Below are 54,744 nucleotides of genomic sequence, written 5' to 3'. Positions count from 1 at the left end.
TCGCGCCGCTCCACGCCATGGAACAGCAGGCGAATGACATCGGAACGGGTGATGATCCCGGCCAGCCTTGGCCCCGACATGACCGGCACGATCTCCACGCCCTGAACCGCCAGTCGGTTCAGAAGCTGTCCGACAGGCGTATCCACCGTGGTGCCGCGATCGGCCGGTCTCGCGATCTGTCCCGCGGTAAGCTGCCTTGGGCGGCCGACAAGGCGCAGGTCGAATTGGCTTCGAGCCATCGCATCGATGATATCGGCCTGCAGGATGATGCCGCTGAAACGCCTCTCCGTGTCGATGACGGGAAGGCTCTTGATACGATGCTTGCGAAACAGCTTCGCAGCCTGGTGGATGCTGGTTTCGGGCCTGACCGAGACCAGGTCACGGGTCATGATCTCGGCGCAGGAAACGCCGTCAAAGCGGTGATTGGCCGCCTCTTGCTCGGCAGCCGCCAGCAGACGCCCCAGATCGACCACGCCGATATTCGCCGACTGATTGAATTTCCGCAGCAGCGCGCCAAGCTCGTCCTCCGGCAGACCAAGGCGGATCGCCGCTTCGCGCGACGAATCCGGCCGAGACTGCCTGAACGGATAGACCCGCCCCGTCAGGCGATTGAAGGTGATCGCGGCCCCGATCAATGTCATCGTCATCAGCCCGACCGGGACGAATGCGAAGGCGACGCCCGCCTCCAGGACCGGTCCGGGGTCCAGCGCCGCCAGAAGGGCAACCGCACCGCCCGGAGGATGAAGAGCGCGGGCCAGCATCATGACCAGTATGGCAAGGCCCACGGCAAGCGCCGGAGACCACGGACCGACATGCAGGCTCAGCACCGCAACTGCCGTCATGGCCGAGAGTATATTGCCCATGATGGCGGACCACGGTTGGGCCAGTGGTGAATTCGGAACCGCGAATGCCAGGACAGCAGTGGCGCCCAAAGGCGCGATCAGGGCCAATGGAAGGGTCCCGGCATGAGGCAGCCAGATTGCCAGCAGGGAACAGACCCCGATACCCGTTGCCGCGCCAAATGACGCGCGCAGGGCTTCCTGACCTGACGGTTTCGGAAGCACCGGGAGAAAGGCCGAGATCTGCAGGTTGCCACGACGCATCGTTGAATTGCTCATGATTAAGGCGAATTTGCACGCTATTGCCTTAATTGCGGGCAAAATGGAAACCCGTATCGGGTTCCAAACGCGACCCCGCAAGGACGAATTTTCCATCAGACGGGCATGAGGACCATCGAATTTCCAGACAGCATGTCAATCTCGGGACAGAGGTGGAAATGTTTGGATTTGTGTCGGCACAACTTTTTTCTTTTTGACGAGAGCAGGCGGAAGCCACCTTCCAGAACATGGCGACTGCCGAATACGCCCCCGATCACCGATCGACCACTAATCTCCCGCCCCTTCCGGCATGTGCTGTGTCAAGCCACGCTCTTGTTGCGCGATCTCGCGGATGCAACGCTCGCCCCTGTTGCACGGACTCGCCAGCCCTAACCGGCGAGGTCCAACCGGCCCCAATTCGCATCCTGCATCTCGCGGATCCGGCTCGCGGTGCGCTCGAATTCGAAACTGCCTTCGCCCTCGTTATATAGCTGTTCGGGCTGCGTGGCGGCGCTGGCGATCAGCCGCACCTTCGCCTCGTAAAGCGCGTCCACCAAGGTCACGAAACGCTTGGCCTCGTTGTAGTTCGACATGCCAAGTCGTGGAATTTCATCGATAATCAACGCATCGACACGCCGCGCCAGCTCCAGGTAATCGGCTGGTCCAAGCGGCTGGCCGCACAGATCCCAAAACCCCGCCCGTGCCAGCTTTCCCGCGCAGGCGGGCAGTTCGAAACTGCGGCCCTTCATCTCGATCTTGCAGGGCATGGGCGCGGCCCCGCCGCTCAACTCGTCCCAAAGCGCATCCAGCCCCGCATGCGCCTTGGCATCCGCGGGTGTGAACCAGACCTGCCGGTCGGTGCTGCGATTCTGGCGATAATCGGTATCGCTGTCCAGGCAGACAATCTCCATCCGCTCCCGGATGAGGTCGATGAAAGGCAGGAACAATTGCCGGTTAAGCCCGTTCTTGTACAGGTCCTCCGGCACCCGGTTCGAGGTGGTGACGATGCTCACGCCCTGGTCGAACAATATCTGGAACAACCGCCCGACGATCATCGCGTCGGCGATATCGGTGATCTGCATCTCGTCGAAACACAGCAGCCGCACCGACTCGGCCACGCCCGCCGCGACGGGACGCACCGTATCCTGGTCGCCGCGCTTGCGTGCCTCTTCCAGCCCGGCCTGGATTTCCTGCATGAATTCATGGAAATGCACCCGCCGCACGCCTCGGTCCGGGGCAGCCTCGACAATCAGGTCCATCAGCATCGACTTGCCGCGCCCGACGCCCCCCCAAAGATAGAGCCCCTTCTGCGCCGGTTCGGGCGCCGACGCGCCGCCGCCGAACAACGCTCGCCAGCCGGTCTTGCGTTTCGGCTGCATTGCGGCGGGATCGGGCAATCCCGCAACCAGCCGGTCAAGTTCAGACAGAACAGCCTCCTGCGCGGGATCGGCCGTGATCCGTCCCTCTGCCACATGCCGACGATAAAGCTCTGACACATCCACCATGATTGCCAACTGCCACGCTCCCCGCTCGCCCGCAAGAGGCCGGGCGCGGCCCGGTCGCGACGGCAGACGGAAGTCTGGCCTTCCGGTCCCCGCGCTGGACCTTGCCCGGCGCAGCGCCTAAACCGGCCGGCGGGGAACAATCAGAGACAGGCGGATATGGCGCGCGGCAACAGGATCATCGAAGACCGGCCCACCAGCAAGAGGGTCGGCGCGCTGCGGGCGCTTTGGCCCTTCGTCCGCCCCTACAGGTCGCAGGCATTGCTGGCCCTGATTGCCCTGATCGTCACTTCGGGGATCAGCCTGGTCCTGCCGTTGGCCGTGCGCCGGGTCGTCGACGGTTTCGACGACGGCGCCGGGCTGCTGGACGAGTATTTCTCTGCCGCGCTTGCCATCGTGGCGCTGCTGGCACTGGGCACCGCCGCCCGCTATTACTTCGTGACAAGACTGGGCGAACGGGTCGTCGCCGATATCCGCAAGGCGGTCTTCGCCCGCGTGATCACGCTCAGCCCCGGCTTTTTCGAGCGGATCATGACCGGCGAGATCCTGTCGCGCATCACCACCGATACGACATTGATCCAGTCCGTCATCGGCTCTTCGCTTTCCATCGCGCTGCGCAACATGCTGATCCTCGCGGGCGGACTGGCGATGCTGGCTTTGACATCGACCAAGCTGACCGGGCTCGTCCTGTTGATCGTGCCTGTCATCATCCTGCCGATCATCATCCTTGGCCGCCGCCTGCGCCGCCTGTCGCGGGTCAACCAGGACTGGATCGCCTCCAGCTCGGGCACCGCCTCGGAAAGCCTGCTGGCCGCGCAGACGGTGCAATCCTACACCCATGAGGCCCGCAGCGCCGCCCGCTTCGCCGATGTGACCGAGCAATCCTTTGACGTCGCCCTGACCCGGATCGGAACACGCGCGCTGATGACGGCGATCGTGATCTTCCTGATCTTCGCCGGCGTCATCGGCGTGCTCTGGATCGGCGCGCGGGACGTGCGCGAAGAAGTGATGACGGTCGGGCAGCTTGTGCAATTCGTCATCTACGCGATCCTCGTGGCCAGTTCGACCGGTGCCCTCTCGGAAATCTGGGGAGAGCTGCAACGCGCCGCCGGTGCGACCGAGCGCCTGGCAGAATTGCTGACCGCTCGGGACGAATTGTCCGACCCCGAGAACCCCGTCGCCCTGCCCCGCCCGGTGCAAGGCCGGATCGGACTGGACGGGGTGGTCTTCCACTATCCGACACGCCCCGACACCTCGGCTCTGGAGGATGTGGACCTGACCATCCAGCCGGGCGAGACAGTCGCGCTGGTCGGCCCCTCGGGCGCGGGCAAGACCACCGTGATCCAGTTGATCCAGCGTTTCTGGGACCCGATGAAGGGCCGGGTGACGCTTGACGGGATCGACCTGAAGGACATGCGCCGCGATGATTTCCGGCGAGCGATGGCGCTGGTGCCGCAGGACCCGGCGATCTTCGCCACCTCGGCGCGCGAGAATATCCGCCTCGGCGCACCCGATGCCGATGACACGCAGATCGAAGCGGCCGCGCGTGCCGCGCATGCCCATGATTTCATATCGGCGCTGCCGCAAGGCTATGACACGCAACTGGGCGAGCGCGGGGTGATGCTGTCGGGCGGTCAGCGTCAGCGTATCGCCATCGCCCGCGCCATCCTGCGCGACGCGCCGGTCCTTTTGCTGGACGAGGCGACAAGCGCGCTGGACGCGGAATCCGAGGCGCTGGTGCAGGCCGCCGTGAACCGCCTGTCCGAAGGCCGCACCACCCTTGTCATCGCGCACCGCCTTGCGACAGTGAAGAAGGCCGACCGGATCGTGGTCTTCGACGAGGGCCGTATCGTTGCGCAGGGCCGTCACGAGGATCTGGTCGCGGCGGATGGCCTATATGCGAGGCTGGCGCGCATGCAGTTCACCGACGGTCCACTTGACCCCTGACAGCATACAGGGCCGAACCCTCGGCATTTATTGAGGCGCGCCGTAAACCGCCGCCCAGAACCGGGTCTTGCCATCCGCGCCGATCGCCTGCCCGATACCGTAATCGCGAACGCTCGGAAGCAGGATATTCTCCAGATGCCCGGGCGAGTGATTCCATTCATGCAGGACCCGGTGCAGGTCGAACGGTCCAGCGGCGATATTCTCGGCCGTCAGCCTGGGCTTGTAGCCCAGCTTCTTCACCCGCGCGGCAGGGCCGCTGGTTTTCGAGCCGACATGTGTCATCCTGCCACGATTTGCCATGTCGCAGGCATGGCGCGCGGCGGCTTGGCCAAGGTCTCGTTCGGTTCCACCGGCGCGAATCCGATACGGTCACGGACGCTGTTCGTGGCCCGGGCGCCGATCCTGTTCTGATCCTCCGTCGTCTTGAAACAGGTCGCCTTGCCCGCCGCGATCACCTGGATATCATGGGGATCGAGAACCGGAGGCGCGGACCTTTCGGTTTCATTCGTCGCGCAGGCCGCAAGCCCCAGGCACAACATCCCTACAGACAACGTTTTCGCAGACATATCCGGATTCTCCTGTTCCACCGCGGGTTCAGGATTGGATAGGACGGCAAATGATAAGATTCGCTTGATGACGCCCTTGATTCACCGGGACCGGTCCGGGCTGGCCCGCGCGGAACCTCTGCAGCGTCAGTCGCGTTCAACCAAGGTGATCACGCTATTGAGAGGATAATGACGATGGCGATCTGGGATTTCGTTAAGGATACCGGCAAGTCGATATTCGGCAAGGCAGAGGCCAGCCCCGCCCCCGCCGACTCGAAACCATCCAAACCTGCGCAGGAAAATGCGACGCAAGCCAAGGTCGAAGCGCTGAAGAAAGAGCTCAAGACGCTCGGGCTGGATGCAGGCGATGTGCATCTGACGCTGAAAGGCGACCTGGTGAAGATCGAATCACGCGGCGCGGATCGCGAAACCATGGAGAAGCTGGTTCTCGCCGTCGGCAATATCGAGGGAATATCCAAGGTCGAAGCCGATATGCCCGAAGATGCCGAGCCGCAATTCCACACCGTCGCGAAAGGCGAGACATTGTCGGCCATCGCCAAGAAATACCTGGGCGACGCCAACAAGTATCAGGCGATCTTCGAGGCCAACAAGCCGATGCTTTCCGATCCCGACAAGATCTATCCCGGCCAGAAGCTGCGCATTCCCCAGGTGGCGTGACGCCGTAACATGACGTCGCGTCCGAATCGTGTTCTGACGCGGCGTCCTGCCCGCCTCTTGCCTGGTAGGCCCTTGCTCACGAGGGCAGGTTCATTCCATTCTGCCACATCATGAGCAGGGCCCGTGACCGGGCTCTGAAGGAGGGGGAAGTATGGGCCGTTTTGTCAATTATGACGACCGTAATCGCATCGAAGCCGAAATGGCCTATGAAGCGCGGGATCTTCCCGCAACGCTATACGGCTTTCTCGAACGCACGGCCCATCGTTTCCCCAACCGGCCCGCAATCAGTTTCCAGCTCATGTCAGGCGCGAAGGATCCGGCTACGACACTGAACTGGCGGGAACTTCTGGCGCGTGTCACCCGAACCGCCAACCTGTTTCGCAGCCTCGGCGTCGGTCCGGGCGATACCGTCGCCTATCTGCTGCCCAACAGCATCGAGACTCCGGTTGTCCTGCTGGCCGGGGCGACGGCGGGGATCGTCAACCCGATCAACCCGCTTCTGGACCCGGAACAGATCGCCGGGATCCTGCGCGAAACCAATGCCAAGGTGCTGGTCACGCTGAAGGCCTTTCCCAAGACCGACATCGCCCAGAAGGCCGCCGAAGCCGTCGCCTCGGCCCCTAATGTCTCGCATGTCGTCGAGATCGACCTGAACCGGCATCTGCACGGGTTGAAACGTTTCATCGTGCCGCTGATCCGGCCCAAGGTCACGGCGCAGCACAACGCCAAGCTGCTGGATTTCGAGGCCGCGACCAACGCGCAAGAGCCCGGCCGCCTGCAATTCGACGATCCGCAGCAGGACCGCATCGCCGCCTATTTCCACACTGGCGGCACGACGGGCATGCCCAAGCTCGCGCAACACAAATATTCCGGCATGATCTATAACGGCTGGCTGGGCGGCACGCTCCTGTTCGACGAGACCGACGTGCTGATGTGTCCGCTGCCGATGTTCCATGTCTTCGCCGCCTATCCGGTGCTGATGTCCTGCATCGCGTCAGGTGCGCATATCGTCATGCCGACACCTGCCGGTTATCGGGGCGAAGGCGTCTTCGACAATTTCTGGAAACTGATCGAGCGCTGGAAATGCACCTTCCTGATCACCGTGCCCACCGCCATATCGGCGCTGATGCAGCGGCCGGTGGATGCCGATGTGTCGTCGCTCAGAACCGCAATCTCCGGTTCGGCCCCCTTGCCGCTGGAACTGTATAACCGCTTCAGACAGGCCACCGGGGTCGAGATCGCCGAAGGCTACGGGTTGACCGAGGCGACCTGCCTGGTCAGTTGCAATCCCGTCGACGGGCTGAAAAAGGTCGGCTCGGTCGGGATCCCCCTGCCCTATACCCATGTCCGTATCCTCAATCACGACGATGCGGGCAATGTACATGAATGCGCTACCGACGAGGTGGGAGAGATCTGCGTGGCCAATCCCGGCGTCATTCCCGGCTCGACCTATACCGAGGCCGAAAAGAACCACCGCCTGTTCACCGAGGACGTGTATCTGCGCACCGGCGACCTGGGCCGGATCGATGCGGATGGCTATCTGTGGATCACCGGCCGGGCCAAGGACCTGATCATCCGGGGCGGCCATAATATCGACCCGGCAGAAATCGAGGACGGGCTGCTGAGCCATCCGCAAGTCGCGTTCGCAGGCGCGATTGGTCAGCCCGACAGCTTTGCGGGCGAATTGCCCTGCGTCTATGTCGAACTGGTCTCGGACGGCACGGTGACGGTCGAGGAACTGATGGAACATGCGCGCAACCATATCCACGAACGCGCTGCGATTCCTAAGCATGTCGAGATCCTGCCCGAATTGCCCAAGACGGCGGTCGGCAAGATCTTCAAGCCCGACCTGCGCAAGCTGGCCATCGCGCGTGTCTATAACGAGGTGCTGGAGGGAACGGGTGCCAGCGTAACCGAAGTTGTCGATGACAGGAAGCGCGGTCTGGTGGCCCGTCTGGTGCGCGATGGCGAGGTGGACGAGGCGGAGGTCAAGCGCAGGCTTGGCGAACATACCCGGCCATGGGAATGGATCGCCTGAGGCCAGTGTCACGGGGTTTCAGATGGACGATCCTGACACCGACCCCACCTGCCCGCTTTGCGGCCGTCCGATCCCGCCAGAGGCACCGCAAAGCCGTCATCACCTGATCCCGCGTCTGCGCGGTGGCAAGGGCGGTCCGACCGTGCTGCTGCACCAGGTCTGCCACTCGACCATCCACAGGACGCTGTCGGAAACCGAACTGGCACGCCACTACAACACGGTCGAGGCCCTGCGCAGCCATCCGGAACTCGTCCGGTTCTTCGCTTGGGTGGCCAAGCGCCCGCCCGGCTGGAAAGGCAAGGTACGTTAACCGAGGGTCGTGCGCCCTCGGGCGACCAGTCCCTGGATTTCCTTGAGGCTCATTTCACCGAAAACGCCCTCGTCCCCCGCGATGAAGGTCGGCGTGCCCATCAGGCCCATATGCTCGGCAAGATTGCCGCTCATCTGGATATGCTCTTCCACGCGGGGCGAATTCATATCGGCGCGCAGCTTTTCCTCGTCCAGCCCGATTTTCCGCGCCACGCGCATCACGGTCGCCTCGACCGCGCGATCTTTCATCCCCAGCAGGGCGGCATGAAACTGCCAGTATTTGCCCTGGTCCAGCGAGGCAAGCGAGGCCCGTGCCGCAAAGACCGATCCTTCGCCGAAAACCGGCCATTCGCGGTAAACCACGCGCAATTGCGGATCGGAGGAGATCAGCTTCTGCATCGTGCCGACCATCTTGCGGCAGAAGGGGCAATTGTAATCAAAGAACTCGGTCAGGGTGATGTCGCCATCCGGATTGCCCAGAACCGGCGAGGTCGGATCGCGCTCCAACGCCTTGCGCAGCTCCTCCGGCATCGGGTTGGGACGATCGGCATCCCGCGCAAAGGCGGGCATGGCCGCCCCCATTCCAAGAGCGGCTCCGCTAATCAGGATATGGCGGCGGGTCGGCATGGGCGGTCCTTTCGAGGCTTGGACAGGGCGGCTTGCCCATCCCTAAGGCCCGTGACCGGCGAGAGCCAGTCACGTTCCGGTGGGCGCGACCCACGATTACCGCGTGAATTTCTTGTATTTCACCCGCTTCGGCTCGACCGAATCCGGGCCTAGGCGGCGGATCTTGTCTTCCTCGTAAGCTTCGAAATTGCCCTCGAACCACTCGACATGAGCATCGCCCTCGAATGCCAGGATATGCGTGCAGAGACGGTCGAGGAAGAAACGGTCATGGCTGATGATGACCGCACAGCCCGCGAAATCCTCCAGCGCGGCTTCCAAAGCCTGCAGGGTCTCGACATCCAGATCGTTGGTCGGTTCGTCCAGCAACAGCACGTTGCCGCCGGATTTCAGCAGCTTGGCCATATGCACGCGGTTGCGTTCGCCACCCGAAAGCTGGCCGACCTTTTTCTGCTGATCGCCACCCTTGAAGTTGAAGGCCGAAGCATAGGCGCGGCTGTTCATCTGCGCGTCGCCAAGCACGATCTGCTCGGCCCCGCCGCTGATCTCCTCCCACACGGTCTTGCCCGCATCCAGCGCGTCGCGGGACTGGTCGACATAGGAAAGCTGCACCGTGTCGCCAAAGGTGATTTCTCCGGCATCGGGTTGCTCCTGGCCGGTCAGCATCCGGAACAGGGTCGATTTACCGGCACCGTTCGGACCGATCACGCCGACGATCCCACCGGGCGGCAGGCTGAACTCCAGATCCTCGATCAGCAGCTTGTCGCCCATGGCTTTCTTCAGCCCGCTGACCTCGATCACCTTGTTGCCGAGACGTTCGCCATTCGGGACGATGATCTGCGCGCGGGAAAGCTTCTCGCGCTCGGACTGGTTCGCCATCTCGTTATAGGCGTTGATCCGGGCCTTCTGCTTGGCCTGACGGGCCTTGGCACCTGCACGGATCCATTCCAGTTCGCGCTCCAGCGTCTTTTGCTTGGCCTTGTCCTCGCGGGCTTCCTGTTCAAGCCGCTTGGCCTTCTGCTCCAGCCATGCCGAATAGTTGCCCTCGTAGGGGATGCCCCGGCCGCGATCGAGTTCGAGGATCCAGCCGGTGATATCGTCGAGGAAATAGCGGTCATGGGTGACGATCAGGATCGTGCCGGGATATTCGATCAGGTGCTTTTGCAGCCATGCGATCGTCTCGGCATCCAGATGGTTGGTCGGTTCGTCCAGCAGCAGCATGTCGGGCGCCTCAAGCAGCAGCTTGCACAGAGCCACACGGCGGCGTTCACCACCCGAAAGCGTTTCGACATCGGCATCGTCGGGCGGGCAGCGCAGGGCCTCCATCGCCACGTCGATCTGGCTGTCCAGATCCCACAGGTTCTGGGCATCGATCTCGTCCTGAAGCGCCGCCATCTCGTCGGCGGTCTCGTCCGAGTAATTCATCGCCAACTCGTTGTAACGATCCAGCTTGGCTTTCTTGGCCGCCACCCCCAGCATGACATTATCGCGCACGTTCAGCGCCGGATCGAGCTGCGGCTCCTGCGGCAGATAACCCACGGTCGCGCCCTTGGCCGCCCATGCCTCGCCGGTGAAATCCTTGTCGAGACCGGCCATGACGCGCAGCAGCGTCGATTTACCGGCGCCGTTCACGCCGACGACGCCGATCTTGACGCCGGGAAGGAAGTTCAGACGGATGTTCTCGAAGACCTTCTTGCCACCGGCATAGGTCTTGGACACGCCGTCCATGTGATACACGAACTGATAGGACGCCATCGGAATCTCCTGCAAGCTTTGCGGCTATGTAGGCCAAAGCGGCGAGTCATGAAAGGGCAGCCGCGCAAATGTCTAGCGGGTTTCCTCGACAAAGCCGGGCCCGAACTCGGCCGCCAGGAAATCAAGCTGCGGCGCCATCCGTTCGGTCAGGGCATCGACTGCCTCGGCCGGGGGTTTCAGCCCTGCCGGGTTGGCGAAAACCTTCTGTCCCAGATTACCGTAGGGATAGGGCCCAATGCCCAGATATTCCTCGACCTCGTCCATCAGCTCACCAGGTGCACGGGCGATCCGGCCGAAGGGGATCACCATCATGTCCGGGAAATGCCGCCGCCAGCGGGGCAGGTAGGCCGCGTAATCCCCGCGATCGTATAGAATCGGGTTCTCGATCTCTTTCAGCCAGTCGGCCAGGGTTTCTGGCGTCCGCTTCTCGCGGCGCAGGTTCATTCGCAGTTGCGAGATGGCCCGATCAACCGGATGACGGATCAGGTAAAGAACCTTCGCCTTGCGCAGGAAGCGGGCCACGAACTCTACCCCCTCATCCGGCAGGGTCGAATATTCGGGCGTGAAATCCATCGGCACAGCGCCTTGCGGGGCAGGCGCGAAAACGCGCTTGTACCAATGGTTATGAAACATCTTCCCCGTGGTCAGCCCATCGAGATAGGCATCAAGCTCGGGCGGCATCGGCACCTCGCGCTTGACATGCCGGTCGCGGATTTCCTTGGGCTTGTTGCGGTAATGCCAACCGATCCAGCGCTGATGCTCGGGAATATACCGGTGATTGAAGAACTGGACCTCCTTGAAGGGCGGAATCCAGACTTGCGGATGCTGACCCAGCATCTGGGCAAGCCATGACGTGCCCGCCTTTTGTGCGCCGATGCACAATGCGCCGGGCTTGCGCGGCTGGCCGTCGGGATCAAAGGCTGGGCTGATGGTAATCATAGGTGGCAGCATGAAAAACCGGCTGTCATGGGGAAGGAATTACTTGGAACGCAACTTGACGACATTGCTTTGCGAATGGTTGGCATAGGTCGGCCAGTCCGGTTCATATTCATCCGCCTGATTGCCCCAGACCGTCCAGCCCTTGCGCGCGCCCCGTGCGAACATTTCCAGACGGGGGCCCCAACTGCAAGCCTCGATCACGTCATATTGCTCGTCGGGCTTGCGGCTGTGCTCGCGCTTGCGGGTGACAAAGACGTTTTCCTGCGAACGCCCCGGATCGAGCGTGCGGACATCCTTGCCGCGAACGCCGAACAGCAGCACCTCGGTCACGTTACGGAAATAGAACCCGACGCCGCGCCGGTCGGGGCCGCCATCCTTGCGAACCTTGTACCAGATCAGGTTGCTCTTGTACTTGAAACCCCATTGATCCATGACCCGCAGCCCCTCGGGCAGCAGAGCATTGGGCACCCACAGATACAGATGCGAGCGCGCCGCCGCGACCGCCTCGACCGGCAGATCGCAGATCTCGTCCAGCGTCATGGTCGGGTAACGCGACAGGCGCTTGTGTTCGGGCGCCATCTTGCCGGTGCGGTTCTGGAACTGCCAGGGCGGATCGGCGAGGATGGTGCCGAACCGGGTCTCTCCGGCGACAGCCAGCAGGTCGTCAGATGCACTGTTCATGGCTGCCCTCCGTCAACATATAGTTTCTTGGTTATACCGAACACCAATAGAGGACATCCAGCCCCGCCGCCACCTTCAATTCGCGGCAGCAGCTTGGACATATGCGTGGTCGATGCCCCGAAGGACGATTTTCGCCCAAGATCGTTGAAGATATCCTGAAGCTCGTCCGATCTGGTTATGATGACACCAACGCTCAGCGCGCGCAAATCGAACAGCAGGCGAAAGTTGTTGAGATCGCGGTCGAAGAATGGATCCTTGTTGTTCCATTCGATTTCCAGCCCGATCTTGTTGCGGTAGCAGTCGATCTTGTGGGTCGGGCTGTCGAGCCGGTTGCCGTCGACCAGCACTGCGGTCTGGAACTGCTTTTCCTCCCATCCGCGCCGCATCAGGAAACCGTCGATCCGGTCGGCAACCTGCGATTTCCTGCCGCCACCGACCTCGATCCATTCGCGACGCAGGCGGAACGCGGTCAGCACATCCAGGATGTCGCGCCATTCATCCTGAAAATCATGGGCGAGGATCGCGCTGGCATGCCGCCATTCATGCACCTCGTAATGCGTCCGCACGAATTCGGGCAGACGATCCTGCAAGCTCACAGCCTGCCCCAGAGATCGTATTCGCCCGCCTCGTCCACGGTGACGGTCACGATATCACCCGGTTTCAGCGCCTCGAAACCCTCGTCGATGAACAGGTTGCCATCGATCTCGGGCGCGTCAGCCTTGGTTCGGCAGGTCGCACCGTCCTCGTCCACCGCGTCGACGATCACCTCCAGCTTGCGCCCGATCTTGGCCGCCAGCTTGGCCTCGGAGATCGCCTGCGCCTTCTGCATGAAACGGTCGAACCGATCCTGCTTGATCTCGTCCGGAACATGGTCGGGCAGGTCATTGGCCCGCGCGCCATTGACGTTTTCGTATTGGAAGCAGCCCACGCGATCCAGTCTGGCCTCGTCCAGCCAATCCAGCAGGGTCTGGAACTCTGCCTCGGTCTCGCCGGGATAGCCGACGATGAAGGTCGAGCGCAGGGTGATCTCCGGGCAAACCGAGCGCCACGCCGCGATCTCGTCCAGCGTTTTCGCCGCCGCTGCCGGCCGCGCCATGCGCTTGAGCGTATCGGGATGGGCGTGCTGGAAGGGAATATCCAGATAGGGCAGCACCAGCCCGTCGGCCATCAGCGGGATCAGATCGCGCACATGCGGATAGGGATAGACGTAATGCAGCCGCACCCATGCGCCCAATCCGCCAAGATCGCGGGCCAGGTCGGTGATATGGGCGCGATGGCCCCGTTCCTCGGCGAATTTGCGGTCAACGCCATAGGCACTGGTATCCTGCGAAATGACCAGCAATTCCTTCACCCCGGCCTCGACCAGCTTTTCGGCCTCGCGGATCACGGCATGGGCGGGGCGGCTGACCAGCCTGCCGCGCATGTCGGGAATGATGCAGAACTTGCATTTGTGGTTACAGCCCTCGGAAATCTTGAGATAGCTGTAATGGCGCGGAGTCAGGCTCACACCGCTGGCGGGCAGCAGATCGACAAAGGGATCGGGCGAGGGCGGCACCACCCCGTGCACCGCGTCCAATACCGATTCATATTGATGTGGTCCGGTGACCGCCAACACCTTGGGATGCGCGCCGGTGATATATTCCGGCTCTGCCCCCAGGCAGCCGGTGACGATCACCCGGCCGTTTTCCTGCAACGCCTCGCCGATCGCTTCCAGCGATTCCGCCTTGGCACTGTCAAGGAAGCCGCAGGTATTCACGATCACCGCATCCGCACCGCCGTAATCGGGGCTGATCGCATAGCCCTCGGCCCGCAGCCTTGTCAGGATGCGCTCGCTGTCGACCAGGGCCTTTGGACAGCCGAGACTGACCATGCCGATGGTTGGCTGACCCGCTCGCCGCTCATCGGGAATGGTGGCGCGGGCGAGATCGGGGCGAAGATCGGGCGGGTTCTGCTGCATCCGCCGCACATAAGCGATTCGCGGGCACCTGAAAAGAGAGCATTACGAATGCCATTCGCCGGAACGTGACTTCCCCTTGCGCTAATTTTCGCGGCATATGCGAAGCATGTTTACAAGAATGCGCAGATATGCCCCGCTGATCGGTACCGTATTGATGCTGTCTCTGGCACCTCATGCGGGAACCGCAGAGATAAGAGAGCGTGCAAAACTTATCGATGTCGTCAACGACAAGGGCGGCAATGTGCTGGAGATGGTCAAGCTGCGCGAGCGGCTTGCCCGGTCGGGCAAGAGAGTCCGAATCCGGGGCTATTGCCGCTCGGCCTGCACGATGCTGATCACCATGCCCAATGCCTGTCTCGGCCCCTATGCCCGAATCGGATTTCACGCGCCCCGCATCCCGAACACCTCGATCATCCCACCCTATGTCGATCAGATCATGGGCAGCTATTACCGGAACGGCATCCGCCAACGCTGGTTCGGAGGCTGGAACAGGTCGTTGAACATGACCGTGATCTCGGCCCGCGATTATGTCCGGCTGGATCCACAGACCCGTATTTGCAAAGGTCTTGTCAGATCGAAATAGCGATAGAATCGGACGGTGCCGCGCCGGAAGGAACTGGCGCGGCACCGCCACGATTCATGTCTTGTTCACTGGCGCAGAGCTCGAAAGCGCGATCATCGACACGCCGTTCGAAATCAGCTCGATCGCCAGCAGCACGCCCAGGATCGTCGCGGCAGAAGCCGGGAAATTCGCAAAGATCATCAGGGCAAGGACAATCGACAGCGCCCCGCTTAGCAGGATCAGCCAGAAACCATTCCCGCGTTCAAGCGAGAACGCCATGGCCAGCTTCACCGCACCCGCCACGAGGAACAGGATGGCGACGATCAGGGTCAGCGACAGGATACCTGCCAGGGGCCGGGCCAACAGCATGACACCAAGGATGGCAAAGGCCAGCCCCGCCAGTATCGCCCAGATCCTGCCGCGCCAGCTCTTTTGCTGAAACACCGCGAAGATCTCGAGCACACCGATGAACAGGAAGCTCCAGCCGGCAAGCCGTTCGGCGGTCAGGGTGGCGGCAAGGGGATTGGCCAGCGCCAGGACGCCCGCAACAATCGAAAGCCCGCCAAGGACAATCCAGAATATACGCATCATAAAATCTCCATCGTTACCTACGGATGCAAGATTATCCCGCCGATCGCCGAGGCACGCCATCGATCAAGTAGTTAACGGCAAAATACCGATAAACTGTTGCAATTCTGCTGTCTCCGGGAACGTTCGACACCCCTGGATCACTCGCGCAACCGCCAGCCCGTCATGAATATCCAGCGGATGATGGCAAAGCAGATGCCGATGAAGATCGCCACCGCGACCAGCGACACGCCCACCGGCACATCGGCCAGCCCGAAGAAGGACCAGCGGAAGCCCGAGATCAGGTAAAGCACCGGGTTCAGCTTGGCGACCGCCTCCCAGAAAGGCGGCAGCATGCTGGCCGAGTAGAAGGCTCCGCCAAGGAACACCAGCGGCGTGATGACCATCATCGGCACGATCTGCAACTGCTCGAAGGACTTGGCCCAGAGCCCGAGGATGAAACCCAGCAGGCTGAAGCCGAGTGCCGTCAGGAACAGGAAGGCCAGCATCCAGAACGGGTGCAGGATATGGACACCGACGAAGCCGAAGCTGGTCAACAGGATGATCAGCGCGATCAGGATCGCCTTGGCGGCTGCGGCGCCGACAAAGCCCATGGTGACCTCGACCCAGCCCACCGGCGAGACGAGATATTCATAGATCGTGCCGCTGAATTTCGGGAAATAGATCCCGAAACTGGCATTGCTGACCGATTGCTGCAGCACCGTCAGCATCATCAGCCCCGGTACGATGAAGGCGCCGTAGGGCACGCCCTCGACCGACTGGATACGCCCGCCGATGGCAGCACCGAAGACGACGAAATACAGCACCGTCGACACGACCGGCGAGGCCAGGGATTGCCAGATGGTGCGGAAGAACCGCATCATCTCGTGATGGAATATCGCCCAGACACCGGGCCAGTTGATGTCCGCCATCATGCCGCGTCCTCCGCTTTGTCTTCCTGGACCAGGGAAATGAACACTTCCTCGAGACTGGATTGCCGGGTCGAAACATCGCGCACGGTGATCCCCTGCGCGGCCAGATCACCCAGCAGGCGGGCGATGCCGGTCCTTTCGGCGCGCGTGTCGTAGTCATAACTGATCTCAAGCCCATCCGGGGCAAGGACCAGCCCACGGCCGGCCAGTTCCGACGGGATCGCATGCAGGGGCTCGTCCAGCTCGATCCTCAGGGTCTTGCCGCCGAATTCGCCCATCAGCTCGTCCTTGGGCTTGATCAGCAAAAGCTGGCCCTTGTTGATGACCCCGATCCGGTCGGCCATCTCTTCGGCCTCTTCCAGGTAATGCGTGGTCAGAATGATGGTCACGCCTTCGCGGCGCAGCCCCTCGACCACCTGCCACATCTCGCGCCGCAGGGCGACATCGACCCCGGCGGTGGGCTCATCGAGGAACAGCACCTTGGGGCGATGGGCCAGCGCCTTGGCGATCAGCACCCGGCGCTTCATGCCGCCCGACAATTCCTTGGTGGCGGCATCGCGCTTCTCCCACAGGGCAAGGCTGCGCAGCACCTCTTCGATATAGGCGTCGTCCGGCCCTTCGCCGTAAAGGCCGCGGGTGAAGCGGACGCAGTTGAGCACCGACTCAAAGGGCTCCAGCGCGATCTCCTGCGGCACCAGCCCGATCAGCTTGCGCGCCGCCCGCCAATCCTTGCCGATGTCATAGCCACCGACGCGGACAGAGCCGCCGGTCGGCACCACCAGCCCGCAGATGATCGAGATGAGCGTCGTCTTGCCCGCCCCGTTCGGTCCCAGCAGCGCGATGATCTCGCCCTCTTCGATGGACATCGACACATCGGTAAGCGCCTTTGTGCCGCCGCCATATTCTTTCGACAGATTGTCGATCTCGATGATTCCGGTCATGCCCGGCTCCCTCGTTTGCAGATCCGCGTGGCGCTAATGCGCACTGAGCGGCTTGATGTTTCTCGGCGTCTGCCGGCGCAGCGTGACGGTCAGGATGACCGCCAGGGCGACGAAAGCGAAACTCCCGATACGGAAGGCGCCGGAATAGCCCAGATGGGTAACCAGCGGCTGACTTGCCAGAGGTGAAAGGAATTGTCCCAGAAAAATTGCCGAAGTGATCAGGCCCGTGACCAGCCCCCGGCGCCGTGCCGGAGCGACATTCAGCGCCGTGGTGATGAAGGTCGGCATGCACAATCCCAGCCCCGCCCCGATCATCGCGGTCGAGACCATGGCGAAGGGAAGCGAATGCCCGATGGACAACCCGGCAAAGCCCGCACCAAGCGCCAGATAGCCCGATACCGGCGTGCCGATCCGCCCCAGCCTTGGCCGGATCAATCCCGACACCACCGACATGATCGCGGCGGCGAACATCATTGCGCCCATGACCAGCCCGGCATTGCGCGGATCGACCAGGCCCAGCCCTTGCAGGTGATAGGGCACCTGCGTCGGCACGGCATAGAAGATCACGAAGGTCAGCCCCGCCGCCGTCGCCATGATCGCGACGGTCACTTGCCAGCCCGGCTCGCCCGGATCACTCGCCTGCGCCTCCGCCGACATGGTGGAAAAGCGCTGCGGCTCGGGCAGGATCGCCGACAGGATCGGCAGCAATAGGGCGGCCAGCCCATAGATCGCAAAGGGCAGACGGGCATCGGCAGAGGCCAGCACCCCGGCCATGGTGACGAAGACCAGCCCGCCGATATTGGTCGCGGCCATCTGGTAACCCATCAGGCGCCCCCGCGCCGGGCCTTCGAAATAATCCCCGACCAGCGCCGCCTGCGATGTCATGATCGCCGCCACTCCCAGCCCCAGGGCAAGACGGCTGGCCAATATCGCCTCGAGCGAGTCCAGGTACAGCCCCGCCGTCCCCGCGACCGCATAAAGGACCAGCCCGACCAGCAATGGCCGCCTGCGCCCCAGCCTGTCGGTCATCGCCCCCGCGAAAGGTGCGGTGATCGCGACCAGCAGCGAAGGCGCGGTAATCAGTAGCCGGGTGAGATAGGGGGCCAGCGGATCGTCTGCGAACATCGCCTCCAATCCCGGCAAGGACGGCGTGATCGTGGCATTCGACATGATCGTAAGCATCGCGGCGAACATCAGCCCCCATGCGCGCGGATCTTTCAGCAAGCGGTCCATCTAGCTGTCCTCCGGGTCATAGGCGCGCGCCGCGCGCGCATCCGCCAATGCATCGGCCCACCAGCGCAGGCGATGGGCGAAGACCGCCATCGCCGCCTCGGCCGCCTCGGCGGCTTCGGGATCGGTGATCCGCCCCGCCTCGTCGAAACGCCGCCATGGCGAGGCGAAGCTCACCGTGTCGCGCAGGGTGACGCTGTGCAGCTCGGCCAGAACGATGCGCAGCGACTCGGTGGCGCGCAGCCCGCCGGAAATGCCCCCATAGCTGACAAGCCCCACCGGACGCGCGCGCCATTCGGCATTGACCGCGTCGATCAGCGTTTTCAGCGGCCCCGGAGCGGCATGATTGTATTCGGGCGTCACGATCACGAACCCGTCCGCATCCCCCATCCGCTGCTTCAGCCGCTGAACGGCCTGCTTGTCGCCGGTCTGCACCGGCAAAAGCTCGGGATCGGCGGGGTCCACAATCTCGGGCGCAAATCCATGCGCCTTCAACTGCCCGACGGTCCAGGCCGCGATCCGGTCATTGATTCGTCCCTCGCGGATCGATCCAAGGATCACCACGATCCGATTGCCCTGCGTCATAAGTCTTTTCCTTGCAATTTCGGTCATGGCTCGCCACCCTAAGACCTTAACCATAGTTTAGGACAAGAGAAAAATGTCCAAAAAAATCAATACATGCACGCCATCGACTCCGGTCATGTCAGTCGGCGCACTCTCCCGTCGCAGCGGTATTTCCGTCTCGGCCATCCATTTCTACGAGCGCGAAGGGCTGATTCGTTCGACTCGCAATGCCGCCAATCACCGGCGCTATTCGCGGGCCAGCCTGCGCATTCTGGCCATCATCAAGGCGGGTCAGCAAGCAGGTATTCCGCTGGCAGAGATTCGCACCGCCCTCGAACCCGCCCTGTCGGGCCAGCCGCTCGGACGCGAGGATTGGGCGCGCATCTCGGAAAGCTGGCGCGACGATCTGGATCACCGCATCCACATGCTGCAACGGGTCCGCGACCGGCTCAGCGGCTGTATCCGCTGCGGTTGCCTCTCGCACGAGTTATGCGAGATGTTCAACCCCGACGACCGCGCCGCCGCTCAGGGTCCCGGCGCCCCCGGCCTCGGTGTCTGACGCCGCCGCGCCTCGGCGCGGATATTCAGGTAATTGCCGGAAAGGATCAATGCCGCCCCGGCGATGACCAGTGCTCCGATCGGCTCATCGTAAAGAAGCAGCCCGACCACAGCGATCACCGGCAATCGCAGGAAGTCGAAAGGCATCACCAGCGTCGCGGGCGCGACCCGCAAGGCGCTGGCGATACAGAAATGCGCCGCCAGCCCGGCCGCCCCGATCACCGCGATCCAGGGGACCGCCGCTGCGGATGGCAGCGCGATGTCCCCGTCGATTCCTGCGCAGACAAAGCCGAAAACGGTCTGCGACAGGGTCATCCAGAACAGGATGCAGGCGGTATGGGCGATTGCCGTCAGCTTCTTGGTGAAGACATAGGTCAGCGCGAATCCCACTGCGCAGGCCGCCGCCGAGACCAGCCCCGGCGTGATCGGCGCCGATCCGGGCCGGGTCACCAGCAGGATGCCGGCAAAGCCCAGGATCGCGGCCACCGCCCTTGGCCCCGTCAGCTTCTCGCCCAGGAACAGCCGCGACAGGACCAGCGCCCAAAGCGGCGCGGTGAATTCCAGCGCGAAGACCTGCGCCAGCGGGATCGTGAAGATCGCGTAGAACCACAGGTTCTGCGCTGTGAAATGGCAGATATTGCGTGCCAGGTGCAGCTCGGGCCGGCGCAGGTTGATCACCCCCCACAACCCGCGCAGGCTGATCACCGTAACCATGATCGCCACGCCGAAGATCGAGCGCCAGCCCATGATCTCGAACGTGTCGAGCTCCAGCGACACGGCCCGCCCGGCAATCGCCATCGAGGTGAATGAGGCCACCGCCCCCATCATCCATGCCGCGGCCACCAGCGGTTTCGTCTCGATCGCGGGGGCGGGGTTGGTGCCGGTCGCGGCGCTCATCCTCTGTCTCCCGGCATCTGCATTGTCCTCCATCCGCAGATATGGCTAGTCGATGGCTGCACATTGTGCAACGCGGCAAAGATTGCGTCCGGGCGGGTGCCGCGCTATGGCGTCGGGACCCAATCTGGAACCTTGACCATGCCGACATTCACCGCCCTGACCCATCTTGCCGGGCGCGCGCCGCCGAAGCCCTCGCCGAGGCTTGCGAAGACCTGACCCTCGAACCCGTGGGTTCCGGCATCTTCGAGATCGAGGACGGCTCGGATCGTTGGGAAGTCGGGGTCTATTTCCTCGAACAGCCCGACGAGGTGGCGCTGGCACTCCTGGCGGCGGCTCATGGGGCCGATCCCTTCGTCATCTCGGAACTGCCCGAGGTCGATTGGGTGGCCCATGTCCGCCGCGAATTGTCCCCGGTCGAGGCCGGGCGGTTCTATGTCCACGGCAGCCACGATGCCGACCAGGTGCCCGAGGGGGTCGAGGCGCTGTGCATCGAGGCGGCAATGGCTTTCGGAACCGGTCATCACGGCACCACCAAGGGCTGTCTCGAAGCCCTGGACCGGCTCGCCAATGACGGCTACCAGCCGCAGCGCATCGCCGATATTGGCTGCGGCACCGCAGTTCTTGCGATGGGGGCGGCACGGATCTGGCCGGTGACGGTGCTGGCCAGCGATATCGACCGCATCGCGGTGGACACGGCCAGCGCCAATGTCATCGCCAACGGGCTGGACGGCAGGGTGATCTGCATCGAGGCGACCGGCTTCGATCACCCGGCGCTGGAAGAGGCCGCACCCTTCGACCTGGTGCTCGCCAATATCCTGAAACAGCCGCTGATCGACCTGTCCCCCGAGATGGCCCGCCATGTCGGAACGGGTGGCAAGATCATCCTCTCGGGCATCCTGACCGATCAGGGGCAAGAGGTGATCGAGGCTACCAGGCCGCCGGTTTCACGCTGGATCGCCGCGACGATCTGGGCGAATGGGTCACGCTGACCATGACCCGGGCAGGCTGATCGACGCGTTTTGCCGCCCGGCTCCGTCGGCATCACCGACTGCCGGTCATCCCCCTATCTTCTTCATGAAAATATCCCCGGGGGGTGCCGGGGGGCAGGCAGCCCCCCGGCCATCGCGGGACGCAATCCGGCTCAGCCCCCGGCCCCGGCCCCGGCCAATCCATGCGGCTGCGGCCCCCCGGTCGCCCAGTCCAGCAATTCCACGGTATGGACGACCGGCACGCCGGTTCCCGAACCGATCTGCATCATGCAACCGATATTCCCGGCGCTGATGACCTGCGGCTCCAGCGCCTCCAGCGTCTCGACCTTGCGGGCCTTCAACTGGCCCGAGATCTCGGGTTGCATCAGGTTATAGGTCCCGGCGGAGCCGCAGCAGATATGGCTGTCGCGGGGCTCCAGCACCATGAAGCCCGCCTGCGCCAGCAGTTCCTTGGGCGCGGCCCTGACCTGCTGGCCATGCTGCAACGAGCAGGCGGAGTGATAACCGACCCGCAGCGGCTCGGCATGACCGGCATCCCGCAGGCCCAGCTCGGCCATCACCTCGGTGACATCCTTCGCCAGTGCCGCCACCCGCGCGGCATCCCCGGCCAGCGGGTCGTTTCGGAACATATGCCCGTAATCCTTGACAGTGGTGCCGCAGCCCGAGGTGTTGAGGACCACCGCATCAAGCCCGCCGCCATCGATCTCGGCCACCACGGCGCGGATATTGGCGGCGGCCATGGCGTGGCTTTCGCCGGTTCGGCCCATATGATGGGTCAATGCGCCGCAGCAGCCGATTCCCTTCGGGATCACCACCTCGCAGCCATGGCGGCGCAGCAGGCGGATCGTGGCATCGTTGATATCGGTGTTCAGCGCCCGCTGCGCACAGCCGATCAGCAGCGCCACGCGCCTGCGCCTCGGCCCCTGCGCGGGAAAGACCTGCGGCGCGTCATTGGGGCTGACCGGCGGAATGGCCCGCGGCGCCATGTCCAGCATCGCCCTCAGCCGCGCATCGGGCATCAGGCGCCGGAGCGGGCGGGCCAATCCCGCCCCCCTCAGCGCCAGCCGGAACCGCCCCGGATAGGGCAGGATCTTCGCCAGCAGCCATCGCAGCACGCGCTCGGCGAAGGGGCGGCGATAGGTCCGTTCGATATATTCGCGGGCATGATCGACGAGATGCATGTAATGCACGCCCGAGGGACAGGTCGTCATGCAGGACAGGCAGGACAGGCAGCGGTCGATATGCGCAACCGTCTTGCCGTCCGGCACACGGTTGTTTTCCAGCATGTCCTTGATCAGATAGATGCGCCCGCGCGGGCTGTCCAATTCGTCGCCCAGAAGCTTGTAGGTCGGACAGGTGGCGGTGCAGAAACCGCAATGCACGCAGGACCGCAGGATCTCGTTGGAGCGCGCGGTAGCCGGGTCGGCAAGCTGTTCGGGCGTGAAATTCGTCTGCATGTCAGCCCTCCATCAGGCCGGGATTGAGGATCCCCGCAGGGTCGAATTTCCGGCGCAGCCCCTCGGACAGCCGTTCGACCGGCGCGGATTGCCTCGGGAAAACCGGGCCTTCCACTTCACCCCGCCGGACCAGCACCGCATGAGGGGCAATATCGCGAACGGCACCGGCCTCGCCCGGACCGCAATACCAGATCAAACCGCCTCCCCAGTCCAGCGACACCTGTCCGCCAAGCCCCCGCAGCGCCGCCGCAATGGCGGGAGCATCGCTTGGCTTGACCAGCACGCGCCACAACGGCGCCTCCGTCCCGGCGAAATGGGTGACATCGCGCAGGTCCCGCCAGAGCCTGACAGTCGCATCGGCATCCAGGATCTCGATCTCGCGACCGGAGAACAGGTCCTGCAGGCGCTTTTGCCGATAGGCAAGCTGCGGCGGCAGCCCTTCTATGCGCAGCCAGGCAATGCCGTCATGGAACGCCGCGCCGGATATCTCGAAGGGTGTGGCCAGCGCCGACGAGAAAATCCGCAGCGCCGCCGCCTCGTCAACACCCGGAAAGGCCAGCGTCGCGCGGGCCTGTGCCTGTGGCAGTGTCTTCATCGCCACCTCGGTCAGCACCCCGAGCGTTCCGAAAGAGCCGCAAAGCAGCTTGGACAGGTCCAGCCCGGTGACATTCTTCATCACCCTTCCGCCATTCTTCAGGATACGTCCCTGCCCATCCACGAAACGCACCCCCAGCAGGTGATCGCGGCAAGCCCCGGCCATGATCCGCCGCGGCCCCGAGGCATTCGCCGCGACCATCCCGCCGATCGTCGGCGTGCCATCGCCCCCCAGCACCCTGCGCAGATCGGGCGGCTCGAATGCCAACGCCTGCCCTTCCGAGGCCAGCATCGCCTCGACCTCGTGCAGGGGGGTGCCGGTGCGGGCGATCAGGGTCATCTCTCCCGGCTCGTAGGCCACGACGCCCGAGACGGCGCGGGTGGTCAGCAATTCGCCCGCGACATGGCCGGTCTGGACGCGAGTTCCACCGCCCGCCACCCGCAGCGACTGCCCAGTGGTGAAATGCCCCGCCACGATCTCGGCCAGTTCGGCCTCGCTTCCGGGGGCATGAGCGGTCCGGCTGATCGCATCGGTGCTCATTCGGCGACTTTCAGGCGATGCGCGGCGCTGGCTTCCAGCGGAAAGACCTTCGCGGGGTTCAGCAGCCATGCCGGGTCGAAAACATCCTTCACCTCCATCTGCACCGCCAGATCCACAGCATCGTATTGCGCGCCCATGAGATCGCGCTTCTCGACCCCCACGCCATGCTCTCCGGTCAGGCAACCGCCGACCTCGACGCAAAGCCGCAGGATATCGGCCCCGAACGCCTCGGCACGTTCCAACTGCCCCGGCTCATTGGCATTGAACAGGATCAGCGGATGCATGTTGCCATCGCCCGCATGGAAGACATTGGCGACCTCCAGCCCATGCTGCTTCGACAATTCCCCGATCCGGCGCAGGGTATAGGGTAGCTGCCCGACGGGCACCGTGCCGTCGAGGCAGATATAATCCCCCAACCGCCCCATGGCGCCAAAGGCCGATTTCCGCCCCTTCCAGATCGCCAGCGCATCGTCGGCATTGCGGCTTTCGCGAAACTCGACCGGGTCCAGCGCAGCGGCAATGTCGCGGATTCGGGCGATCTGGTCGGCGATCTCGTCCGGGGAACCCTCGACCTCGACGATCAGCACGGCGGCGCAATCCGGATATCCGGCATGGGCGAAATCCTCGACCGCGCGCAGGCAGGGTTCGTCCATATACTCGATGGCAACCGGCAGCACGCCCGAGCGGATGATCCGCGCCACGCATTCGCCCGCCACCTCGGCACCGTCAAAGCCGATCAGCACCGGGCGGGCGCCCTCGGGCCGGGGCACGATCCGCAGAACCGCCTCGGTCACGATCCCGAGCTGCCCCTCGGAGCCGCAGAGCAGGCCCAGCAGATCCAGTCCGGACGGCCCCAGTTCCGGCCCGCCCAGTTCGACGATCTCGCCGGTGGTCAGCACCACCGTCGCGCCCATCAGGTTATTCGTCGTCACCCCGTATTTCAGGCAATGCGCCCCGCCCGAATTCATCGCGATATTGCCCGCGATGGTGCAGGCCAGCTGCGAGGACGGATCGGGCGCATAGAAAAAGCCATGCGGCTCCAGCATCTCGCTGACCGACAGATTGGTGACGCCGGTCTGCACGCGGATGAAGCGGTTATCGGTGTCGATCTCCAGCACATCGCGCAGCCGCGCCGTGCCGATCACCACGCAATCGGCGGTGGGCAAGGCGCCGCCGGCCAGCGACGTTCCCGCCCCCCTCGGCACAACCGGCACGCCCATATCCGCACAGACCCGCATGACCGCCGCGACCTCCTCGGTCGATCGCGGCAGCACCACCGCCAGGGGTGCGCAGCGATAGGCCGTCAACGCGTCGCATTCATAGGCCCGCGTCTCCTCGGGATCGAAGATCACCGTGTCTAGCGGCAGGGCCTCTTGCAACGACGCCACGATTTGCGGCGCGCGCTCCAGGATGCGGATATCTGGCTGGGGCATGGCGATGCCGGACATGGGGACGCCTCTTCCTTGCGATATAGTTCTTGGTAAAATAATTTGACCAAACCTGTCAAATCGGATTGTCTAAAATCAAAACAGGAGACGCGATGTCCGGCAGCGCGATCAAATCCGAAAAGGCCGCCGAAAGCGTGGCCCGCCATATCGAGGCCCTGATCCTCGAAGGCACGCTGCGCCCCGGCGAGCCGCTGCTGCCCGAGCGGGAGCTGGCCAAGCGCCTGGATGTCTCCCGCCCGACCCTGCGCGACGGGCTGAAGGCACTTCAGGAAAAGGGGTTGCTGCAGAGCGGCGACGGCAGGGGGCTGCGTGTCGCCCATCTGGGCGCGGCGGCCATCTCGGACCCGCTGCTGACATTGCTGTCCGAACGGGCGGAACTGGCGGATGATTACCTGGAATTCCGCGATATCGTCGAATGCCAGGCCGCGGCGCTGGCTGCGAAACGCGCCAATGACATCGACCTGCGCCGCCTCCGCACCTGCCTGGAACGGATCGACCTTGCCCATGCCGCCGCCGATCCCGAGCAGGAGGCAGAGGCCGATACCGAACTGCATCTGCTGATCTACGAGGCCAGCCATAATCTGGTGCTGTTGCAGATCATGCGGGCACTGTCGGGCAATCTGCGCCGCGACGTGATCCATAATCGCGGGCGGCTGTTCACCTTGCCGGGCACGCGCGAGCAGTTGCGCAACCAGCATCGTGCCATCGCGCGGGCGATCATTGCCCGGGATCCCCGCGCCGCGCAGGAGGCCGCGCATCGCCACCTGGCCTATATCCGCCTCAGACTGCGCGAGATCCGCGAATCCGAAGCCAAGCTGGACGTGTCACGGCGTCGGGATGACGGGGGCGGATTGGCGGCCAGATCACCCTGATCCGGGTCATGCAAGGCGGAACCCGTCGGGAATCGCGTCCACGCCATCCAACAGCAGATCCGCCATCACCACCGCGATTTTCGGGGCCGTGCCGAAGCCGATCTTGAAGCCGCCATTGGCGACGAAATGCCCCTCACGCCCGGGCCAGGCCCCTAGCAGGGGCGCACGGCTCTTCGCACGGGGCCGGATCCCCGACCACCGGTCGATCACCGGCGCATCGGCAAGAAGCGGGCAGATCCCGCGCGCCCTGGCGATGATATCGTCAAGCTGCGCATCGGTGCGATCATCAGTGAAATCATTTTCCGAAGTCGATCCGACCGCTACCGTCCCATCCTCATGCGGCACGATATGCAGCCCCCCGGCAAAAATCTGCGCCGCCGCCCCCGCATCAAGGCGCAACAAGGCGGACTGCCCCTTGACCCCCTTGCCCACCGCGTATCCCAGATCCTGCGAGAGCGCCTCCAACCCCGCAACTCCGGTCGCCCAAAGGGCCGGGCCGGGAATATCCTGCGGATGCAATACCCGCCCCTCGACAACCTCACCACCCCCGGCCCGGATGGCGGCGGCAAGCGCTGCAAGCGCGGCGCGCGGGTTGATCCTCGCGGTCAACCCGTCCTCCAGCCAGAGGCCCGAAGGGCTGTGCGGGAACAGCGGCGCGGTCGGCCGGTCCGTCAGTCGCATCGTCATATGCGCAGGCCATTGCCGAATCGAAGCCGCGATACGCTCTTGCAACCTCTCGGCTTCCGCCGCGTCGGCAACCGGCTGCGCCCGCCCCGCGCGGCCATAGCCCGTCGGCAATCCCGACGCCGCCCCGATCCCGGCCCAGAAATCCTCGGCCATCAGCAGGCTGTCCAGTTGAAACGCCTTCTTCGCGTTCCAGTTCTCGGGCGCATGCGGCGCCAAGGCCCCGACATGCCCGCCCGAAGACCCCGCCCCGATGCGTTCCGCCTCGATCACCCGGATCCGGGTGCCGCGCCGGATCATCTCCCATGCGCAGCACAGGCCGAGGATCCCGCCGCCGACAACCGTCACGTCGGCATTCTCTGTTCTGCTGGGACCGGGCAAGGGATTGCGACCTTTCGCTGGAAATGACGGGCCCGGCATACATCGCTACGCAACCAAGGCACAAGCCAGCGCCATTCCCCCCTACCCCGGTAGTTGCCACCGCGACAGCTTAACCTCTATAGCTGTTCAAATCCCGCAAGCATCGCCAGCGAATATGCCCTCCAATCCAAAGCTGCCTTCTTCTTTGTCCAAATACCTCGGGGTCCGGGGTGGAACCCCGGCCATGGCGGGACGCAATGAGCCCGTGCTGGAATGGCGCGAGGGCGGAGTACCGGTGGCGACATGTTTCGACGATCCCTATTTCAGCCTTGCCGGGGGCCTGGCCGAGACCCGGCATGTCTTCCTGACCGGCAACGGCCTGCCAGCGCGGCTTCGCCCCGGCTTCCATGTCGCGGAACTTGGCTTTGGCACCGGGCTGAACTGCCTCGCGCTGGCGGCGATCACGCAGGCTCCCGTGGCGATGACCAGCTTCGAGGCCTTCCCGATGAGCCTGCCGCAGCTTGAACAGGCCCATGCCGCCTTCCCTGAACTGGCCGGTCTTGCGGCGCAGCTTCGCGCCGGATGGGGGCAACAGGTCATCGCGGTCGGGCAGGTCGAATTGCGGGTGATTGAAGGCGATGTGCGCGAGACCCTGCCGCAATGGCGGGGATGCGCGGAGGCATGGTTTCTCGACGGCTTCTCCCCCGCGAAAAACCCCGAGATGTGGTCGGAAGAACTGATGGCCGAGGTCGGGCGCCACACCGCCCCCGGCGGCAGCTTTGCGACCTATACAGCCGCCGGGCATGTACGCCGGGCGTTGGAAGCAGTGGGTTTCAAGGTCGAGCGGCGCCCCGGCTTTGGCCGCAAGCGGCATATGAGCATCGGGCGCATGCCGGATTGACGGGTTGGCCTTACCGCCGCACGCGGGGAATCCGGCTTGGCGGGTAGACCGCATCCGCGTGGGGCGGCTTGCCATGGGTGCGGTTCCAGAACGAGGGGCCGCCACGCCGCAGGAAAACCGGCAATGTCAGGATAAGGCCGGCGAGGAACCCGCCGGCATGGGCCCAATAGGCAACGCCGCCCTCCGATCCGACCGAGCTGAAGCCGCCGAAAAGCTGGATCGCGAACCACAGGGCCAGCATGATCCATGCCGGCACGGTGAAGACCTTGAAAAAGATGATGAAGATGAACAGGATATCGATCCGCGCCTTGGGAAAGAGCAGCAGGTATCCCCCCATCACGCCCGCAATCGCGCCCGAGGCGCCGACCATTGGAACCGGCGAGAACGGCTCGGAGGCGATCTGACCGGCTGCGGCGGCAAGCCCGCAGGCCAGGTAGAAGGCCAGGAAACCCGGCTTTCCCATCTGGTCTTCCAGGTTGTCCCCGAAGATCCACAAAAACAGCATGTTGCCCGCGAGATGCATGAAGCCCGCATGCAGGAACATATGGGTCAGCAACCCCGAAAACATCTCTCCGTTCGAGATCGCCAGCGGGTAGAGCGCCAGCCGCACCCACAGCATCTCTCCGCCCTCCAGCGCGGGCAGGGTCAGCAGATACATCGCCACATTCGCCGCGATCAGCAGATAGGTGACGATCGGCCGGCTTTGGGAGGGGTTATGGTCGCGGATCGGGAACATCGGCTTATCCCCCTGCCCTTGCGGGTGGATCGGACAGAACCAGCCGCCCGTCACGCCGCGCCAGATCGGCGACCCATCCGGCCTCGGCACTGAAATCATGCGGCACCTGTCCGGCACTGCGATGTCCCGACAGGCTCTGGCTGGCGAAGAAGTCAAAGCCGTAAAGCGTCAGCCGCGCCAGATCCGAACGCATCAGCAGATCGATCATCATCGCGCCCGTGGTGGGCGGCGCGGCCAGCCGGTCCTTCAGCGCCCGGTAATCGGCAAGCGGATGCAGGTAGAACCCGGCGCTGGTCGCGCTTTGCCAATCCAGCCGCTTGCGCTTATGCGACATCCACAGGATCCGATCCGGGGAGATCCGTGCCCGATCCTGCCCGGACAGCCGAACGGCAAGCGCCAGCCAGTCGGTCCGGCTGCCATGGCTTCGCGCCGAGGGCATGGGTGCGCGATTGATCCGGATCACCAGATCGGCGGCGTCGATCTCGGCGCCATGGCTGGTCTCGGCCAGGGAGCGGGCATTGCCGATCAGCGCCACGTTCCTGCCCGTGAGAGCGGCCAGCAGATTGCCTTGCGGAACCGACAGCCGCGCAAGCGCCGCCTCGTCGCGCAGCAGCCGGGCGATATGAAAGCGCAGCGGGGTCATGGCCGCGCCAGCAATTCGCGATAGATATCGACCAGCGCACGGGCCTCGGACTCGATCCCGTGGTTCAGGACGGCGTGGTCGCGCGCAGCGTCACCCGCCCGGGCCAATGCATCCGGATTGTCCAGCCAATCCGCCACCGCTGTCCGCATCGCAGCCTCGTCCTGCGGCGCGATCAATGTCCCGGTCTCGGGCGCGATCAGTTCCTCGAAAGCGCCGACGCGAGTGGCCACGACCGGCACACCGCAGGCCATCGCCTCAAGCGGGGTCAGGCCGAACCCCTCCCATCGCTGCGGTGCAACATAAAGGTCCAGCACGCCATACCAATCGGCCATCCGGTCCACCGGCACCTCTGGCAGGAAGCGGATCCGCCCGCTCAGCCCGGCCTTTTCGACCTGCCACTTCAGATCGGCAAGATAGCCTTGATGCTTCTCGGTCGCCCGGCCCATGACCAGCGCGGTGACATCGGGACGTGAGGGCAAGAGCGCGATCATCGCCTGCACGAAATCACCGGTTCCCTTCTGCGCCCGGATGCGGCCATAGCAACCGACCAGCAGATCACCAACAGGAAGCCCGAGGCTTTCGCGCAGCGCCGCCCGGTCCTCCGGCGGGGCGAAACCCTCGGTATCGATGCCGTGATGGATGACCCGCGCGGGATGATCCAGATAGCCCGCCCCCTTGGCCGAGGTCGCCACCAGCGAGTCCATCCGGCCGATCAGCCATTTGGTATAGCCGCTATGCCGCCTTTGCGAGGCCGAGGTGAACAGCAGCCGGTATTTGCGCCGCAACAGCCGTGTCAGCACCAGCCCCAGCAGCATCTCGGTATTGCGCCGGGCATGCCAGACCCGCCAGCGGTCGCGCGGCATGGTCGCGGCGCGGATCAGGGGGATATGCGGCAATCCCGCAGGCAATCCGGGGCCGGTGGCACAGATCGCGATCATCCGGGCCTGCACCGGAATCAGCCGCACCACTGTCGCGGTCACACCCGACAGGCGGCGCTTGAGATTGGGGGCGATGACCAGCGGGTTTTCCGTCATTTCAGGGCACCTCCAATTTTCCGACCAGCGGAACGTCATCCTGCAAACTTACCGAATGACGCTCGATCATGCGATGCACGACCGGGTCGCCCTCGCCAATATGCAGGGCGCGCAGTTCGGCGGTGACTTCGGCATCGGACTTGGTGCGGCGCAGGTTGTGGCGGACATATTCGTCCCATGTCGCGATGTGATAGCTTTCCGACCAAAGATCGGGATGTTCCAAATCGCGCAGCAGCGCCCAGTTCCGGGCGCCGTCACGGCGGCGGATATTGCGCCGCTTCTGCATCAGGCGCAGGAATTCGGGAACATCCTTCTGCGCGATCCGGTAATCGACCATGATCATGATCGGGCCGGACCGCCCGCGCAGATCCAGCCGCAGCGCCGGTTCCTGAAAGCGGTTGGCGGGATCGAGATCGGCCTTGCCGAATTCCGGCGCGCGGAACCACAGCCCGACCAGCGCGCCCGCCGCAAGAAACGCCCCCGCCATGGTCAGGGCGGTGCCCAGCCCCTGCGCACCAGCCACGCTGCCCCAGATCCACGAGCCCGCCGCCATGCCGCCGAATGTCGCCGTCTGATACAGTGCCAGCGCGCGCGCCACGACCCATCGCGGGGTGGAAAGCTGGACGGTCACATTGAACAACGACAGTGCCAGAACCCATGACGCGCCCGCAGGCAGCATCGCCAATGCATGAAGCCAGACCGATTGCGTCTGCCCCAGGATCGCCGCCGCAAGGGCAAAGCCCAGGAAGGCGACGCGGATCACGATCTCGTTGTCGAAGCTTTCCCGGATGCGCGGGTTGAACATCGCGCCCATGATCGCCCCGATCCCGAAACAGCCGAGCAACCCGCCAAACAGCAGCGAGCCGCCCTCGGGATGGCTCTTGGCGATCAGCGGCAGCAGCGCCAGAACCGACACGCCCGCAAAGCCGAACAGCGCCGCCCGCAGGATGACCCGCAACAGGTTGGGCGACAATGCGACATAGCGCAGCCCCGCACCCACCGCCGCGACAAAGGGTTCCCGTCGTATCGTCCGGGGCGCGACATCCGGCTTCCATCGCGCCAATGCACCGATCAGCGCAGGTAGCTCATGGCGTTCACGGTAAAGGCCGCCGCCGCGCCAAAACCGGCAACGATGAAGCCGCCGGCGGCCGGACCGACGCTGCGCATCAGGTTGAAGCCCACCGAATTCAGCGTCACCGCCGCGGGCAAGTCCTCTCGCGGAACGAGATCGCCCATGCTGGCCTGCCAGGGCGGGTTATACAATGCCTGCCCCGCCCCGATCAGGAAAGTAAAGCCCAGAAGCAGCCAGGGTGTCAGCCACCCCTGCCACGCCACGAATGCCAGCAAGGCGGAGATCAGCAGCATCAGGCTCTGCGCGGCCAAGAGCAGCAGCTTGCGGTCGAACAGATCCGCCAGCGCCCCGGATATCAGGGCCAGCAGCATGATCGGCAAGGTATTCGACGCCTGGACCAGCGCGATCAGCGTCGCGCTCTCGGTCAGTTGGGTCATCAGCCATGCGGCGCCGACCGCCTGCACCAGCCCACCGAAATTCGACGCCAGGGTCGCCCCCCACAGGATACGGAAATCATGGTGCCGAAAGGGCGCGAAGGCCGAGGACCGGGGAGTATCTTTATGTCTCACGTCAAATGTCTTTGCTGGTTTCGGGTCAGCTTAGTCACGCGCCTTCCGAAGGGCAATCGGCCCTGTCGGGATGGGATGGGCGCAGCCCGGCCCGCCGGACGGAATTGCCGTGGAGGAATCGCCAGATGATGCACATTCACGTGAGCTTTCCGCGAAACAGGATAAAGCCGCCGTGATCATATGCGCCCATTGGTTGTATTTATGTTTCAATTTCTCCTTTTGGGTGAATTTACTAGGATCGATTAGCCACAGATCCTCATCAATTCCCATCGTGAACGGCCGCCGGGGTTGACTGCCCAACCCCGTGACAGGCTGATGGAATGAGCTCGAATCGCGTATGGTTCTGCTGCCATACCGGATTCGCGACAAAGACGTTGCCTCGGATGCGCCGCTTTTCAGCGTATCTGCTGCCGAACAAGGAAATTGACGATGCGCTTCGCTTACCTGCTTGCAGTGGTGGCTTTCGGCCTCTCCGCCTGCGGCCCCACACAACCCACCGCCATCAATCTCGCCACCGGAGACGTGCCCTCGATCTATCAGGCCCGCACCGATACCGGCCCGAATGGCGAATCGATCGAGATTCCCGCGGTGCGCGCCGCCTATCTGAACGAACGCAACAAGCGCCAGCGCGTGCCCTATAACGGCCCCGAGGCTCCCGGCACGATCGTTGTCGACCCCTATGCCCGCGTGCTCTATCACGTGATGGAAAGCGGCGAGGCAATGCGCTTCGGCATCGCCGTGGGCCGTGCCGGCAAGGGCTTCACCGGCAATGCGGTCGTCTCGCTCAAGAAGAGATGGCCAAGCTGGACGCTACCCAGAACATGATCCGCACCGAACCCGAGCTTTACGCGCAATTCGCGGGCGGCCTGCCCGGCGGCGTCGACAACCCCCTGGGGTCGCGTGCGCTGTATCTCTATCGCGGTGGCCGCGACACCTATTACCGTATCCATGGCACCATGGATCCCTCGTCGATCGGCAAGGCCACCTCGGCAGGCTGCATCCGCCTGTTCAACCAGGACATCATGGATCTGTTCGACGAAACCGGGAATGGCACCCGCGTAACGGTGCGCAGCCAGGCCGACAGCCTTCGCTACGAGGGCCCATTGATCGAAACCCCGGAAGGCTATGTCATCCCGGCAAGGGAACAGGCACAGGCAACCGCTGCGGCTGCGACCTCGGCCACTCAGGAACCGCTGGTTGAGAGCGCTGTTCCGGCGCGATGATCCGCATCCGCAGTTTCATGCGTTTTTCCGGCCCCGATCCATGATCGGGGCCATTTCAATTGCAAATCCGCGAACTCTCACGCAATCTGCGCAGCAAGACCGATAGCCTTCATAAAGGGCCGCCATGCCGAATTACCGGAAACTCGAACAAGAGACCCTGCCCGCCGGGGAGCGGTCACTGGCCGCCGCCAGCAGGCAACCCGCCATCGCCGCGCTGAGCGTGGCCGATCTGATGCGCCTGATCGACGATCTTGGCAAGGCGGCCGCAACCGCTGGCGAGCCGGGCAAGAATGGCGAGGTCTCGCGCGCTGATCTGCTTGGCGCGGCCCTGCGCCGCTGCACGAACGAGCGCCGCCGCCGCGGCCTGACACCGGACGGCAAAGCCAGGAACACCACCGGCGCCAAGCCCGTCACGCCCAAACCCGCCACAACCGGGCGGACGGCCACGGCCAAGACGAAAACCGCAGCGCGCGGCGGCACCCGTAAACCCGCCGGCCGCAAAACATCGGAAACCCGCAAACCCGACCAGCGAACCGGGTCGCGCCGCGTCGCCAAGGCTTCCGCAAAACCTGTCGCAAGAATACCGGCGCCCCCCGTATCGCCGCCAGCACCCGCCACCGAAAGCGGCGCCGCAAAGGCCGACGCGACGTCACCGGCCCCGGTCACCCCTGTCGAGGCAGCCGAGAAAGCCGCCAGGAAGGCTGCCAGGAAAGTCGCCAAGCAGGCCGAAAAAGAGGCCCGCAAAGCGGCGAAGCAGCTTGAGAAAGACGCCCGGCGCGCCGCCATGAAAGCCGCGAAAGCAGCCGAGAAGGCCGCGAAGAAAGCGGCAAAGAAGGCTGCCCGCAAGGCCGCAAGCGCTGCGAAGAAACCCAAAAAGCCGAGCAAGAAGGGATAGGCGGGGACCCAAGGCATTCCCGCGGAAACCGGAAACGGTTTCGACAGGAGATGCCGCGGAAATCCGGCTGGATGATTTGCCTCACGATGCGTCATTTCATATCGTTTATCTTGATCTTGCTCGCTATCTCTGGCCAGGCCTTGGCACGGCCCGCCGTGGATACTGTCAAGGGCAACCCGCCAGCCCGGACCAGCGAAGAGAAGCGCTGCTCGGATGACGGGCGCGACTGTGTCCGGCTGGACCATTACACCAGAGATGTCTGCCAGTTGATCGAACGCAATGCCGCCGAGAACGGGCTCGACCCGAATTTCCTCGCGCGCCTGCTCTGGAAGGAAAGCCGGTTCGAGCCCGGCGCGGTCAGCCCGGCGGGGGCCCTGGGGATAGCCCAGTTCATGCCGGGCACCGCCGATCTCTACGATCTGGACGATCCGTTCAACCCGGCGCAGGCGATCCGCAAGGCCGCGTGGTATCTGGACTACCTGCGGGACAGTTTCGGCAATATCGGGCTGGCCGCCATCGCCTATAACGGCGGCGAGAATCGTGCCGCGCGCTTCATCGCCAAGCAGACCACGCTACCCTATGAAACACTGGATTATGTCGAGGCGATCACCGGTTTCGACGCCCTGCGCTGGCGCGACAACCCGCCCGGCGATGGTGACCTGAAACTGGACCTGACCCCCGAGATGGAGTTCCGCCCCGCCTGCGAGAAGATGGCGGGCGATCGCAGCCTGCGCGAATTCATCATCCAGCCCCGTGTCTTTCCATGGGGCGTGATCGTCGCCAGCCATCCAAGCCGGTCCGGTGCCATTCAACAGGTCACCCGCCTGAACCGCAGCCTGAACCCGATCCTCGGAGGCAAGCGCGTCGGCTATGTCCGCAAGAAGCTAAGCGGCATGCCGCGCCCCATCTATACCGCCCAGATCGGCTATGAAAGCAGGCGCGAAGCCGCAAGTTTCTGCCTGAAATTCAAGAAGATCGGCGGACGCTGCATCGTGCTGCGGAACTGACCGTCAGACCGTTCGGGGATTCACCGCTCGCAGGCGATACCGTCGCCATCCCGATCCAGCCCGTATACATCCGGCCCGACGACATGGATCGGTCCCCGGACATATTCGGGGCCGTTTCCGCTGCCGCCGGCGCAATCCACGTCACTGGCGACCGGAACGCATGCCCCCTCGTAGCTCGGATGACAATCCTGCGCGATGGCAGGGCCTGCAAGAAAAACCATGAAAACAAGATACCGCATTAACCAACTCCTTTCCTGGTAGATGCGGCGATCTTCCGGCCATTGGCAAGGGCCGATTTCCCTTGCGATCCAGTTTCAATCGCAAGGATAGCGTTGAACCACCTATGCAACGCTCGCTGCCTGTGCAGGGGTTGCGCGGCCAGATTCCCGGTATTGGCGGCCTGAACTGCCGCGTTGCTACGCGGGCAAGACCAGCAAGGCTATCGGCCGGATTCTACAAAAAGCTTTGCGGATCGATATCCACGGCCAGCCGCAGATTGCTTGGCGGCTTGTGCGGTGCCAGCCAATCGGCAATCGCCGCCTGCAGCGGGGCCTGGCGCGGTGCGTGGATCAACATCCGCATCCGCTGACGGCCCCTGACCCGCGCGATCGGAGCCGGTGCAGGCCCCCATAACTCGGCCCCGGCCTCGCGCAGAATCCCCGCGTTTTCCGCCAGTTGCCGCGCGAATGCCGAGACCGTGGCCAGGTCGGGATGCGACAGGATGATCCCCGCCAACCGCCCGAAGGGCGGCATCCCGACCGCCTGGCGCGCCGCCGCCTCGGCATCCCAGAAACTCTCGTCCTCGCCCGACAGGATCGCCCGGATGACCGCGTGATCGGGCTGATGTGTCTGCAGCATCGCCACGCCCGGAGCCTGCCCGGATTGCCGCCCCGCGCGCCCCGCCACCTGCCGCATCAACTGGAAGGACCGTTCTGCCGCGCGCAGATCGGCGCCCTGCAGCCCAAGATCGGCATCGATGACACCCACCAGCGTAAGCCGTGGGAAATTATGCCCTTTCGCGACGATCTGTGTGCCGATGATGATATCCGTATCGCCCTCGGCAATCGCCGCGATGGTCTCTTTCAGCGCCCGCGCCGAATGGAACAGGTCCGAGGAAAGAACTGTCGCCTTGGCCTCGGGAAACCTTTCCGCGACCTCTTCGGCGATGCGTTCGACGCCGGGTCCGATAGGCGCCAGCTTGCCCTCCACCCCGCAGGACGGGCAGGCGGTGGGGATGGCCCGCGTCTCGCCGCATTGGTGACAGACAAGGCGGTTCTGGAAACGATGTTCGACCATCCGCGCATCGCATTGATGACAGCCGATCTGCTCGCCACATGCCCGGCAGACCGTCACCGGCGCGAACCCCCTTCGGTTCAGAAACAGCAGCGATTGCTGACCCTGTGCCAGCCGCGTCTCGACCGCCCCGGCCAAAGTCGGAGAGATCCAGCGCCCCGAAGGCATGTCCTCGGCCCGCAGGTCGATGGCGGTCATGTCGGGCAGTTCCGCCTCGCCATAGCGCGAGCGCAGATCGAGCCGCCGGTATTTCCCGGCTCCCGCATTCACCCAGCTTTCAAGGCTTGGCGTCGCCGAGGCCAGCACCACCTGCGCCTTGCAGATCGAGGCCCGCAGCACCGCCATGTCGCGGGCATTGTAGTAGACCACGTCCTCCTGCTTGTAGCTGCCGTCATGTTCCTCATCGACGACGATCAGCCCTAGGTCGCGAAAGGGCAGGAACAGCGCCGAGCGCGCACCGACCACCAGCCCGACCTCTCCGCGCCCGGCCATATGCCACAGGCGGCGGCGCTCGGTGCGGGTGATGCCGCTGTGCCATTCGCCGGGACGCGCGCCGAAACGTGCCTCGACGCGTTCCAGGAACTCGGCCGAAAGCGCGATTTCCGGCAGCAGGACAAGCGCCTGCCTCCCCTGCACCAAACATTCGGCGACGGCCTCCAGATAAACCTCTGTCTTGCCCGAGCCGGTGACGCCGCGCAGCAGCGTGGTGCCATAGCCTCCTTCGTGGATCGCGCCGCGCAGACTGTCGGCGGCGGCCTGCTGATCCTCGGCAAGCGGTTTTCCGGGCAGCGATGGATCGAGACGCGGATAGGGCAGATCGCGCGGCGCCTCTATCTCGGCCAGCGTGCCTTGCGTGACAAGGCCCTTGACCACCGATGTCCCGACCCCGGCCAGTTGCGCCAGCTCGGACGGCGCGAAACTGGCCCCGCCGTGATCGTTCATGACCTGCAGGACGCGCGAACGCGCCTCGGTCATCCGGTCGGGGGGCTCGCCGGCGGGCACGATGACGCGGCGGGCGGCGGGCGGTTGGTCCAGATCCGGCGCGCGCGTGGCCATGCGCAGCATCAGGGGCGGCGGTGTCAGGGTGTAATCGGCGGCGCGGATCAGGAAATCGATAAAGCCGGGCTGGAACGGCTCTGCCTCCAGCGCCTTGCCGACCGGGCGCAGCTTGGCCAGATCGAAATCGCCGGTTCCCTCGCCCCAGACCAGCCCCAGCACCCGGCGCGGCCCAAGCGGCACGCGCACGAGTTGCCCTTGCCTGACGCCATCCTCGGGCGCCAGGTAGTCCAGCACGCCCACGGGTTCGGTCGTCAGCACGGCAATCCGGCTGCGCGGCGGAAAATAGGCGGGCGGGCTGTCATGGCTCATTGCGCAGATAAAGCCGACCTGACGGGCAGGTTGCAAGCCCGCGCATCACGGGTTGTCCCTCTTTCCGACGGACCCCATCTGGAGTATGACGCTCACGAACCGCCACAAAGGGAGCCGGACCATGAAATTCTTTGTCGATACCGCAGATGTTGCCGCTATCAGGGAGCTCAATGATCTGGGCATGGTGGATGGTGTGACGACCAACCCCTCGCTGATCCTGAAAGCCGGGCGCGACATCACCGAGGTCACCCGCGAGATCTGCGAGATGGTGGATGGCCCGGTCAGCGCCGAGGTCGTGGCCGAGAAGGCCGAGGACATGATCCGCGAAGGCAAGACGCTGGCCAAGATCGCCGACAATATCGCCGTGAAGGTGCCGCTGACATGGGACGGGCTGAAAGCCTGCCGCGCGCTGTCGGACGAGGGCCATATGGTCAATGTCACCCTGTGCTTCTCGTCTGCGCAGGCGATCCTGGCGGCGAAGGCCGGTGCGACCTTCATCAGCCCCTTCATCGGCCGGCTGGACGACATCCACCTGGATGGGGTCGAACTGATCGCCGATATCCGGGAAATCTACGACAATTACGGCTACGAGACAGAGATCCTCGCGGCCTCGATCCGCTCGGTCAACCATATCATCGAGGTTGGCAAGATCGGCACCGATGTCATCACCGCGCCGCCCGCCGTCATCAAGTCGATGGCGAACCATATCTTGACCGACAAGGGTCTGGCGCAGTTCAATGCCGATTGGGAAAAGACCGGTCAGAAGATCGGCTGAGAACGGCATGACATCGAAAGGGGCAGGAATGACGTTGGAACTCGATCAGGAGATTCGAGACAAGCTTCTGGCCGATCCCGGCGCCATCCTGGCCGATCGCGACCTGATGCGGGCACTTGTCGATGCGCGCGAGGCCGAGATCGGCGAGAATGTCATCGACATTCGCGGCCGCGCGATGGAGGCGCTGGAAACCCGGCTCGACCGGCTCGAGGCGCAGCATGAAAGCGTGATCGCCACCGCCTATGACAACCAGTCGGGAACGGCGGTGGTGCATCGAGCGGTGATCGGCCTGCTGGAAGCCGCTGATCTGGAGGAATTCATCCACAGCCTTCAGACCGAGATCGCGCCGCTTCTGCGGATCGAGACCCTGCGGTTGGTGGTCGAGGAAATGCCGGCAATCCAGGGCCTGCCCGAGGATGTGATCGTCACGCCTGAAGGCAGTATCGACCAGATCATCGCCGCAGGCCGCCGCGCGCCCCGCGGTGACGACATCATCCTGCGCCCCGCCGAATCCATCACCAAGCCGGCCCATGCCCGTGAAGTCGCCTCGGAGGCGTTGCTGCCTCTTGACCTGGGGGCCAAGCGCCCAAAGGCGATGCTGCTGATGGGCAGCGCCGACAAGTCGCGCTTCATGCCCGCCCATGGCACCGACCTGCTGCGGTTCTTCGGGCAGGTGTTCCGGCTGGTGCTGATCATGCGGCTGCGGGCATGACCTCGCCCGGCCCGCTGGCCCTCGCTCCCGCCATGGCGGATGCGCTGGCCCGCTGGCTGGAGATAGAGGCCGCGACCCGCGACCGTTCCGCTCATACCATTACCGCTTATCGCGCCGACCTGCTGGCCTTCCTCGGTTTCCTGGGCGGGCATCACGGCGAGGCTGCCACGCCGAAATCGCTGGCCTCCCTGCGGCAGGCGGATATGCGCGCCTTCGCCGCCTCTGAACGGGCGCGGGGGCTGGGTGCGCGTTCCTTGGCGCGAAGGCAATCGGCGGTGCGCAGTTTCCTGCGCTGGCTCTCGGATCGCGAAGGGTTCGACCTGTCAGCCGCGCTCTCGGCCCGCAGCCCGAAATATGCCCGCTCCCTACCACGCCCGCTCTCGCCGGATCAGGCGCAGGATGCGCTGGACATGGTTGCGGTGGGGCATGACACGCCCTGGGTCGCCGCCCGTGATGTCGCGGTGATGACGCTGCTTTGGGGCTGCGGTTTGCGAATATCCGAGGCTTTGGGGCTGAATGGCTGCGACTGGCCCTTTCGCGAGGCGCTGACGATTACCGGCAAGGGCGGCAAGGAACGGCATGTGCCGATGCTGCCCGTAGCCCGCGATGCGGTGGCCGAATATCTGCGCCTTTGCCCGTGGCGGCTGACCCCCGATCAGGCACTGTTCCGGGGCGTGCGTGGCGGCAGGCTGGGATCGGATGCCATCGCCACCGCGCTGCGTAGCGCTCGTGCCGCCCTGGGACTGCCACCTTCGGCCACGCCCCATGCGCTGCGCCATTCCTTCGCCACCCATCTGCTGGCCGCCGGAGGGGATCTGCGCACCATCCAGGAACTCCTGGGCCATGCCAGCCTGTCCACGACGCAGGTCTATACCGGCGTAGATGATGCCCATCTGATGGCCGTCTATCGTGCCGCCCATCCGCGGCGCTGATTCAGCGCTGAAGTTGCACCGGATCATGCGCCATGGCGGCCTCGCGATCCACGACCCGATCCGCCGCCCATGCGCCGATGAAGAAGCAGACCGTCGCCAGCAGCAGCGGCCCGACGAAGATCGACACGCCCGTGACTCCGGCGCCGATCGCGCAGCCACCCGCAAGCACGCCTCCGAAACCCATCAGCGCCCCACCGCCAAGAGAGCGCAGCATTTGCGGAACGCTGTGATAACCCTCCAGCCGCAATTCTCCGCCGACCAGCGCGCCAAGGAACGCCCCGAGAAACACTCCGGGGATCAGGCCAAGGCTGAAATCCAAAGCGAATTCGGCAGTCATCAGCGACAGCACGACATTCGCCGAAGGCGCCGCGAAAGTGGCCGAGACCACGCCCAGAGGCTCGAACGAGACCAGCGATTGCGTATAGGTCAGCACCCAACCGATGGTGATGGCGATTCCCGTGATCACTGCAAAGATGCCCGCAGCACGCCCGATCCGCACGCGTCCGGCCAGAGCGATTGCCGCAAGCAGCATGATTGCGCCGATCAGAACCCCGGCCAGCGGCCCCGCGCCGAATTCGGCCAGCAATTCCATGTTGCGGCCTCCGGCGGTCATCGACATTCCGTTTACCCATTGCCGCACCGGGGCAAGGAAACCCGCAATGGTGAACTGCGCGACCAGCGCAAAGACCAGCCCGGCCAGCATGCAGCGCAGATTTCCGGAGCCTGCCAGAACCAGAAGCCTTCCCGAACAGCCCCGCGCCAGCACCATGCCGATGCCAAAGATCAATCCACCGATGACGGCTCCGGACCAGCTTCCGGCGAAATTCATCAGTTGCGCCGTATCCGCGTCGAACAGTCCCGCCATCCGCGCGCCCTGCGCCGACAGCACCGCCGCCCCGACTGCCATCAGCCAGACTGCCATACGCGGCCCCGGACGGCCTCGCGCCAGCTCCACCGCCGCCGAACGCAGGCAAAAGGCCGATCGCTGCGCCGCAAAGCCGAACAGCGCGCCAGTCAACAGCCCTATCATCAGCGCCGTGGTCAGATCGCCCAAGCGCTCGGATATGTCGGTCAGCAATGTGGGCAGATCCATGGCGGGATTCCTCTGGCAGATAGGCGGCTGCAAAATGGCTTGTTGGCGATCTGACCGCAAGTGCCGGCGGAATCACCCCCGTTCCGCGATGTCCCGCCAGCAAGCCCGGCGATCACCGGGGCGGGAATTGGCGGCATGGACGGCGCGCGCAATCGCCCGTGCCAGAACCGATGCCGCCGCATGACCAAGCAGGAACGAATCCGCGAGTGGATCCCGCATGGGCGTCGCTCCGGTCGAGACGGCAAATACCAGATCGCCATCAAGCGGCGTGTGGCTGGGGACCAGCGCCCGGGCCAGCCCGTCATGCGCCGCTGTCGCCAGCCTTTGCAGACCGGCCTTGTCCATCGCCACATCGGTCGCGACGATGGCAATGGTGGTGGCTTCGCCCGGGCGCTTGAAGGGCAAGGGTTCGACATCGGCGGGAAATTCGGCCGGCAGTCCGAGGCCGCCAAATTCGCCCTCCAATTCCCACGGAGCAGCCCAGAAATGCGCCGTATCGCCTACCGTGGCCGAGCCGAGCGCGTTGACGGCCACCAACGCCCCCACCGTCATCCCGTTCTCCAGCACCGCCGAGGTCGAGCCCAGACCGCCCCACAAGCGTGCGGTCATGGCTCCGGTCCCCGCACCTTCACTGCCGATGGCAAATTCCGAAGTCGCGGCCTTGTAAGCCCGCAAGCCCAATCCGGGATAGGGGTTTTCTGCCCAATCCTTCTGTCCGCCATTGAGCAGGTCGAACAGAATCGCACCGGGCACGATCGGCACCCGTGCCTCGCCCACGGCAAAGCCGCGGCCCTCCGCAGCCAGCCCTGCCATCACCCCGTCACAAGCAGCCACGCCGAATCCGGACCCTCCCGACAGCACCAGCGCATCGACCTGTGACACCAGCTTGTCGGGCGCCAACAGGTCGGTGTCCCGCGTTCCCGGCGCGCCGCCCATGACATGCACCGAGGCGGCGAAGGGTGCGTCGCCGGTCAGCACGGTCACGCCGGAACGCAATTCCGCGTCCTGCGCATTGCCGACCCGCAGGCCGGTGACATCGGTGATCAGATTGCGGGGTCCCGGTCTCATCCTGGCTCTCCTCTTGCCATCGGCAGTCTGGGCAAGGCTCGCATCCGCCGCAAGCCGGGAAATCTTTACTTTGCCGGAACCGATCCCTATCTGATGCCGTCATGGCCAAGGAAAGCGAAAACAAGAACTACAAGGTGATCGCCGAGAACCGGCGGGCGCGTTTCGATTACTTCATCGAAAGCGACCTGGAGGTTGGCATCATGCTGACCGGATCGGAGGTGAAATCCCTGCGCACCGGCCAGTCGAATATCGCCGAAAGCTATGCCTCCATCGAGAATGGCGAGCTGTGGCTGATCAACGGCCATATCGCCGCGCTGTCCAATGCCGGTGTCTTCGGGCATGAGGAACGCCGCAAGCGCAAGCTGCTGGTGAGCAAGCGGGAACTTGCGCGGCTGTGGCAGGCCGTCGGACGGGAAGGGATGACGCTGGTGCCGCTGGTCATGTATTTCAACCATCGCGGGCTGGTAAAGCTGAAGATCGGCGTCGCCAAGGGCAAGAAAATCGCCGACAAGCGCGAGACCTCGGCCAAGCGCGACTGGAACCGGCAGAAGCAGCGATTGCTCAAACAGGGGGGATGAGATCAATCCCGCCATTGCAGCCTGCCCCTTCCGCCTGTAAATCGGGCCAGTACCGACAAGGGGGGTGCGGATGCAGGACGATCCGAAAACGCTGGTTTCCACCGAATGGCTGGGCAAGCATCTGAACGATCCCGATCTGCGGGTGATCGACGCAAGCTGGCATATGCCCGCAACTGGCCGCGATGCCCGCGCCGAATATGACGCCGCGCATATCCCCGGCGCACGCTTCTTCGACCTCGACGAGATTTCCGACAAGCGCAGCGCCCTGCCGCATATGGCCCCTCCGGTCGAGATGTTCATCAGCCGGATGAGGGCGATGGGCGTGGGTGACGGCCACCAGGTGGTGGTCTATGACAATTCCGATGTCCGCAGCGCCGCCCGTCTCTGGTGGACTTTCCGCCTGATGGGCAAGACCGACGTGGCGGTGCTGGATGGCGGCTTCGCCAAATGGCAGGCCGAGGGCCGCCCGGTCGAGGACATGCCGCCGGTCTTGCGCGACCGTCACATCACCGTGCAGCGTCAGGCGGGGCTGGTGCGCGACGTGACACAGGTCGCCGCTGCCTCGAAGCTGGGCGATCACGAGATCATCGACGCGCGTGCCCCGGAACGTTTCCGCGGCGAGGCCGACGAGCCGCGCCCCGGCCTGCGGGCCGGCCATATTCCGGGCGCGAGGAACCTGCCCTTCGGCCATCTGCTGAACAAGGACGGCACGATGAAGTCCCCCGATGCCCTTCGCGCCGCATTCGAAGCAGCCGGGGTGGACCTGTCGAAACCCGCCATCACCAGTTGCGGCAGCGGCGTGACCGCGGCGGTCCTCAGCCTCGCGCTGGAGCGGATCGGCCACCGCAACCATTCGCTCTACGACGGAAGCTGGACCGAGTGGGGCAGTTTTCCCGACCTCGAAATCGCAACCGGAGACGCCTGATGCTGACAGATCTGAAACCGCAAGCCGCCGACAAGATCCTGATGCTGATCGAGGAATACAAGGCCGACACGCGCCAGGGCAAGATCGACCTGGGCGTCGGGGTCTACAGGAACCCCGAAGGCGTGACCCCGGTCATGCGCGCGGTCAAGACCGCCGAGCAGCGGATCTGGGAGGCGCAAACCACCAAGGCCTATACCGGCCTTGCCGGCGAGCCGGAATTCCGCAACGCCATGGCGCAGATGGTGCTGGGCGAGGTGCCGTCCGACCGACTCGCCTCGTTGGCCACGGTTGGCGGCACCGGCGCTGTCCGCCAGGCGCTGGAACTGGCACGGTTGGCCAATCCCGGCGTGACCGTCCATGTCTCGGATCCGACATGGCCCAACCATCTGTCGATCATGAAATTCATGGGTCTGCCCTTTGTCGAATACCGGTATTTCGACAACGACTCCCGCGGCGTCGCTTTCGAGGCGATGAAAGAGGATATCGCCAGGGCCGGAAAGGGCGACGTGGTGCTGCTGCATGGCTGCTGCCACAACCCGACCGGCGCCAACCTGACGGCGGAGCAATGGGAGGAAGTCGCCGCGATCCTGGAAAAATCCGGGGCAGTGCCCTTGATCGACCTTGCCTATCAGGGTTTCGGCGACGGGCTGGATGCCGATGCCGCCGCCACCCGCCTGCTGGCGACGCGCCTGCCCGAGGTGCTGATCGCGGCGTCATGCTCGAAGAATTTCGGCATCTACCGCGAACGGACCGGCATCCTGATGGCGCTTGCCGAAAACAATTCCGCCCGCGATCTGAGCCAGGGCTCCCTCGCCTTCCTGAACCGGCAGACCTATTCCTTCCCGCCCGATCACGGTGCCCGCATCGTCAGCACCATCCTGACCGACGAGGGGCTGCGCGCCGATTGGGCATCGGAACTGGAGGATGTCCGGAACGGCATGCTGGCCCTTCGCGAACAGCTCGCCTCGGAACTGCGCGACCTGTCGGGCAGCGACCGCTTCGACTTCATCGCCCGGCATCGCGGCATGTTCTCGCGTCTCGGCGCCACGCCCGAACAGGTGAGCAAGCTCAAGACCGATGCGGCGATCTACATGGTCGGCGATTCGCGCCTGAATATTGCCGGGCTGAACCGCGACACCGTGCCGGTCCTTGCCCGCGCCATCATCGACGCCGGAATCTGACCGCTTCTTCTTTGCCCAAATATCTTCGGGGGAACCCAGCCCGGATGGGCTGGGTGGGGGCGGACAGCCCCCACCACCGATGCAATCAGCGCTGCACCAGCTTTTTCTCGATATAGTCCCGCAATTCCTCGATCTCGGCACGGCTGATGCGAAGCGCGTCCATCGTCGCCTGCAGATCCGCATCGGCGGACGCGAGCTTGCCCATCAGTTCCGCCTCGCGCCCCTCCAGCCGCGCCACGGCCATATCCCGCTCGTCCTCGGCTTCGTGAAGCTGCTGGGCCATGCGGTCCAGTTCGGTCATGCCCGCCCTTGTCGGACGCGTCAGGCGCTGGACAATCAAACCGACAAGCCAGCCCACCACAAAGGTTGTGAACAGGATAACTGCCGTGGCGGCGATGAATTCGGTACGGTTCATTCTTCGGTGGCTTCACTTTGTTCAATATTGCCGTCACCGCTTTCCCCTCCGCCTTCGGCCGTGCCGGGGCGTGGCGCGGGACGAGGGGTGCCGTCATCGGGCGTCTGAACCGGCAGCCTAATATTTTCTTCGCGTTCGTCCAGTGCCTGGAACTCTTCGCTGGCGCCAACCGTTGCCGGAGCGGCGCCCGGGTTCATCTTCGCCGGCGGCAAATCCGGACCGGCCATCTCTTCCTCGGCTTCCGGTGCCTCTTCGGTTTGCATATGTATCTCGACATCCGGATCGGGCTCCGGCACTTCACCTGTCGTGCCCTCGACGGTCACCGGCGCGGGCAAGGGTTCGCTGCGGACAGGTTGTTCGGAGATCAGGCGGAATTCGATCCGGCGGTTTTCCTCGCGGCCTTCCTCGGTGTCGTTGCTGGCGATGGGCTGGCTTTCACCATAGCCGCGCGAGGTCATGTTCGTCACATCGATCCCCGCATCGGACATGGCGCGGACCAGGGCCTGGGCGCGGGACCGCGACAGGTCCGCGTTGAAGCCTTCCGAGCCCTGCGAATCGGTATGGCCACCGGCCTCGATCTGGAAATCGGCGCAATCGCCCATGACCTTCGCCAGGCGATCCAGGGTTTCGGTGGGGTCGCCCGCGATGGTCGACCTGTTCGGCTCGAAGCCGATCGCCGCCTCGGACATGATGATATTCAACCGGTTTACGCATTCCTTGCCGTCAGGCAGCGCCAGGGCCGGATCGAGCCGGCGGTCATATCGGATCGAAAGCTGGTACTTGGCACCGGCACCAAGACGTTTCGACAACGCGGCAGCGGCATGTTCCGCCGCACGCGGATCACCCGAATCCCCCGAAAGCTCTATCGTCTCGGGGGAAACCTTGACCGAGCCCTTTTCCAGCCCGTCAAGCGCCTCTAGCCCCGCGATCACCCTCACCGTCCAACCGCCGGGTGTATTCCCGTCGCTGCGCAGACTGTCCTGGACGGATGCGAATCTTGCCCGCGCGAAACTATCGACCGCCTCGCGCATCTGCTGGTCGGTAATGCGGCCGCGCATCGCCATCTCGCGCCCCGCCGACATGGTCGCGACGAACTCGGCCGGTCCCGCCGGGGCATCGGAGGCCTCTTCCAGATGGGCATTCAACGAGAAGACCGCCGGCAATGCCCGTTCGAGATTGGCAACCACCTTGTCGAAATCGGATCGTTCCACCCCCGCAGGCACCGTCAACGCGATATCGGCATCAGAAATGGTCACGGTGCCCTGTTGCAACGCGGCAACCGCTCCGATCACGGCAACCGCCGCATCCGCCCATTCCGGCGCAGGTGCGCCAAGCGCCAGGGCACAGCCGGGCGTTCCCTTGACCCCGGCCCGCATGGCAGCCGCAAGGATGCGTTCGCGACCCTCTTCGTGATCGGCTGCGCATGCGTCGAAGCGCGCACCCTGCTCGTCGATCATGAAACGCAGAGTGAAGGGTGCCATGACCGGGCGCGGCGCGGAGATATTCGTCTCAAGTTTTACCGAAGCGGGCAGCGAGCGGTTCAGTTCCATCTCCAGCCGGCCTTTCTCGGCCCTGCTCTCGGCGAGCGCCTCGATGCTCACCGCACCCGCCGCGATCGAGATCTTCGCATGTGGCGTCAATTGCGCTGCCCGCAAGCCATAGGTGATCGCCGCGTCCCAGTTCTCGGGCGCCGGATAATCGGCGTTTTCCAACAGATCGGCAACTTTCGGGGCGGCGGTCTCGTTCTGCAGGGTTTCGACCAGTGCCGCCCGGTCGGTCGAAGCGGGAACCAGCCCGATCAGCGAGATCCCCTCGTCATTGCGCAGCAATTCCACCTTGAACGCCGGAGGAAGTGCCGCGTCAACGGCCGCCACGGTCATGTCATCGACGATCCTGCTGGAATCGACCACGGTCCCGGCCTGCGTCATGGCACGGAACCGCTCCACTTCGCTTGGCGCGGTTCCCGACAGCAGCACCTGCAGCCCGTCACTTCGAACTCCGACCCAGTCCTGCCCCGCATCGGCCAGAACGCTCCGCACCTGGGCCTCGGAGCGCCGTTCCATGAAATCCGCCGCCTCACGCGCACCGAACCAGCTCAATCCACCGATTCCAGCCAAAACGACAAGTGTCATCAAGGAACTGGATACGCGTTTGCGGGACGACGCCATGAACGGCACCTCACGATTGTTGCAGGCCGGATCGGTCTAGCCGCGCCCTCGGCCCGGCGCAATCATGCAAGCCCCGCCAAAGCGAGGAAAATTGCCAGCACAAGACCTGCATCACGGTTCGACCGGAACAGGCGCAGGCAGATATTGTTCTGATCCGGTTGGAAATTTCGCAGCTGCCAGAACAGATGGCCCGCAAAGCCGGCCAATCCGATCCAGCCTATCAACAGATTGCGACCCGTGAGTGAGATCGCGACCGCCAGAAGCAGGACCGCCAGCAGGGCAAACCCGGCGAGGATGCGCGGACTGTTCTCGCCGAACAATCGGGCGGTGGACTTGACCCCGATCAGCGCATCATCCTCGACATCCTGATGGGCATAGATGGTGTCGTAAAAGATCGTCCAGGCGATGCCCGCGAGCCACGCGATCACAGGGGCGAGGTCAAGCCGCCCCATATGCGCCGCGTAGGCCAGCATCACCCCCCAGTTGAAGGCGAGGCCAAGGAAAATCTGCGGCCACCATGTGAACCGCTTGGCAAAGGGATAGATCGCCACCAGAGCCAGCGAGGCTATCCCCATCCAGATCGCCGCCTTCCCCAATGTCAGCAGGATCACGAAGCCCACCAGCCCCTGGGCAATCAGCCACAGATAGGCCCCGCGCAGCGTCACCCGCCCCGAGGGCAGGGGTCGCGATCTCGTGCGGGCAACCTTGGCGTCGATATCCCGGTCGGTAATGTCGTTCCATGTGCAGCCCGCCCCGCGCATCACCAGCGCGCCAAGCCCGCAGGCCACCGCGATCCACAGATCGCGCCAAGCGGGCGCATCCGCCATCATCGCCAGCCCTATTCCCCACCAGCAGGGCAGCAGCAACAGCCATGTCCCGATGGGCCGGTCGGCCCGGCTCAGATGCAGCCAGGCCCGCCATGTTTCTGGCGCGTATCGGTCAACCCAATTTCCCTTGGGCGCATCCGCGACGGTGTCTGGCTTTTTCGTCTGGCTTTGCATAGCGTCTGCCTGTCATGGCGAAGATAAGACTGTTTATAGATCACCCCCTGGCCACGGGACAACCCGTCACGCTGGAAGCCCCGCAGGCGCATTACCTGTCGGGCGTCATGCGGCTGCGCGCCGGAGAGGTCATATCGGTCTTCAACGGCCGCGACGGGGAATGGTCGGCAAGCATTGCCGAGGCGGGCAAACGTGGCGGCAGCCTTGAACTGCTGGAGCAAACCGCACCGCAGCGCGACCCGCCCGATCTCTGGCTGCTATTCGCGCCGATCAAGAAGGCCCGCACCGATTTCATCGTCGAGAAGGCGGCGGAACTGGGTGCGGCCCGGATCCTGCCCGTTCAGACCGATTTCACCAATTCCGAACGTATCCGGCAGGATCGTCTGCAAGCCCATGCCGTCGAGGCGGCCGAGCAATGCGGCGGCACCTATGTGCCAGGCGTGGACGATCTCGTGCCGCTGGCCCGACTGCTGGACGGTTGGGACGAAACCCGCCGGATCATCTGGGCGGATGAGGCCATGGCGGGTCCGGCACAGACCCTTGCGGGACTACCCCCCGGTCCATGGGCTATCCTGATCGGACCCGAAGGCGGTTTTTCCGAGGCTGAACGATCCCGCATCGCAGCCCTGCCCTTCGTCACGCGAATCAGTCTCGGCCCACGGATCCTGCGTGCAGACACGGCTGCCGTAGCGGCAATGACTTTGTGGCAGGCGGAGCTGGGCGATTGGAGTTGATCGGGCATTGCCCGAAAATTATCCGGATCACTCCAAGTATCGCTGCAATGCAGCATTCCGTTAGGCTTTAATTAGCCTGCAAAAATCGCATAGCGGCTTTGCCGATTCTGCGCCTACAATTCTGCGGCTGCACAATCTATCTCCGGTTTATCCGAAACCTGCCCATTGATCGGGCAATATGAAAACAGGTGATATGATGTCCGCCATCGAAACGAACCGCAGCTTTGCAGTTGGGGGTCTTGGCAGTGTCGTCGCAAATCTCGCTTCGCTGATCGGGTCGTGGAATGACACGCGCCAGACCCGCCGCGAACTGAGCCGCCTGTCGGACCGCGAACTGGACGATATCGGCCTGAACCGCGGCGACATCGAGCGGATTGCGCGCGGCCTCTGAGCCAAGCCATCAGATGAACGAACCCCCGGATGCATGAGCTCGCGGGGGTTTTTTCATGCCTGGACGACAGAACCGGCCTTAATCGTTTCTCTTTTGCATCTCGGACAGGACGAACAGCCGCAGCGCGGTGGCAAGCCCGATCCCCGAGGGGCGATTGCGGTCGATCTGGCCGATAAGCGTTGCCCGCGTCATGCCAAGCCGGTCCGCCTCTTGCCCCAGGGCGCGCCAGAACGCGTCCTCCAGCGAAACCGATGTCCGATGCCCCTCGATCGTGACCGAGTGCTTGAGCGGTGGGGTCATCGGCGGCAGATCAATCATCGCGCTTATGGGCCTCATGCGCCCGTCCGGTCCGCTCATCCTCGGCCCGGCGCGCCGCGCGGGCATGTTTCGCCTCGCCGTATTTGGCGGCGTTGGCATCGCCCTGCGCGCGCTTTTCATCGCGGGCCCGCTGCTTGCGGGCCTGTCGCAGGTTGACCGGCCTGGTCACGCCGCCCCCTCGGGCTGCTGCATGAGCTGCCAACTGACCCCGAAGCGATCCGCCACCCATGTAAAACGAGGCGAGAAGGGATAGGCGTCAAGCGGCATGAAAACCTGCCCACCCTCTCCCAATATCCCGGCCAGCCGGTCCACATCCTCTGCCCGGTCACAAGCGATGACCAGCGAGATCGCCGGGGTAAAGGTGAAATCATGCGTCATCGGGCTGTCGAAGAGGAACAACGTCTGCCCGGCAACGGTAACCTGAACACGGCGGGGTTCACCCTCTCCCGACAATTCCTTGATCACCATATCGGGAAAGGCGCGGGACCAGAGCGAGATGGCATCCGCCAACTCACCCTGGAACATCAGTTGTAGGGTCGCCGCAATCATTCCTTGGGTCCGATCATGTCCTCCGGCCGGACGATCCGGTCAAAGGTCTCGCCATCCACGAAACGAAGCGCGATGGCTTCTTCGCGCAAGGTGGTGCCGTTTTTGTGCGCGGTCTTGGCCACCTTGGTCGCGTTGTCATAGCCGATGGTCGGCGCCAGCGCCGTCACCAGCATCAGCGATTCCTTCATCAGTTTCTCGATCCGCGCGGTATTGGCCTTGGTTCCCACCACCATGTTATCGGTGAAGGAACCTGCCGCATCACCCAGAAGCTGCATGGATTGCAGCACGTTATAGGACATCATCGGGTTATAGACGTTCAGTTCGAAATGCCCCTGGCTGCCGGCAAAACCCACCGCGGCATCGTTGCCCATCACATGGGCGCAGACCATGGTCAGCGCCTCGGCCTGGGTCGGGTTGACCTTGCCGGGCATGATCGACGATCCCGGCTCGTTCTCGGGCAGGATCAACTCGCCCAGACCCGAGCGGGGGCCGGAGCCGAGCAGGCGGATGTCATTGGCAATCTTGAACAGCGATGCCGCCACGGTCTTGAGCGCGCCCGAAAAGAACACCATCGCGTCATGGCCCGCCAGCGCCTCGAACTTGTTCGGCGCGGTGACGAAGGGCAGATCGGTGATCTTCGCGATCTCGGCCGCGATGGCCGTGTCCCAACCCTTCTTGGTGTTCAGCCCGGTGCCGACCGCCGTGCCGCCCTGCGCCAGTTCATAGATATGCGGCAGGGCCAGCTTGACGCGCTCGATCCCCATCTTCACCTGATGGGCATAGCCGCCGAATTCCTGCCCAAGCGTCAGGGGCGTGGCGTCCTGCGTATGGGTGCGGCCGATCTTGATGATATCCTTGAATTCCTGCGACTTGGCGACCAGCGCCTCGTGCAGTTTTTCCAGCCCCGGCAGCAGCACATCGCGCGCCATCATGCCGATGCCCACATGCATCGCGGTCGGGAACGTGTCGTTCGAGGACTGCCCCATGTTGCAGTGATCGTTCGGGTGAACAGGGTCTTTCGATCCCTTCTCGCCGCCAAGAATCTCGATGGCGCGGTTCGAGATCACCTCATTGGCATTCATGTTCGACTGCGTGCCCGAACCTGTTTGCCACACGACCAGCGGGAAATTGTCGTCGAACTTGCCCTCGAACACCTCGGTCGCGGCCTGCTCCATCGCGCGGCCGATCCGTTCGTCCAGCCTGCCCTCGGCCATGTTGATCCGCGCCGCCGCCAGCTTGATCGCCCCCAATGCGCGGATGATCGCGACCGGCTGACGCTCCCACCCGATGGGGAAATTCAGGATCGAGCGCTGCGTCTGCGCCCCCCAGTATTTCGAGGCGTCAACCTCCAACGGGCCGAAGCTGTCGGTTTCGGTGCGGGTCTTGGTCATGGTGAATGGCTCCCTCGCGGTTTCGCGGCGTTTTTAGCCCCCGCGGCAGCGATAAGCAATCGGCATGCCATTGTATGCTGAACGAGGTCTTTATTCCTGCCGGAACACATAGACCCGTGCGGGCGGCAGATTCGCCCAGATGCGTCGGCTGCGTTCATGGCTCAGCCCGAAACGGCGGCGGGTCGCCTCGGAAAGCGGAGGCAATGGGCCATAGGTGATCTGCACGAAGGGCGCGCCGGGGCGCATCACCGACAGCGCGGCACCGACGATCGCGGCCTGCAATTCGTCCGGCATCGGCAAGGTCGGCACGCCCGAGATGACCGCATCAAAGGGCTCACCGGCGCGATTGGCCATCTCCTGCGCGGGATGGTTGTGAACACGAGTTCCCGGAAAGCGGGACCGCAGCCGGTCGCAAAAGGCCGCGTTCAACTCGTAGAGATCCAGCCGTTCGGGCGGCAGGCCGCGGGCCAGGATCGACCGGGTTACCGTGCCGGTTCCGGCACCGATCTCGGCCACGGCGCGCATATCGGGCGAGACAAGGCGCGCCATCTCGCGGGCGGTGGCCCGGCCGGTGGGAATAACGGAACGAATTTCGGATGGACGGCGGATGAACTGGCCAAGAAACAGCGGCAAATCCGACATGGCGATCTCCTGCAATTATGCCGAATCCCGGCTTATTGCAGGCAGGTGACAGGCGTGTGACGGGTTATTTGCGCCAACGGTCGAGCTGCACGACTTCGCCGCCGCCCGGAGGATCATCCGGCCCGTCGTCCTCGTGATCCGGCCCGTCGTCCTCGTCCGGTTCGTCCTCGTCGCTGTCCTGGGTCTCGAAGCGCAGGCCGAATTCCACCGATGGATCGACAAAGGTCCGCAATGCATCGAAGGGCACACGCATCGGCTCGGGCGAATTGCCGAAATTGAGCGTGATGTTGAAACCCTCTTCGTCGATGATCAGGTTCTCGAACCAGTGCTGGATGACGATGGTCATTTCCTCAGGATAGCGTTCGCGCAGCCAGTCGGCCATCTCGACGCCATCTTCGCGGGTATCGAAAGTGATGAAGAAATGATGCTCGCCAGGCAGGCCGTGCTCGGCCACGTCACGCAGGACATCCGCGATCAAGCCCTGCATCGCGCGATGCATCATTCCACCGTAATCAATTTCGGACCGGGTCATTCAGCCTTCCTTCTTCGACAGGGTCAGCATAGGCAAATGACCGTCGATGAAAAGGGGCCTATTCGCACAACCGCACGACAATCAATGCCCCCTGTCCTCGCGCCCCCTTCCATCCGGCGAGTGCCTGCGTTAAACGCCAGCGACCGTAGGAAAGGAGGCCCCGATGGGCTACAAAGTCGTTGTTGCCGGCGCCACGGGAAATGTGGGCCGCGAAATGCTGAACATCCTGGCCGAGCGCCAGTTCCCGGTGGATGAAATTGCCGTCCTCGCCTCGCGCCGTTCGCAAGGCACCGAAGTCAGCTTTGGCGACAGGACCCTGAAGATTACGGATATCGAGCAGTTCGATTTCACCGGTTGGGATATCGCGCTGTTCGCCATCGGCTCGGACGCCACCAGGAAATATGCGCCCATCGCCGCCAAGGCGGGCTGCGTGGTGATCGACAACTCGTCACTCTATCGCTACGACCCCGACATTCCGCTGATCGTGCCCGAGGTGAACCCCGACGCGATCGAAGGCTATGCGAAAAAGAACATCATCGCCAATCCGAACTGCTCGACGGCGCAGATGGTGGTGGCGCTCAAACCGCTGCATGACCGCGCCCGGATCAAGCGCGTCGTCGTCTCGACCTATCAGTCGGTCAGCGGCGCGGGCAAGGAAGGCATGGACGAGCTGTGGGACCAGACCAAGGGCATGTATGTGCCTGGGCAAGAGGTCGCGCCCAGTAAGTTCCAGAAGCAGATCGCCTTCAACGTGATTCCGCAGATCGATGTCTTCATGGAAGACGGCTCGACCAAGGAAGAATGGAAGATGGTCGTCGAGACCAAGAAGATCGTCGATACCGCGATCAAGGTCACCGCGACCTGCGTGCGGGTGCCGGTCTTTGTCGGCCATGCCGAGGCGATCAATATCGAGTTCGAGGATTTCCTGGACGAGGACGAGGCCCGCGACATCCTGCGCGAGGCTCCGGGCATCCTGGTGGTCGATAAGCGCGAGCCGGGCGGCTATACCACGCCGGTCGAATGCGTGGGCGATTTCGCGACCTTCATCAGCCGCATCCGCCAGGATTCCACCATCGAGAACGGGCTCAACCTCTGGTGCGTCAGCGACAACCTGCGCAAGGGCGCGGCGCTGAATGCCGTGCAGATAGCCGAGTTGCTGGGCAATCGCATTCTCAAGAAGGGCTGAGACCCGACAGGTGTTCGACTGGATCACCAGCTTCATCGAGGGCGGCGGGGCATTGGCCATCGCCGCCCTCATGCTTTTGGAGAACGTCTTTCCGCCGATTCCCTCGGAACTGATCATGCCACTTGCGGGTTTCGGCGCGGCACG

Annotated in this window: 59 protein-coding genes and 2 pseudogenes (2 of these 61 running past the window's edge); 24 read left to right on the top strand and 37 right to left on the bottom strand. The window is 64.0% G+C overall.

Translation table 11 applies throughout. The features are described 5' to 3' along the window. Together A7A09_RS08230 and zapE are read right to left on the bottom strand one after the other, a co-directional pair. Positions 1-1,103 carry the 5' portion of an HPP family protein gene (locus A7A09_RS08230; protein WP_106690939.1) on the bottom strand. 10 nt of this gene lie to the left of the window's left edge, so the window shows 1,103 of its 1,113 coding nt (coding positions 1-1,103); the start codon lies at positions 1,101-1,103; its stop codon lies beyond the left edge, outside the window. A gap of 383 nt (positions 1,104-1,486) precedes the next feature. Then, positions 1,487-2,602: a cell division protein ZapE gene (zapE, locus tag A7A09_RS08225; protein WP_106690938.1), complete on the bottom strand. Its 1,116-nt coding sequence runs from the start codon at positions 2,600-2,602 to the stop codon at positions 1,487-1,489. 156 nt (positions 2,603-2,758) lie between these two features. Here zapE and A7A09_RS08220 point away from each other — a divergent pair, with 156 nt between their 5' ends. Next, positions 2,759-4,546 (top strand): ABC transporter transmembrane domain-containing protein, encoded by a 1,788-nt coding sequence (locus tag A7A09_RS08220; RefSeq protein ID WP_106690937.1) that lies wholly within the window; start codon positions 2,759-2,761, stop codon positions 4,544-4,546. Between the two features lie 27 nt (positions 4,547-4,573). Here the strand turns inward: A7A09_RS08220 and A7A09_RS08215 are convergent, their stop codons facing one another. Further along, positions 4,574-4,846: a CAP domain-containing protein gene (locus A7A09_RS08215; RefSeq protein WP_106690936.1), complete on the bottom strand. Its 273-nt coding sequence runs from the start codon at positions 4,844-4,846 to the stop codon at positions 4,574-4,576. After that, complete coding sequence (locus tag A7A09_RS08210) at positions 4,825-5,112, bottom strand: hypothetical protein (RefSeq protein WP_148043627.1); 288 nt, start codon at positions 5,110-5,112, stop codon at positions 4,825-4,827. The genes A7A09_RS08215 and A7A09_RS08210 overlap by 22 nt, the downstream gene beginning before the upstream one ends. A gap of 174 nt (positions 5,113-5,286) precedes the next feature. Here A7A09_RS08210 and lysM point away from each other — a divergent pair, with 174 nt between their 5' ends. The 3 genes from lysM (at position 5,287) to A7A09_RS08195 (ending at position 8,117) form a co-directional block, all read left to right on the top strand. Beyond that, complete coding sequence (lysM, locus tag A7A09_RS08205; protein WP_106691068.1) at positions 5,287-5,769, top strand: peptidoglycan-binding protein LysM; 483 nt, start codon at positions 5,287-5,289, stop codon at positions 5,767-5,769. Between the two features lie 151 nt (positions 5,770-5,920). After that, positions 5,921-7,807, top strand: coding sequence for an acyl-CoA synthetase (locus tag A7A09_RS08200; protein WP_106690934.1), 1,887 nt, complete (start codon positions 5,921-5,923; stop codon positions 7,805-7,807). 22 nt (positions 7,808-7,829) lie between these two features. Next, complete coding sequence (locus tag A7A09_RS08195; protein ID WP_106690933.1) at positions 7,830-8,117, top strand: HNH endonuclease; 288 nt, start codon at positions 7,830-7,832, stop codon at positions 8,115-8,117. Here the strand turns inward: A7A09_RS08195 and A7A09_RS08190 are convergent. The 6 genes from A7A09_RS08190 to rimO all read right to left on the bottom strand — a co-directional run bounded on the left by A7A09_RS08190 (position 8,114) and on the right by rimO (position 14,072). Then, positions 8,114-8,743 (bottom strand): DsbA family protein, encoded by a 630-nt coding sequence (locus tag A7A09_RS08190; protein WP_106690932.1) that lies wholly within the window; start codon positions 8,741-8,743, stop codon positions 8,114-8,116. The two genes, A7A09_RS08195 and A7A09_RS08190, sit on opposite strands and share 4 nt — an antisense overlap. A 96-nt stretch (positions 8,744-8,839) precedes the next feature. Continuing rightward, positions 8,840-10,495, bottom strand: coding sequence for an energy-dependent translational throttle protein EttA (gene ettA, locus A7A09_RS08185; protein WP_106690931.1), 1,656 nt, complete (start codon positions 10,493-10,495; stop codon positions 8,840-8,842). A gap of 72 nt (positions 10,496-10,567) precedes the next feature. Beyond that, positions 10,568-11,446: a sulfotransferase family protein gene (locus A7A09_RS08180; RefSeq protein ID WP_245999227.1), complete on the bottom strand. Its 879-nt coding sequence runs from the start codon at positions 11,444-11,446 to the stop codon at positions 10,568-10,570. A gap of 27 nt (positions 11,447-11,473) precedes the next feature. Beyond that, the gene (locus tag A7A09_RS08175) at positions 11,474-12,115 is read right to left on the bottom strand and encodes an MT-A70 family methyltransferase (RefSeq protein ID WP_106690929.1); all 642 of its coding nucleotides are present in this window, start codon (positions 12,113-12,115) and stop codon (positions 11,474-11,476) included. Next, positions 12,112-12,705 carry a BglII/BstYI family type II restriction endonuclease gene (locus tag A7A09_RS08170; RefSeq protein ID WP_106690928.1) on the bottom strand — a complete coding sequence of 198 codons (594 nt, stop codon included), beginning with the start codon at positions 12,703-12,705 and terminating at the stop codon, positions 12,112-12,114. Before A7A09_RS08170 ends, A7A09_RS08175 begins: the two co-directional genes overlap by 4 nt. Before the next feature lie 2 nt (positions 12,706-12,707). Further along, positions 12,708-14,072, bottom strand: coding sequence for a 30S ribosomal protein S12 methylthiotransferase RimO (gene rimO, locus A7A09_RS08165; RefSeq protein WP_170167050.1), 1,365 nt, complete (start codon positions 14,070-14,072; stop codon positions 12,708-12,710). Between the two features lie 118 nt (positions 14,073-14,190). On the opposite strand from rimO, the gene A7A09_RS08160 reads away from it, so the two are divergent. Further along, positions 14,191-14,655 carry a hypothetical protein gene (locus A7A09_RS08160; RefSeq protein WP_106690926.1) on the top strand — a complete coding sequence of 155 codons (465 nt, stop codon included), beginning with the start codon at positions 14,191-14,193 and terminating at the stop codon, positions 14,653-14,655. Positions 14,656-14,709: 54 nt separating this feature from the next. On the opposite strand, the gene A7A09_RS08155 is transcribed toward A7A09_RS08160, so the two are convergent. The 5 genes from A7A09_RS08155 to A7A09_RS08135 form a co-directional block, all read right to left on the bottom strand. Then, positions 14,710-15,222 (bottom strand): HdeD family acid-resistance protein, encoded by a 513-nt coding sequence (locus tag A7A09_RS08155; protein ID WP_106691067.1) that lies wholly within the window; start codon positions 15,220-15,222, stop codon positions 14,710-14,712. Positions 15,223-15,362: 140 nt separating this feature from the next. After that, positions 15,363-16,133: an ABC transporter permease gene (locus A7A09_RS08150; RefSeq protein WP_106691066.1), complete on the bottom strand. Its 771-nt coding sequence runs from the start codon at positions 16,131-16,133 to the stop codon at positions 15,363-15,365. Further along, entirely contained in the window at positions 16,133-17,074 is a 942-nt protein-coding gene (locus A7A09_RS08145; protein WP_106690925.1) for an ABC transporter ATP-binding protein, read from the bottom strand. Before A7A09_RS08145 ends, A7A09_RS08150 begins: the two co-directional genes overlap by 1 nt. A gap of 33 nt (positions 17,075-17,107) precedes the next feature. Next, complete coding sequence (locus tag A7A09_RS08140; RefSeq protein WP_106690924.1) at positions 17,108-18,307, bottom strand: MFS transporter; 1,200 nt, start codon at positions 18,305-18,307, stop codon at positions 17,108-17,110. Then, entirely contained in the window at positions 18,308-18,889 is a 582-nt protein-coding gene (locus A7A09_RS08135; RefSeq protein ID WP_106690923.1) for an NADPH-dependent FMN reductase, read from the bottom strand. A gap of 73 nt (positions 18,890-18,962) precedes the next feature. Here A7A09_RS08135 and soxR point away from each other — a divergent pair, with 73 nt between their 5' ends. After that, complete coding sequence (gene soxR, locus A7A09_RS08130; protein ID WP_106690922.1) at positions 18,963-19,427, top strand: redox-sensitive transcriptional activator SoxR; 465 nt, start codon at positions 18,963-18,965, stop codon at positions 19,425-19,427. Here the strand turns inward: soxR and A7A09_RS08125 are convergent. Further along, positions 19,394-20,323 (bottom strand): DMT family transporter, encoded by a 930-nt coding sequence (locus A7A09_RS08125; protein WP_106691065.1) that lies wholly within the window; start codon positions 20,321-20,323, stop codon positions 19,394-19,396. The genes soxR and A7A09_RS08125 overlap by 34 nt on opposite strands. 138 nt (positions 20,324-20,461) lie before the next feature. Here A7A09_RS08125 and A7A09_RS08120 point away from each other — a divergent pair. Next, a pseudogene (locus A7A09_RS08120) lies at positions 20,462-21,332 on the top strand (50S ribosomal protein L11 methyltransferase). 132 nt (positions 21,333-21,464) lie between these two features. Here A7A09_RS08120 and glcF read toward each other — a convergent pair. The 3 genes from glcF to A7A09_RS08105 are packed head-to-tail and all read right to left on the bottom strand — an operon-like array spanning position 21,465 to position 25,343. Continuing rightward, positions 21,465-22,769, bottom strand: coding sequence for a glycolate oxidase subunit GlcF (gene glcF / locus A7A09_RS08115; protein WP_106690921.1), 1,305 nt, complete (start codon positions 22,767-22,769; stop codon positions 21,465-21,467). 1 nt (position 22,770) lies between these two features. After that, on the bottom strand, positions 22,771-23,904 hold the full coding sequence (glcE, locus tag A7A09_RS08110) for a glycolate oxidase subunit GlcE (protein WP_106690920.1): 1,134 nt from the start codon (positions 23,902-23,904) through the stop codon (positions 22,771-22,773). Further along, positions 23,901-25,343, bottom strand: coding sequence for an FAD-linked oxidase C-terminal domain-containing protein (locus tag A7A09_RS08105; RefSeq protein WP_436277793.1), 1,443 nt, complete (start codon positions 25,341-25,343; stop codon positions 23,901-23,903). Before A7A09_RS08105 ends, glcE begins: the two co-directional genes overlap by 4 nt. Before the next feature lie 101 nt (positions 25,344-25,444). Here A7A09_RS08105 and A7A09_RS08100 point away from each other — a divergent pair, with 101 nt between their 5' ends. Then, positions 25,445-26,224 carry an FCD domain-containing protein gene (locus A7A09_RS08100; RefSeq protein WP_106690918.1) on the top strand — a complete coding sequence of 260 codons (780 nt, stop codon included), beginning with the start codon at positions 25,445-25,447 and terminating at the stop codon, positions 26,222-26,224. Positions 26,225-26,230: 6 nt separating this feature from the next. On the opposite strand, the gene A7A09_RS08095 is transcribed toward A7A09_RS08100, so the two are convergent. Next, a complete protein-coding gene (locus tag A7A09_RS08095; protein WP_245999240.1) occupies positions 26,231-27,208 on the bottom strand; it encodes an NAD(P)/FAD-dependent oxidoreductase in 978 nt (325 codons plus the stop codon). Positions 27,209-27,512: 304 nt separating this feature from the next. Between A7A09_RS08095 and mnmC2 the strand changes: the two genes are divergently transcribed. Further along, positions 27,513-28,169, top strand: coding sequence for a tRNA (5-methylaminomethyl-2-thiouridine)(34)-methyltransferase MnmC2 (gene mnmC2, locus A7A09_RS08090; protein ID WP_106691064.1), 657 nt, complete (start codon positions 27,513-27,515; stop codon positions 28,167-28,169). Between the two features lie 10 nt (positions 28,170-28,179). Here the strand turns inward: mnmC2 and A7A09_RS08085 are convergent, their stop codons facing one another. From A7A09_RS08085 to A7A09_RS08070, 4 genes and pseudogenes are all read right to left on the bottom strand, one after another. Further along, a complete protein-coding gene (locus A7A09_RS08085; RefSeq protein ID WP_106690916.1) occupies positions 28,180-28,905 on the bottom strand; it encodes a rhomboid family intramembrane serine protease in 726 nt (241 codons plus the stop codon). Between the two features lie 4 nt (positions 28,906-28,909). After that, positions 28,910-29,548, bottom strand: coding sequence for a glycosyltransferase family 29 protein (locus A7A09_RS08080; RefSeq protein ID WP_106690915.1), 639 nt, complete (start codon positions 29,546-29,548; stop codon positions 28,910-28,912). After that, positions 29,545-30,582 (bottom strand): glycosyltransferase family 4 protein, encoded by a 1,038-nt coding sequence (locus A7A09_RS08075; RefSeq protein ID WP_106690914.1) that lies wholly within the window; start codon positions 30,580-30,582, stop codon positions 29,545-29,547. The genes A7A09_RS08080 and A7A09_RS08075 overlap by 4 nt, the downstream gene beginning before the upstream one ends. A gap of 1 nt (position 30,583) precedes the next feature. Then, positions 30,584-32,223 (bottom strand): annotated as a pseudogene (locus A7A09_RS08070) (MFS transporter). 429 nt (positions 32,224-32,652) lie between these two features. Here A7A09_RS08070 and A7A09_RS22220 point away from each other — a divergent pair. The 4 genes from A7A09_RS22220 to A7A09_RS08055 all read left to right on the top strand — a co-directional run bounded on the left by A7A09_RS22220 (position 32,653) and on the right by A7A09_RS08055 (position 35,348). Continuing rightward, positions 32,653-33,048 carry a L,D-transpeptidase family protein gene (locus tag A7A09_RS22220; RefSeq protein ID WP_436277790.1) on the top strand — a complete coding sequence of 132 codons (396 nt, stop codon included), beginning with the start codon at positions 32,653-32,655 and terminating at the stop codon, positions 33,046-33,048. Continuing rightward, positions 33,018-33,446, top strand: coding sequence for a L,D-transpeptidase (locus A7A09_RS22215; RefSeq protein WP_436277789.1), 429 nt, complete (start codon positions 33,018-33,020; stop codon positions 33,444-33,446). Before A7A09_RS22220 ends, A7A09_RS22215 begins: the two co-directional genes overlap by 31 nt. Positions 33,447-33,666: 220 nt before the next feature. Then, a complete protein-coding gene (locus tag A7A09_RS08060; protein ID WP_148043626.1) occupies positions 33,667-34,341 on the top strand; it encodes a hypothetical protein in 675 nt (224 codons plus the stop codon). Between the two features lie 155 nt (positions 34,342-34,496). After that, positions 34,497-35,348 carry a lytic transglycosylase domain-containing protein gene (locus tag A7A09_RS08055; protein ID WP_245999226.1) on the top strand — a complete coding sequence of 284 codons (852 nt, stop codon included), beginning with the start codon at positions 34,497-34,499 and terminating at the stop codon, positions 35,346-35,348. A 20-nt stretch (positions 35,349-35,368) separates the two neighbouring features. Here A7A09_RS08055 and A7A09_RS08050 read toward each other — a convergent pair whose 3' ends face one another. Both A7A09_RS08050 and A7A09_RS08045 read right to left on the bottom strand, forming a co-directional pair. Further along, positions 35,369-35,587: an excalibur calcium-binding domain-containing protein gene (locus A7A09_RS08050; RefSeq protein ID WP_106690912.1), complete on the bottom strand. Its 219-nt coding sequence runs from the start codon at positions 35,585-35,587 to the stop codon at positions 35,369-35,371. Between the two features lie 214 nt (positions 35,588-35,801). After that, a complete protein-coding gene (locus A7A09_RS08045; RefSeq protein WP_106690911.1) occupies positions 35,802-38,009 on the bottom strand; it encodes a primosomal protein N' in 2,208 nt (735 codons plus the stop codon). A gap of 121 nt (positions 38,010-38,130) precedes the next feature. Here A7A09_RS08045 and fsa point away from each other — a divergent pair, with 121 nt between their 5' ends. Genes fsa through A7A09_RS08030 form a run of 3 tightly spaced genes read left to right on the top strand, consistent with a single transcriptional unit; the run spans position 38,131 to position 40,428 of the window. Continuing rightward, positions 38,131-38,784 (top strand): fructose-6-phosphate aldolase, encoded by a 654-nt coding sequence (gene fsa / locus A7A09_RS08040; RefSeq protein WP_106690910.1) that lies wholly within the window; start codon positions 38,131-38,133, stop codon positions 38,782-38,784. 28 nt (positions 38,785-38,812) lie between these two features. Further along, positions 38,813-39,496 (top strand): DUF484 family protein, encoded by a 684-nt coding sequence (locus A7A09_RS08035; protein WP_245999225.1) that lies wholly within the window; start codon positions 38,813-38,815, stop codon positions 39,494-39,496. Continuing rightward, a complete protein-coding gene (locus A7A09_RS08030) occupies positions 39,493-40,428 on the top strand; it encodes a tyrosine recombinase XerC (protein ID WP_106690908.1) in 936 nt (311 codons plus the stop codon). The genes A7A09_RS08035 and A7A09_RS08030 overlap by 4 nt, the downstream gene beginning before the upstream one ends. A gap of 1 nt (position 40,429) precedes the next feature. Here A7A09_RS08030 and A7A09_RS08025 read toward each other — a convergent pair whose 3' ends face one another. Continuing rightward, entirely contained in the window at positions 40,430-41,521 is a 1,092-nt protein-coding gene (locus tag A7A09_RS08025) for a YeeE/YedE family protein (RefSeq protein WP_106690907.1), read from the bottom strand. A 72-nt stretch (positions 41,522-41,593) separates the two neighbouring features. Continuing rightward, positions 41,594-42,589, bottom strand: coding sequence for a P1 family peptidase (locus tag A7A09_RS08020; protein ID WP_106690906.1), 996 nt, complete (start codon positions 42,587-42,589; stop codon positions 41,594-41,596). Between the two features lie 101 nt (positions 42,590-42,690). Here A7A09_RS08020 and smpB point away from each other — a divergent pair, with 101 nt between their 5' ends. From smpB to A7A09_RS08005, 3 genes are all read left to right on the top strand, one after another. Beyond that, positions 42,691-43,167, top strand: coding sequence for an SsrA-binding protein SmpB (gene smpB, locus A7A09_RS08015; RefSeq protein WP_106690905.1), 477 nt, complete (start codon positions 42,691-42,693; stop codon positions 43,165-43,167). Between the two features lie 70 nt (positions 43,168-43,237). Beyond that, positions 43,238-44,092 carry a 3-mercaptopyruvate sulfurtransferase gene (gene sseA, locus A7A09_RS08010; RefSeq protein ID WP_106690904.1) on the top strand — a complete coding sequence of 285 codons (855 nt, stop codon included), beginning with the start codon at positions 43,238-43,240 and terminating at the stop codon, positions 44,090-44,092. Next, positions 44,092-45,273 carry an amino acid aminotransferase gene (locus tag A7A09_RS08005; protein ID WP_106690903.1) on the top strand — a complete coding sequence of 394 codons (1,182 nt, stop codon included), beginning with the start codon at positions 44,092-44,094 and terminating at the stop codon, positions 45,271-45,273. Before sseA ends, A7A09_RS08005 begins: the two co-directional genes overlap by 1 nt. 85 nt (positions 45,274-45,358) lie before the next feature. On the opposite strand, the gene A7A09_RS08000 is transcribed toward A7A09_RS08005, so the two are convergent. Continuing rightward, on the bottom strand, positions 45,359-45,688 hold the full coding sequence (locus tag A7A09_RS08000) for a hypothetical protein (protein ID WP_106690902.1): 330 nt from the start codon (positions 45,686-45,688) through the stop codon (positions 45,359-45,361). Next, the gene (locus A7A09_RS07995) at positions 45,685-47,751 is read right to left on the bottom strand and encodes an OmpA family protein (RefSeq protein WP_245999224.1); all 2,067 of its coding nucleotides are present in this window, start codon (positions 47,749-47,751) and stop codon (positions 45,685-45,687) included. The genes A7A09_RS08000 and A7A09_RS07995 overlap by 4 nt, the downstream gene beginning before the upstream one ends. Between A7A09_RS07995 and A7A09_RS21390 the strand changes: the two genes are divergently transcribed. Further along, a complete protein-coding gene (locus A7A09_RS21390) occupies positions 47,750-47,896 on the top strand; it encodes a hypothetical protein (protein WP_245999223.1) in 147 nt (48 codons plus the stop codon). The genes A7A09_RS07995 and A7A09_RS21390 overlap by 2 nt on opposite strands. A gap of 22 nt (positions 47,897-47,918) precedes the next feature. Here A7A09_RS21390 and ubiA read toward each other — a convergent pair whose 3' ends face one another. Continuing rightward, positions 47,919-48,857 (bottom strand): 4-hydroxybenzoate octaprenyltransferase, encoded by a 939-nt coding sequence (ubiA, locus tag A7A09_RS07990; RefSeq protein ID WP_106690900.1) that lies wholly within the window; start codon positions 48,855-48,857, stop codon positions 47,919-47,921. A 14-nt stretch (positions 48,858-48,871) separates the two neighbouring features. Here ubiA and A7A09_RS07985 point away from each other — a divergent pair, with 14 nt between their 5' ends. Continuing rightward, positions 48,872-49,591: a 16S rRNA (uracil(1498)-N(3))-methyltransferase gene (locus A7A09_RS07985; RefSeq protein WP_106690899.1), complete on the top strand. Its 720-nt coding sequence runs from the start codon at positions 48,872-48,874 to the stop codon at positions 49,589-49,591. 196 nt (positions 49,592-49,787) lie between these two features. Further along, entirely contained in the window at positions 49,788-49,982 is a 195-nt protein-coding gene (locus A7A09_RS07980; protein ID WP_106691062.1) for a DUF1127 domain-containing protein, read from the top strand. A gap of 78 nt (positions 49,983-50,060) precedes the next feature. Here the strand turns inward: A7A09_RS07980 and A7A09_RS07975 are convergent, their stop codons facing one another. From A7A09_RS07975 to A7A09_RS07950, 6 genes are all read right to left on the bottom strand, one after another. After that, entirely contained in the window at positions 50,061-50,318 is a 258-nt protein-coding gene (locus A7A09_RS07975; protein ID WP_245999222.1) for a ribbon-helix-helix domain-containing protein, read from the bottom strand. Continuing rightward, positions 50,293-50,469, bottom strand: a complete 177-nt coding sequence (locus A7A09_RS07970) for a DUF4169 family protein (protein WP_106690897.1) — start codon at positions 50,467-50,469, stop codon at positions 50,293-50,295. The genes A7A09_RS07975 and A7A09_RS07970 overlap by 26 nt, the downstream gene beginning before the upstream one ends. After that, the gene (locus tag A7A09_RS07965; protein ID WP_106690896.1) at positions 50,466-50,849 is read right to left on the bottom strand and encodes a VOC family protein; all 384 of its coding nucleotides are present in this window, start codon (positions 50,847-50,849) and stop codon (positions 50,466-50,468) included. The genes A7A09_RS07970 and A7A09_RS07965 overlap by 4 nt, the downstream gene beginning before the upstream one ends. After that, a complete protein-coding gene (fumC, locus tag A7A09_RS07960; RefSeq protein WP_106690895.1) occupies positions 50,846-52,240 on the bottom strand; it encodes a class II fumarate hydratase in 1,395 nt (464 codons plus the stop codon). The genes A7A09_RS07965 and fumC overlap by 4 nt, the downstream gene beginning before the upstream one ends. Before the next feature lie 90 nt (positions 52,241-52,330). Beyond that, complete coding sequence (locus A7A09_RS07955; protein WP_106690894.1) at positions 52,331-52,882, bottom strand: class I SAM-dependent methyltransferase; 552 nt, start codon at positions 52,880-52,882, stop codon at positions 52,331-52,333. A 64-nt stretch (positions 52,883-52,946) separates the two neighbouring features. Next, positions 52,947-53,414: an SspB family protein gene (locus tag A7A09_RS07950; RefSeq protein ID WP_106690893.1), complete on the bottom strand. Its 468-nt coding sequence runs from the start codon at positions 53,412-53,414 to the stop codon at positions 52,947-52,949. A gap of 163 nt (positions 53,415-53,577) precedes the next feature. On the opposite strand from A7A09_RS07950, the gene A7A09_RS07945 reads away from it, so the two are divergent. Together A7A09_RS07945 and A7A09_RS07940 are read left to right on the top strand one after the other, a co-directional pair. Next, the gene (locus A7A09_RS07945; RefSeq protein WP_106690892.1) at positions 53,578-54,600 is read left to right on the top strand and encodes an aspartate-semialdehyde dehydrogenase; all 1,023 of its coding nucleotides are present in this window, start codon (positions 53,578-53,580) and stop codon (positions 54,598-54,600) included. A 10-nt stretch (positions 54,601-54,610) separates the two neighbouring features. Then, positions 54,611-54,744: the 5' end (the start) of a DedA family protein gene (locus A7A09_RS07940; RefSeq protein WP_106690891.1), read on the top strand. Its footprint extends 466 nt past the window's final position; only the first 134 of its 600 coding nucleotides appear in the window; its start codon is at positions 54,611-54,613; its stop codon lies off the right edge, out of view.

It is taken from the genome of Paracoccus methylarcula (assembly GCF_003007735.2).
GTDB classification, from domain to species: Bacteria; Pseudomonadota; Alphaproteobacteria; order Rhodobacterales; family Rhodobacteraceae; genus Paracoccus; species Paracoccus methylarcula.
This window is presented reverse-complemented; position numbering and strand designations above follow the sequence as displayed.

Bases quoted from the DNA above. Each gene is read 5' to 3' on its own strand.
- zapE (WP_106690938.1), bottom strand. From the start codon at position 2,602: ATGGTGGATGTGTCAGAGCTTTATCGTCGGCATGTGGCAGAGGGACGG.
- A7A09_RS08220 (WP_106690937.1), top strand. From the start codon at position 2,759: ATGGCGCGCGGCAACAGGATCATCGAAGACCGGCCCACCAGCAAGAGG.
- A7A09_RS08215 (WP_106690936.1), bottom strand. From the start codon at position 4,846: ATGGCAAATCGTGGCAGGATGACACATGTCGGCTCGAAAACCAGCGGC.
- A7A09_RS08210 (WP_148043627.1), bottom strand. From the start codon at position 5,112: ATGTCTGCGAAAACGTTGTCTGTAGGGATGTTGTGCCTGGGGCTTGCG.
- lysM (WP_106691068.1), top strand. From the start codon at position 5,287: ATGGCGATCTGGGATTTCGTTAAGGATACCGGCAAGTCGATATTCGGC.
- A7A09_RS08200 (WP_106690934.1), top strand. From the start codon at position 5,921: ATGGGCCGTTTTGTCAATTATGACGACCGTAATCGCATCGAAGCCGAA.
- A7A09_RS08195 (WP_106690933.1), top strand. From the start codon at position 7,830: ATGGACGATCCTGACACCGACCCCACCTGCCCGCTTTGCGGCCGTCCG.
- A7A09_RS08190 (WP_106690932.1), bottom strand. From the start codon at position 8,743: ATGCCGACCCGCCGCCATATCCTGATTAGCGGAGCCGCTCTTGGAATG.
- ettA (WP_106690931.1), bottom strand. From the start codon at position 10,495: ATGGCGTCCTATCAGTTCGTGTATCACATGGACGGCGTGTCCAAGACC.
- A7A09_RS08180 (WP_245999227.1), bottom strand. From the start codon at position 11,446: ATGCTGCCACCTATGATTACCATCAGCCCAGCCTTTGATCCCGACGGC.
- A7A09_RS08175 (WP_106690929.1), bottom strand. From the start codon at position 12,115: ATGAACAGTGCATCTGACGACCTGCTGGCTGTCGCCGGAGAGACCCGG.
- rimO (WP_170167050.1), bottom strand. From the start codon at position 14,072: ATGCAGCAGAACCCGCCCGATCTTCGCCCCGATCTCGCCCGCGCCACC.
- A7A09_RS08160 (WP_106690926.1), top strand. From the start codon at position 14,191: ATGCGCAGATATGCCCCGCTGATCGGTACCGTATTGATGCTGTCTCTG.
- A7A09_RS08155 (WP_106691067.1), bottom strand. From the start codon at position 15,222: ATGCGTATATTCTGGATTGTCCTTGGCGGGCTTTCGATTGTTGCGGGC.
- A7A09_RS08150 (WP_106691066.1), bottom strand. From the start codon at position 16,133: ATGGCGGACATCAACTGGCCCGGTGTCTGGGCGATATTCCATCACGAG.
- A7A09_RS08145 (WP_106690925.1), bottom strand. From the start codon at position 17,074: ATGACCGGAATCATCGAGATCGACAATCTGTCGAAAGAATATGGCGGC.
- A7A09_RS08140 (WP_106690924.1), bottom strand. From the start codon at position 18,307: ATGGACCGCTTGCTGAAAGATCCGCGCGCATGGGGGCTGATGTTCGCC.
- A7A09_RS08135 (WP_106690923.1), bottom strand. From the start codon at position 18,889: ATGACGCAGGGCAATCGGATCGTGGTGATCCTTGGATCGATCCGCGAG.
- soxR (WP_106690922.1), top strand. From the start codon at position 18,963: ATGTCCAAAAAAATCAATACATGCACGCCATCGACTCCGGTCATGTCA.
- A7A09_RS08125 (WP_106691065.1), bottom strand. From the start codon at position 20,323: ATGAGCGCCGCGACCGGCACCAACCCCGCCCCCGCGATCGAGACGAAA.
- glcF (WP_106690921.1), bottom strand. From the start codon at position 22,769: ATGCAGACGAATTTCACGCCCGAACAGCTTGCCGACCCGGCTACCGCG.
- glcE (WP_106690920.1), bottom strand. From the start codon at position 23,904: ATGAGCACCGATGCGATCAGCCGGACCGCTCATGCCCCCGGAAGCGAG.
- A7A09_RS08100 (WP_106690918.1), top strand. From the start codon at position 25,445: ATGTCCGGCAGCGCGATCAAATCCGAAAAGGCCGCCGAAAGCGTGGCC.
- A7A09_RS08095 (WP_245999240.1), bottom strand. From the start codon at position 27,208: ATGATCCGGCGCGGCACCCGGATCCGGGTGATCGAGGCGGAACGCATC.
- mnmC2 (WP_106691064.1), top strand. From the start codon at position 27,513: ATGGCGGGACGCAATGAGCCCGTGCTGGAATGGCGCGAGGGCGGAGTA.
- A7A09_RS08085 (WP_106690916.1), bottom strand. From the start codon at position 28,905: ATGTTCCCGATCCGCGACCATAACCCCTCCCAAAGCCGGCCGATCGTC.
- A7A09_RS08080 (WP_106690915.1), bottom strand. From the start codon at position 29,548: ATGACCCCGCTGCGCTTTCATATCGCCCGGCTGCTGCGCGACGAGGCG.
- A7A09_RS08075 (WP_106690914.1), bottom strand. From the start codon at position 30,582: ATGACGGAAAACCCGCTGGTCATCGCCCCCAATCTCAAGCGCCGCCTG.
- A7A09_RS22220 (WP_436277790.1), top strand. From the start codon at position 32,653: ATGCGCTTCGCTTACCTGCTTGCAGTGGTGGCTTTCGGCCTCTCCGCC.
- A7A09_RS22215 (WP_436277789.1), top strand. From the start codon at position 33,018: ATGGCCAAGCTGGACGCTACCCAGAACATGATCCGCACCGAACCCGAG.
- A7A09_RS08050 (WP_106690912.1), bottom strand. From the start codon at position 35,587: ATGCGGTATCTTGTTTTCATGGTTTTTCTTGCAGGCCCTGCCATCGCG.
- A7A09_RS08045 (WP_106690911.1), bottom strand. From the start codon at position 38,009: ATGAGCCATGACAGCCCGCCCGCCTATTTTCCGCCGCGCAGCCGGATT.
- fsa (WP_106690910.1), top strand. From the start codon at position 38,131: ATGAAATTCTTTGTCGATACCGCAGATGTTGCCGCTATCAGGGAGCTC.
- A7A09_RS08035 (WP_245999225.1), top strand. From the start codon at position 38,813: ATGACGTTGGAACTCGATCAGGAGATTCGAGACAAGCTTCTGGCCGAT.
- A7A09_RS08030 (WP_106690908.1), top strand. From the start codon at position 39,493: ATGACCTCGCCCGGCCCGCTGGCCCTCGCTCCCGCCATGGCGGATGCG.
- A7A09_RS08025 (WP_106690907.1), bottom strand. From the start codon at position 41,521: ATGGATCTGCCCACATTGCTGACCGACATATCCGAGCGCTTGGGCGAT.
- A7A09_RS08020 (WP_106690906.1), bottom strand. From the start codon at position 42,589: ATGAGACCGGGACCCCGCAATCTGATCACCGATGTCACCGGCCTGCGG.
- smpB (WP_106690905.1), top strand. From the start codon at position 42,691: ATGGCCAAGGAAAGCGAAAACAAGAACTACAAGGTGATCGCCGAGAAC.
- sseA (WP_106690904.1), top strand. From the start codon at position 43,238: ATGCAGGACGATCCGAAAACGCTGGTTTCCACCGAATGGCTGGGCAAG.
- A7A09_RS08005 (WP_106690903.1), top strand. From the start codon at position 44,092: ATGCTGACAGATCTGAAACCGCAAGCCGCCGACAAGATCCTGATGCTG.
- A7A09_RS08000 (WP_106690902.1), bottom strand. From the start codon at position 45,688: ATGAACCGTACCGAATTCATCGCCGCCACGGCAGTTATCCTGTTCACA.
- A7A09_RS21390 (WP_245999223.1), top strand. From the start codon at position 47,750: ATGAAATCCGCCGCCTCACGCGCACCGAACCAGCTCAATCCACCGATT.
- A7A09_RS07995 (WP_245999224.1), bottom strand. From the start codon at position 47,751: ATGGAACGGCGCTCCGAGGCCCAGGTGCGGAGCGTTCTGGCCGATGCG.
- ubiA (WP_106690900.1), bottom strand. From the start codon at position 48,857: ATGCAAAGCCAGACGAAAAAGCCAGACACCGTCGCGGATGCGCCCAAG.
- A7A09_RS07985 (WP_106690899.1), top strand. From the start codon at position 48,872: ATGGCGAAGATAAGACTGTTTATAGATCACCCCCTGGCCACGGGACAA.
- A7A09_RS07980 (WP_106691062.1), top strand. From the start codon at position 49,788: ATGTCCGCCATCGAAACGAACCGCAGCTTTGCAGTTGGGGGTCTTGGC.
- A7A09_RS07975 (WP_245999222.1), bottom strand. From the start codon at position 50,318: ATGAGGCCCATAAGCGCGATGATTGATCTGCCGCCGATGACCCCACCG.
- A7A09_RS07965 (WP_106690896.1), bottom strand. From the start codon at position 50,849: ATGATTGCGGCGACCCTACAACTGATGTTCCAGGGTGAGTTGGCGGAT.
- fumC (WP_106690895.1), bottom strand. From the start codon at position 52,240: ATGACCAAGACCCGCACCGAAACCGACAGCTTCGGCCCGTTGGAGGTT.
- A7A09_RS07955 (WP_106690894.1), bottom strand. From the start codon at position 52,882: ATGTCGGATTTGCCGCTGTTTCTTGGCCAGTTCATCCGCCGTCCATCC.
- A7A09_RS07950 (WP_106690893.1), bottom strand. From the start codon at position 53,414: ATGACCCGGTCCGAAATTGATTACGGTGGAATGATGCATCGCGCGATG.
- A7A09_RS07945 (WP_106690892.1), top strand. From the start codon at position 53,578: ATGGGCTACAAAGTCGTTGTTGCCGGCGCCACGGGAAATGTGGGCCGC.